The following is a 46,527-nucleotide window of genomic DNA, read 5'->3' as shown; positions in this document are numbered from 1 at the left end:
GTCACCACCGTGCCCGAGCCGTCCGCCACGCCCGTGCCGGACCTGCTCGGGCGCGACTTCACCGCGAGCGAGCCGAACACCAAGTACGTCGGCGAGATTACCTACCTGCCGGTGGGTGACGGCGAGTTCCTGTATCTGGCGACGGTGATCGACTGCTTCTCGCGCCGTCTGGTGGGCTGGTCGGTCGCCGACCACATGCGCACCTAGCTGGTCGCCGACGCGCTCCGGGCAGCCGCCGCGACCCGCGGCAGCCTGGCCGGAGCCGTATTCCACAGCGATCACGGAGCGCAGTACACCTCCCACCAATTCGCCAATATATGCGCCGAGTTGGGAGTACGGCAGTCCATGGGCGCGGTCGGTACGAGCGCAGACAACGCGCTCGCCGAGAGCTTCAACGCGGCCCTCAAACGCGAGACGCTCCGTGGCGCCCGCCGCTTCGACGGGGCCCGCGCCTGCCGCCTGACCGTCTTCCGCTGGACCACCCGCTACAACACCCGCCGACGGCATTCCGCGAACGGACAGCAGGCACCGATCGTCTACGAGCAACAGTCAGCTACCCTGACGCTCGCCGCATAACGACACGAACAGGTGTCCACTCCCCGGGGACAAGGCCCGTCGTCCCCGGACTGCGGTAACGGTGTTCATCCGGCAGTTTCCAGCGGGTCGAGGGTGACGCGGCGGCCGAGGGGCCTTGAACCCACATCCTGGACACGGGTTATGTGGCTGTTGGCAGCGTAGTTGTTGACGTTGTTTCGGACAACGACCCAACCACTGCGAGAGCCATCCAGGTGCGCTGCGAACGACACTGCGCGTTGCACTGACGCCGGGCAGAAGCGCCACGCTCCGGAGCGGTTCACCGATGCCCCGGCCCGAGGCGGACACCGGTACGGCAATCGGCACAAGCGCCGATCTTCATCCCGTACGCCGCCTGAGCGCAAGCATCGACCTCGACGCCATACAGGACGCTGGCCGACGGCGCGCTACTGCCTGCCGCAACCAGTCGCTCCGCCAGGAACCGGCGCCGCCACTCGCGGACGGTGTCGGCGGCCACCTGCAACTCGCGGGCGACCGCAACGATGGGCGGTACCCCGGACCTGCACAGGCGAGCACGATCCGCGCGCGCAGGGCAACCCCCTGCGTGGACGAACACCCGCCCCGTCCACCGCGCCAACATCGCCCGCTCGTCATCAGACAACAGCAGCGGTTCCAGCTTCGGGCCCCGACGAGGAACTGACGCACCAGCAGAAGAAGTCAGCGTCCACCGCGCTGCATACAACGCACACTGATTGACAAGCATGACAAATATTGTCAAGCTCGTCTACGTCCATCCGAGCGTGGAGGTGGCTGGTTTGTCCTCGTGGTCTCTTGGTGACGTTCCTGATCAGCGTGGCAGGTCAGTGATCATCACCGGCGGCAGTACAGGCTTGGGTTTCCAGGCTGCGTCGATGTTCGCCGACAAGGGCGCGGACGTCCTGATCGCCTGTCGCGACGCGACCAAGGCGGCCGCGGCGGTCGATCAGATCCGGGCCCGCCGCCCAGCCGGAACCGTACGTGCCGGCTCGCTCGACCTCGCCGACCTCAACTCCGTGCAGGACTTCGCGCGCGAAGTCCTGGCGGGTCAGGAGCGCCTGGATGTGCTGGTCAACAACGCCGGCGTGATGTGGACGCCGTTGGCCCGTACGAAGCAGGACTTCGAGTTGCAGTTCGGCACCAACCATCTCGGACATTTCGCACTCACCGGCCTCCTGCTTCCCCTGCTGCTGCGCACTTCCAACGCCCGGGTGGCTACCGTGACGAGCCTGGCGCAGACGCAAGGACGCATCGACTTCGACGACCTGAACTGGCACACCCGCCCGTACTCGACGGGAGCCGCGTACGGGCAGAGCAAACTGGCGAACATGATGTTCGTCCTCGAACTCGACCGCCGGCTGCGCACCGCCACCCTCGCCCTGACCGCAACGGCATCGCATCCCGGCTGGGCCAGCACCGAACTGACCCGCCACTCACCCGCCCTCCTCCAGCGGGTGAGCCCATGGCTCGGCATGCGCCCGGACAAAGGCGCTCTGACCACGATGCGCGCTGCCACCGACGCCGACGCGTCCAGCGGAAGCTACTGGGGGCCGCGCCACTTCTTCGAGACCAAAGGCCATCCAGGCCCGGCACGGATCATCCGGCGCGCGCGTGACACCGCGGTCGCTGCCCGCCTGTGGGACGAGAGCACCCGGCTGACCGGAGTCGAGTATCACTGGGCCGCGACGGCCGGTCAGGCCGGCTGACCATGCCGGACACTCCGCAGCCTGCCGGGCGGCGAGACGGCATCGTCCGCACGGCCGTCGGCGTCTTCCTGCGTTTCGGGCCCCACAAAACCTCGATGGACGATGTGGCCCGCGCCGCAGACATTTCCCGGCAGGGTCTCTACCTGCACTTCAAGACCAAGAATGCCCTCTTCCGGGCGGTCGTGGCCCAGATGCTCGACGACCTGCGCTCAACGACCTGGCAGGCACTCGGCCGAGGCGATCTCACCCTCGAGGAGCGCCTTGCCGGAGCATTCGAGGCATTTCATGCCGTCACCGTCGAGATCGTCGACCGGGGAACCTACGCCGAGATGCTGCGGGCAGCACAAGCCTTCGCCGCGGCCCCGATGAGCCAGCTCGAACAAGACCTCGTCACCGACGTCGCCACTCTGCTGACGCAGAACGGGCACGCCAAAGCATGGGAAGCGGCCGGAGTGCCCGCCGCCGACGTCGCCCAGCACCTCTTCGACGCCTCGGCCGGAGCCAAGTACGAGTCGGCGACGCTCGACGAATACCGCCGACGGCTGCGCGTCTCCGTACGCGTCGTCACACGCCAATAGGGCTCCCGCACCTTCGCCACTGACCCCGTCCATCCTGTCACGCGGACGGCACGCCACCAGAGCCAGACCCGCCCAGAGGCAAACCCCGCCACGCTGATGGGGATTCTTCTTGATGGTGTCCCGCGTGATGGTGTAGGCGATCACGGTCCCTGACCCTGGATGTTGGACACCAGAGACACTCGGATCTTGATGGTCCGGGTGGACAAGGAGTCCCGCACAGATGGTGATGAAGCACTACCCGCAGCAGTTCAAGGCGGACGCGGTCGCGCTGTACAGGTCTCGGCCTGGAGCGACGATCAAGTCGGTCGCCGGGGACCTGGGGGTGAACACCGAGACGTTGCGCAACTGGATCCGGGCCGCCGACGGGCGGCGTCCCGGCTCGCACTCGGCATCCGGGGCAGCCGCGCCGCTGCCAGCTGCGGACTCGGTGCAGGCCGAGCTGGCCGCCACGCGGAAGAGGATCCGCGAGTTGGAAGAGGAGCGGGACATCCTGTGCAAGGCCGCGCGGTATTTCGCAGGTGAGACGCGCTGGTGAGGAGCTGTAAGGGAATTACTGCTGGTTTTGGCCCAACTTCGCCGCGCGGCATGGTAGATGGGCTGCCGTGGCCGGAGAAGATCCTCGCAGTCCTGGATGCGAAGTTCACGGAGGTGCTCCCGCACCTGGACGAGCGGCAGCGCCGCCTCTACCTGGCCGCCGAGGCCGAAGCCTTGGGACACGGCGGGATCTCGGTCGTGGCCCGGCTGGCCGAGATCTCAGAGTCGACCATCGCGCGCGGGCGGGACGAGCGGCGGTGCGTGGCGCACCATCATGTTGAACCAGTTGGTCATCGCGTTCGGGATGCCGTGGTGCCGGTGGTGACCAGGATGACGGGGCCGGGTTCGATGAGACGGTGAACCTGGTCGGGCGGTGCGGCTGAAGGTCCTTCAGGGTGATCATGTCTGCTCCCGGTGCCGTGCGGTCTGTGGCATCGAGTGTCGGCAGGCGGGGCACTGCTATGAACGTTGTTCCTGGGTGTGCCAGTGCCAGCCTCCGCCGGAGCTGGCATGCTCACATGTTCGCGTCCACCGCTCCTGCCCGGGCCTGCTTCGGCTGGGCGGCCATGGCCCTCAGTGTCTCGAAGGCGGTCGCCGTCGGGCTGGCCGGTTCAGCCTGGTAGACCACCAGCTGCTGGTGCGGGGCTCCGTTGACCGTGAAGGCCGCGAACTTGATGTGCAGGTCCCCGACCTGGGGGTGTTTGAGGTGCTTGCCTTCCTGGGACTTGCCCTTGACGTCGTGCAGTTGCCAGATCGCGGCGAACTCCGCGCTCTGGGCGGACAGTTGCGCAACGACCTCGGCGATGCGGGCGGATTGGGGGTGGTGGCCGTAGGCGGCTCTGATCTCGGCGACGCAGGAGTGCGCGGCCCGCTCCCATTCCTGGTAGAAGTCGCGCCCTGCCGGGTCGGTGAACACCATCCGGGCGAGGTTGTCGAACTTCTCGAAACCGCTGTGCAGGGCCGTGGCCAGGGAGTTGCCCGCCATGATGTCGAGGGCCGGGCCGACGACGAAGGCCGGAGCGTGGTCCCATCCGTCCAACATCTGCACCAGTTGATGGCTGACGTCAGCCTCGCCCCAGTCGTGCGGGCGTTGCGAGGCTGCCAGGCAGAGGCGGTTGAGATGGTCGGTGGACTCCGCGTCCAGTTTCAGCGCTTGCGCCACGGCGTCGAGGACCTGTGGGGAGGGGCTGTTCTCGCGGCCCTGTTCCAGCCTGATGTAGTAGTCGGAGCTGACTCCGGCGAGCAGCGCGACTTCTTCTCTGCGCAGTCCTGGCACCCGGCGCCGCCCGTGTTCGGGCAGACCGACGTCGTGCGGCTTCAGGACTTCTCTGCGGGCTCGGAGAAAATCGCCCAAAGGCGTCCCATTACTCATGCGGCAAGACTAGATGGATTTTGACCGGGGGGTAGCTCCGGTCGTGCAATATTACAGCTGGTCGCATGTTCGTCGCAGAGGGTGACTATTTACTGATGGTTCCGGAAGGGGGAGGGCAACTGAAACGCCAGGCTGTGGTCCGCCACTGCCTTGCCCCGTGGAGTCCGTAATCCTGGGTGCGATGCACCCACCGTCGGTGGAACTTTCCCGGGTGTTTTCCGCCTACCTTCGATGACATGGACAACGACACGCACCTTGACCCGGTGGAAGGGCTGGGTGAGTTTCTCCGCGCCCGCAGGGAGCGCCTGAGTCCCCGGGCGGCGGGACTGCCCGCCGTCGGCCGGCGAAGGGTGCCCGGGCTGCGGCGCGACGAGGTCGCAACACTCGCCGGGGTCAGCCTGAGCTACTACAGCCGCCTTGAGCAAGGCCGTGAGCTCAGCCCCTCGCCCAGGGTGCTGGAGGCGATGGCCCGCGTGCTGCAACTCGGCGACAAGGACAAACAGGCACTCTTCCGACTCGCCCTGCCGGGGGCCCGCCGTACCAAGGCACCCGTCCGGGTCGAGCGTGTCCGGCCGCACCTGCGGCAGCTGATCGAGAGCTGGACCGGGACGCCGGCCTTCATCATCGGCCATGCCCAGGACCTGCTGGCCACCAACGCACTCGCCGACGCCCTCTACCGCGACTTCGCGCAGCACGACAACGTGCTGCGCATGCTCTTCCTGGACCCCGCGGCGAAGACCTTCTACCGCAGCCCGGAGCGGGCCAGGCGCCGGGCGGTCGCCGACCTTCGGCAGACCGCCGCAACCACTCCGGAGGACCTCCGCATCCTGAAGCTGGTCGGTGAGCTGTCGGTGCGCAGCGGCGAGTTCCGCACCCTGTGGGCACGCGAGTACACCCGGGTCCCGCCCTACGAGATCAAGCAGGTCCATCACTCGGTCGTGGGAGACCTGGAGCTGCGGCACGAGGCTCTCAACATCCGCAGCGCCCCGGGACAGCAGCTCGTCATCCTGCAGGCCGAGGCCGGCTCCCCCTCCGCCGACGGGCTGGCCCTGCTGGGCTCCGTCAGCGCGCCCGACGTGCCGCACCAGCAAAACCCCACGCGCGACACCTGAACGCCATCCTGGGTGCAGGACTCCCAGGAAAACCGCTGCCTTCATATCCACGCGGGAGAGGAACAGACTCGAATACGTCAACAGGAAATCCCCCTCAAGGGGGAAAGCAACGAAAGAGGTATTTCCCATGGCTACGTGGTTTGTCACCGGTGCCTCCCGCGGAATCGGCGCGGAAATCGCCCGTGCCGCTCTGGCAGGCGGTAACAATGTCGTGGTCGCCGTACGAAATCCGGAGCGTGCACCGGACGATCTGAAAAGTTCTGACAAGGTCTTCGCGGTCGCCCTGGACGTCACGGACAACGACAGCATCCCGCAGGCGGTCGACGCCGCCGTGGAGCGGTTCGGCGGCATCGACGTCCTGGTGAACAACGCCGGCCGCGGGCTGCTCGGCGCGCTGGAGGAGATCACCGACGCGGAGACCCGGTCGCTGTTCGACCTCAACGTCTTCGGCCTGATCAACGTCACCCGCGCCGTGCTGCCCGTGATGCGCAAGCAGGGCTCGGGCCGGCTGGTGCACATCGGGTCCCGCTCCGGTTTCGAGGGCGAGCCGGGTGTCAGCCTGTACTCCGCCTCGAAGTTCGCCGTCGCCGGCATCAGCGAGGCGCTCTCCGCCGAGATGGCTCCGTTCGGAATCCAGTCGATGGTCGTCGAGCCCGGCGTCTTCCGCACCGACTTCCTGGACGCCAGCTCCCTTTCGGTCGCCCAGAACCGCATCAGCGACTACGACGACACCCCCGCGCACGTCACCCTGGACTGGATCGACCAGGCCAACCACGCCCAGCTCGGCGACCCCGTGAAGGGCGCCGCCCTCATCGTCGAGGTGGCCTCCACCGAGAAGCTGCCCACGCATCTCTACCTGGGGCGCGACACGCTGGAGCGGCTTGACGTCAAGTACCAGCAGGTGCAGGACGACCTCGCCCCGTGGCGCGAGAAGTCCGCCGCCACCGCGCACGACGACGCCTCACGCTGACGCTCTGCCGGATGCCCGACCCGTTCGGGCACCCGGAGCCTTCCCCTTCCCCCTCCTGTGATCGAAGAGACCGAGGTTTTGTGATGTCTGCTGCCCTGCTCACCGGTACCCCCCTCACCGGCCGCGTCGCCGTCGTCTCCGGCGCCTCCAGCGGCATGGGTGCCGTCACCGCCGAGCGCCTGGCCGAACTCGGCGCCACCGTGGTCGTACTGGCCCGGCGCAAGGGGCGTCTGGACGGTGTGGTCAAGAACATCGAGGCCGCCGGCGGGACCGCGCTCGCCCTGGCCGTCGACGTGACCGACCGCGCTGCCGTCCAGTCCGCCGCCGCCGAGGTCGCCGAGCGCTTCGGCAAAGCCGACCTCGTGTTCAACAACGCCGGTGTCCAGCTCATCTCCGGCATCGAGGAGCTCAAGGTTGACGACTGGCAGCGCCAGATCGACCTCAACATCGGCGGCCTGATGAACATCATCGCCGCGTTCGTCCCCCACCTGACGGAGTCCGCCGCCGAGGGCAAGCCCGCCGACCTGATCAACACCTCGTCGATCGCGGCCACCCGCATCCTGACGAAGTTCTCCGTCTACTCCGGCACCAAGGCGTACATCAGCCACCTCACCCGGCTGCTGCGCGTCGAACTCGGCCCCAAGATGGTCCGCGTGGCCACCATCGAGCCCGGCATGGTCGACACCGAACTCCCCGACCACGTCACCGACCCCGACGCCTCCAAGCTGATGGCCGACCTCATCCACGACATCGACGTCCTGCAGAGCACCGACATCGCCGAGACCGTCGCCTTCATGGCCGCCGTCCCGCGCCACGTCAACCTCACCGAGATCACCATCCTGCCCACCGCCCAGGCCATCTGAGCGGACCGTCCCGGCGTGGTGGGAGAGAGCAGCCCAATGCTGTTCTCTCCCACCACGCTTTCATCCGTCGAGCGAACTCAAGAGGACCCGACATGAACATCACGGTGATCGGACGAGGGCGGGTCGGCGGTGACCTGGCCCGGCTCCGCGCTGCCGAGGCGCGCCTGCGCCTGGCAGCCGCCGTCGCCGGAGTAGGAGAACACGGCGAGGTCGGGGTGGGAGTTTTGACCGTAGTCGGCCACGGCGACGCCGCGGCGCCCCCGGCGGCGCGAACGCCGTGTCACCGGACGCCAACGGCTGCGTCCTTCTCGCCCGAGCCGGAACCGCCGACAGGCTTTCGCACGCCAACCGGAGTGCCGTATCTCGTCTTCTTGCCGAAGGTGACGCTCAGTCGAGCACCAGTGTGGGAGGGGTCGGAGACGCGGTCGGTACGCCCGTCGCAGCGCGGTGCCGAGAGCGAGGGCCGTACGGTCCTCGATGTCCCGGACCATACGCGGGGCCGGTCCAGAAGCCCGACCAGATAGGGGACCGAGTAGAACCACGCGATTTGGGTCCCGATCACGACGACGCTCACCGTGAGGGCGGCGAACGTCGCCTGGATCAGGGAGACGGACGTCAATGCCCGCACCACCGGGGGCAGTTGGATACCGGCCAGGATGAACAGCGCACTGTTGACCAGATAGCTGGCCACTTCCCAGGAAGCGACGGCCTGGATACGGGCACGGGGACCGATGACGCGAAGGCCAAACCGGGTGGTTACCAGGCCGCAGGTGACGACAGCGAGGACGCCGGCGCGCGGCATGCCCCGGCGACGGCGGCGACGGCCGCGGCGTCGGTCGGGGCCAGGACGGCGCCGAGGACGAAGGCGACGGGCCGGCCGTAGCCCAGCGCGTGGGCAACGACCGCAGCGGCGGCGGCCGTTGCCAGGACCAGCCCGGTGGGCTGTAGGGCGATGCTGCGGAAGTTGTCCCGGATCTCGCGCTCGCCGCCGGGCTCGCCCTGGGCGTCCTGCCCCGCCCTGCGCCGCCACGGTGGCGGCTACGAGCCCGCCGGTGATCACGGCACGCGGTCCGTGGCGGTACGAGAGGGAGCCGGCGAGGAGGAATCCGGCGGCGTAGGCGAAGCCGAACGCCGTCGCGGTTCAGGTGACCTGCTGCGGTGTGGTGCCGAGCATGGTGGCCATGGAGTGCAGCAGGGCGAGGACGGTGTACCTCTGGCCGACCATCAGGACGCCGGGTGCGGTCCCCAGGGCGATGGTCGGTGCGGCGGGGGCCCAGTAGGGCGCCTGGTCCGGGGTGCCGGGCGCAGCCGCAGTGTCCCGAGGGGAAGTAGTGGGAGTGGGGTGGGACATGGGAACTCCAAGCGGGTCCCCGGCCGGAAGGAAGGGACGAGAAACGGCCCGGGGACCACGAAACGGGGAGGGACAACGTTTAGACAGCCGGAGTGTTCAGCACGTACTCGCGCGAGGTGTGCACCTCGCCGCGCAGGGCGGTCAGGTTGACGTCGAGGACCTGTCCGTCCCACTTGCGGGGCTCGCCGTTGATGAGGACGGCGCTGATGTTGCGGGCGTCGGAGCCCAGCACGATTGTGCCGATCGGGTCGTTGAGGGGCATGTTGTTGAGGTCCTCGGCCCGGATGACCAGCAGGTCGGCCTTCTTGCCCGGAGTGAGTGAGCCGGTGACGCCGGCCAGGCCGTTGGTGCGGGCGCCCTGGAGGGTGGCGAAGTCGAGGACATCGTGAGTGGTGATACGGGAAGGCTGACGGTCGGTGCCGTAGGCGGCGTTGACCGCGCGCATCCGCTGGATGACGTGCAGGGCCCGCATCTGGGTGAACATGTCGCCGGCCAGGGCGACTTCGACGTCGGTACTCAGCCCGGGGCGGATACCGACGGACAGCGCCTCATCGACGGCGGGGACCGCGGTCTCCAGGCCGATCTGGGCGTCGGAGGTGGGCGCGAGGGCCACGGTGGTGCCGGATCCGCCCATGGCCTGCCACGCCTCGGTGGTCAGCCCGGTGGAGTGGATGAGGGTGACGTCGGGGCCGAGGACGCCGTCCTTGGCCCAGCGCAGGACCGCGTCGGAGGAGGCGGTCCCGAAGACGGCGTCCACGCTGACCCCGATGCCTAGCTCCTGGGCGACACGGGCGAGTTCGGGGCCGTAGGCGAGCGCGGGTCCGGCGATCTCGTCGGTGGCCAGGGTCGCCAGGCGCAGTGTGAGCAGTTGGTCGTCGCTGCTGAAGTACCGCTCCTTGAGACGGGGCAGGTCGCCGGGCCACTGCCGGTCCCAGTCACCGAAGTGCGGGCCCATGGAGGCATGTACGCCACGTATGCCGGTGTCGCGCAGCGCCTCGACGGCGGCATCGGAGTGCTCGCGGGTACGGGAGTTGTGGGAGAAGTCGAGCATGGTCGTGATACCGCTGTCGATCGCGGTCAGGGCGGCCAGTCTGGTGCCGATGTACATGTCCTGGGGCCGGTAGACCGTGGCGTAGCCGGCGAGGGTGGCCATCACATAGCCGCCGAGGTCGTCGACGTCCGGCATGATCCGGCGCAGTTGGGCCTCCCAGGCGTGCCGGTGAGTGTCGACGAAGCCGGGGGTCAGGATCGTGCCGGTGGCGTCGACGACCACGGCGTCCGCCGCGTCGAGGTGGGGGCCGACCGCGGTGATCGTGTCGCCCTCGACGAGGAGGTCGCCGCCGTCGACGACACCGAGGCCGGGGTCCATGGTGACGACGGTCGCGCCGGTGAACAGGATGCGTCGCCGGTCGGCTGGTCGGCGCCGGATCTCTTCGAGGACGGCGGCGCTGGTGGTGTCGTTGAGGTTCATGAGGGGCCTTCTTTCGGTACGACAGAGGGAGAGGGCGGGCGGAGAGGGGGGCGGGAAAGTCAGCCGAGCTTCATGACGTAGCCCGCGTGGTGGAGTTCGTCGCCCTGGAACGCGCCGTAGGCCCAGAAGCCCAGGTCGTCCAGGTAGTCGATGCGGTCGCCGTCGATCCAGTAGCGGCCCTGGTAGGCATGCGGGCGGCCGCCCCGGGTCTCGTCGTAGCGGCCGTCGGCGGTGAGTTCCTGGTGCAGGAAGTCGTTCCGGTCGATCCAGACACCGACACGCGGGCTGCCGGTCAGGTCTGCGGCGGCCGGGATGCCTGCCGCGGGTGCGGCGGCACGGCCGGGGACGGCGGTACCGGCCCACAGGACCGGCCGACCCGCCGCGACGAGCGCGCGAACTTGCTCCGGCCGGGACAAGAGTGTGGCCACCGCACTCTGCACGTCGTCCGCGAGTTCGTCGGGCACCACCAGGAAGTCGGCGGGGTTGCCCGGGGCCAGCGTCGCGACGTACTCCGAGCGGCGGCCGCGGCCGCCGGCCAGCGCGATGGCGTCCATGACGGCGGGGACGACGGTCGTGCCGGTGCCGTCGACGACGATGGCGTTGTCGTCCCCGGCCGCGGTGACGATGCCAGGGCCGACCCCCACGATCAACGAGCCGACGAACAAGATGTCGGCGCGGACCATGGCCCCGATCAACGGGTCCAGCGTCAGGATCCGGGCATTGGTGAACAGGACGGGACGCCCCTCGTCGTTCGAGAGGATCTCGTCGAGAGCCTCGGGGTTCCAGCTCACGGTGCCGGTGGCGGTGATGGTCATTGCGTGCTCCTCGATAGAGTCGCCTCATCGGTGTGTCCGCTGCGGAAGTGAGCGTCGACACGGGCCCGAGGCGAGTGTCCGGCGGCTACGGCAGCCGCCGGACCACCAGGTTCGTCGCGCGGCGGAACCGGAACCAGGCCGCTCTGTCCCCAGGTGTCGGGCACCCACGATCCGGCCGGCTCACGATGCTGGGTGCGCGGCACCCAGGAAGCCCTCACCTGGGGAGACGGCGGCCTGGTTGCCACCGGCCGGCGGGCCGATCGTAGAGGCGTGACCAGCAACGACACGCTCCCCGACCCGCACCCGTACGTTGGGATGTGGGTGACCGCCGACAGGTTCATCCGCCAGGAACTGCTGCCGAACGGCCGCTACGACGAGGCCCGTGGCAACCGGCCGAGCGCCTACACCGGCAGCTACACCGTCACCGGCAACCACCTCGACTACGTCGACGACACTGGCTTCACCGCCACCGGCGACGTCCGCCACGGCGTTCTCTACCACGAGCACCTGGTGCTCTACCGCGAGGGCGACGAACGCGCCTGGCGGGAGACCTGACCATTGCCAAGGTTTCGGTCCCCACATCACAGGGCCATGCTCAAGGACGGGGTCTGTCCAGCGATTACGGGACAGAGCCGAAGACTGTACAGACCCGGTCCCGACCGCCGCCCATCCTCCCGGCGTTGGCACCTTCCTGTCTGGAGGACCCGTCGCCCCCTCGCGCTGAGGAACTACCGGAGGGGACGGCGGGGACGCGTACCGCTCCGGCATCTGACAGAGCGCGACGAAACACGGGCTGCGTCAACGCTGTCGGCTCACCTGCCGGGCACGGCTTCCGTGAACCGGACCGAAGTTCCGCAGCAGATCTGGCACACGCCAGGCTGCGCGCCAGGCGTTGTCGACGGTGATGCCAGCTCCGGAGCCGTGCGCCGGAGGCTGGTCACGGCCGGTGACGCCGACTGGAGCCTGTAGCCTCCCACGCACACCAACTGGGCGGTTGAGTAACGGGTGACCCGTCCGCGCCCCGCCCCCATCGGAGCCAAGACCCTCATGGGCCTTGAGGCTGCCCTTTACGACGCCCCGCTCGATGAATGGGCGTACGAAGCGGCCGGTGAACCGGTTGAGGGCTACGCGGAGACGACGAAGGCTTGATCTTGGATCATGCCAGCTGACCTGCGGTTTCCTTGATCCCCTGGTCTTGCGGTCCGTACCCGGTCCGCAGTCCGCCGAGCACCGCGTCCATAACGGCCCGGGTGCGGTCTTCTTCGTCCGGCCGCAGGTGGGCGTAGACCCGCAGCGTGATGGCTGCGGACGCGTGGCCGAGGACGAGCTGGACCTGCTTGACGCTCGCTCCGCCGGCGATGAGCGCGGAAGCGAAGAAGTGGCGCAGGTCGTGGGGCACCGTGTGCGACGGCTCGACGGGCTTGCGTCCCTCGCGCTCGGCCGTCTCGTTCTCCTCCGCTTGGAGCGCCCTGGGGCGCAGTTCCACTCCGTCTTCCAGCGGCGATAGTTGAGGGGCCTGGTCGAGATCGGTGTCGACCAGATAACCCACCGTCGACTCCCCGGCCCCCTCACGCGCACGATCGGCGAGTTCGGCTCCTTCCCCGCCCGGGGGACCGCGGCCGCTGCCCCCGTCGTGGCGCGCCACTGGCCGACACCGGCCGCATTGACAAGTCCTTCAGCCCGGCCGGCCACGCGCCCGGCACCGCAGCGTGACCCGACTGCCGCCCGGACCGTCACCGCGGTACGCGGTGACGGTCCGGGCGAGCGATCCGCGCCACCAGCGCAGAGGCATGGCCGAGCGCCTGTCGCGCGCGTCCTCCGGGCATCGGCTGATGATGGGAGTACGACCGAAACGTGGAGCTGATCATGACGGGTTGGCGGGTCAGGGACTACGCCCAGGACGATCTCGAAGCGCTGATCCGAGTCGACATGGAGAGCGGCACGACCGAGGAGCCGCCGCTCTTCCCGCTCTCGGACGCCGTGACGGCTCTCCAGGGCCGCCACCCGGCTGTGGTGGCCACGGCCGACGACGTGCTGATCGGCGCCGCGGTGAGCAGGGTGGAGGGCGAACGGGCATGGATCCTGCTCATCTGCATGGCGCCCGGCTGGCGGCAGCGCGGGCTGGGCAGTGCCCTGATCACCGCCCTTGAGCAACGGCTCTTCGCCGCTGGCATCCGGGCAGTGCACGCCGTCCTGCCCGAGGGCGAGACCGGTGCCACCGCCCTGCGCAACTGCGACTTCGGCGCCCGCACCGGGCTGGTCTTCTTCGAAAAGCGCGGGCCGGTGACTCCGCAGTCGGCCGGCACGCTGTCCTCGCTCGGAGCAGAGCTGCCGCCGGGGGGACTGTGGCAGAAGGTCGCGGGCATGCAACGGGAGAAGCAGCTCATCGAGCGGCGCCTGGTCCTGCCGCTGGCCCATCCCGAACTGGCCGCCCAGCACGGAGTGGAACTGCCACGGGCGGTGATGCTGTTCGGCCCGCCCGGGACCGGCAAGAGCACGTTCGCGCACGCGATCGCCAGCCGCCTGGGATGGCCCTTCCTCGAACTGTTCCCCGCCCGTCTGGCCGCCGAGTACGGCCTGGCGACCGGTCTGAACCGGCGTTTCGACGAGATCGCCCGGCTCGACCACGTCCTCGTCTTCATCGACGAGGTCGAGGAGATCGCCGGCGAACGCGGCGGCGCGGACGCGACCGCTGTCGGCGTCGTCAACGAACTGCTCAAGGCGATCGTCCGGTTCCGAGGTCAGGACGGACGGCTGCTCGTCTGCGCCACGAACAACGTGACTACACTCGACTCCGCGTTCCTGCGACACGGCCGCTTCGACTACGTGCTGCCGATCGGCCCTCCCGACCACACCGCCAGGACCGCGCTGTGGGAGAGCTACCTGGCCCGAGCGGGCGCGCGGGCCGACAGCGCGGTTCTTGCGTCCGCCAGCGAGGGGTTCACCCCCGCCGACATCGCCCATGCGGCGCGAACCGTCTCCCAGGCCCAGTTCGAGCGCACCTTCGACACCGGAACCCGAACCGCCCCCACCACGGACGACTACCTGGACACGATCAGCGGCACCAAGCCCACGGTCAACACCGCCATGGCCCAGGAATTCGCCCAGCAGACGGAGAAGTTCGCCCGCATCTAGCGTCCTGGCCGACGGGGAGTCGATCTGCGACGGAGGTTTCAGGTCGGCGTAGGCGGCTTGTCGCTGCCCGTATCGATGAGGATCTGTTTGGCCTCGATGACGTTGTCGGCCCATACCGCCCTGGCCACCGCGGCGTGTGCCGCGTCAGGCGACGTGCCCGAGAGACCAGTATCAGGGAGCAACAGTCCCGTTCCCCCAGGGTGATGAGGACGGTGTCGTCACCGACCGGGAAGGGGTCGGTGCGCACGACTCGGTCGTCGACCATCACCCGGGTCGGCAGTTCGTCCCAGGCACTGCTGTCCAGACCGACTCGGGTGACAGGCCCGAAATACTCGGTCAACGCGGAGATCAGCGAGGGAAGCTCGGCACCGATGTCCCGGGACCGCGGGCACCATGCACCGTCCAGGATTCCCTCGCGTGCGTGTGCCGTCTCCACCCGCAGCAGTGCCGTGCCGGGTTCCACCGACCGGTGGACGTTGTCCGGCAGGAGCCTGGGGAGGTCAGGGGTGTCTGAATCGGCCATGGTGTCCGCCCGTCCGCAGAGAGCAGTGCGACCGCAGAGCGGGCGACCGCGATACGACCCTGCTACCTGGCAATACTCCGCACGACGCTCGCGCGAGCACCTCGCCGCAGGGCGCGGTTACGGAAACAGGCAACGGCTCCGGCGTATACCCGCCGGAGCCGCCCTTCCAGGTCATTGCACGTGAGCGTGCGCCGACCCGCTTCCCACGTTACGCCAAGGATTACTCGGGCATAAGAAATCCTTGCGAAGGTTCACTTCGGTCCGAGAGGCCGACGCGGCGGCTCAGCCACGCCCTTCCTCTTCCGTCTCCATCTGCCGGATCCCCTGGTGCGTCAGCGTGATCATCGCGGGCGTGTTGCCCCTCCCCCAGTCCACGACGACCCAGCCTTCGCCCGCCAGATACATACAGGCAGCGGCCATGTCCTGCTCAGGGATACCGAGGTCGATGCGGAGCTTCGCCCCATTGACGCCCAGGAGGCGATTGCCTTCGGCGGCTTGGTACAGAGCCTGCATGATCCTCTCGCGGTACGACTTCCGGTCTCGCAATATCGCCATGACGCGCCTTCCTCTACCGCCCGCGGTCGGGCCGAAGTCGATGTGATCCGCGGTCGCCGTCGCGGTGGAGCACGTCGGAACGGTCGCGTCCCCCGCCGACCGACGCTGCCTCCGGGTCCGGCGCCCGACCCCCGGCAGGACATCGCTGTAGTGGAAGGCAGCGATCCGTTCATCATGCTGACCGTTGAACCGGTGGATCAGAACGACTCCGACGACGATCAGAACATGGTTCTCTCACCTCCACCGACCGGCGGGCGAATGCCCTGTCGAGCTGATGGGCCAGGGAGGCCAACGGTCGACCTGCTCCGCCGTCGGTCTCCCACGCCTCTTCCCTGATCCGGGCATCGATGCTGTCGGCCACTTCCCCCGGGGCCGGGGCATCGATGCCGTCGACGGCCATAGCCGTGCGCCAGCATCCGCACCGGTTTCCGGCGGAATCACCAGCACATCCCTGCGGCCAGCAGTGGAGAAAAAGGTCAGTCTGTGCGGATCTTGCTCCTCGGTGGACCAGCCCACATGCACCGTGCGCCCGGTGACGGACACCCAACGCGGGATGACGGGCCAGTAGGCCGGGTTCACCGTGATACGCGTGATGCGACCCCAGAGGTCGCCCAGTGCGGCCGTCAAAAGTGGCAGCTCACGGGTGAGGTCACGGGAGCGAGGCCACCACATGCCGTCCAGCCCTCCGGGCGCCGACGTCAGAGACAGGCGAACCGGCAGCAGCGGCGCGCGCCTGCCCGATGTCGTACGGTCGATGGTCACGGACATGGCGCGAACCTGCCCCGGGCTCGTGAGCGGCCCGGCGTTGTCGATCGCCGGAAACGGCACCCGCACCGGAGCCGGTGCACGAAGAACTCCCGGTGTCTTCACACTACTCCGCCCAGCGACCCGAGAGACCACGGACGACCAGGCATTTTCCTGCTTCCGGACGGCCCGGACCGTAACCTTCCTCATGACTTGCCTCATGCTCGAAGAGCGACTCGCACAGTACGCAAGGCCGGCGTTGCACCCCGCCGATCCGACTGCACCCGGCCGCGAAGGGTGTACGCGTCAGGGATTTCCGGGGCTGGGCGGGAGCGCTACACGTGGAAGGGCACGGTGGTGATGACAATTTTGGGTAGGGGACGCAGGGCGCGGCGCAGGCGTGGGGCGGTGCGGCTGTGGAGGAGTTGGTGGCGCCGCTGCCGGGTGATGATCTCCGGAAGGATCACCGTGAGGGTGAGGTCGGGGTGCTGCCGGTGCAGAGCCTCGATGTAGTGGACGAGAGGTGCCACGGTCGCCCGGTAGGGGGAGACGACGATCTCGAGAGGGAGGTGGTCGCCCCACAGCGTCCAGTAGGTGCGTACTCGTTCGGCCTCCTGCTGGGTGAGGCTGATGTGGAGGGCGAGGACAGGCTGGCGGAGCGAGGCCGCGTAGGCGAGGGCCCGCATGCCGGCTAGGTCGAGGGTCGCGAGGGCGACGATGATGAGGTGGCGGATCTCCGCGGGCAGTTCCTCGTTCTCCCCGTTCGTCTCCGGCTGCGCCGCGTGCCGTCGCGGGGCGGGGGAGGCGCCCGGCGTGGCTGAGTCCGTGGCCGGTCCCACGGTGGTGTGCGCGGGTAGTTCGACGGCGTGCGGGCGCAGCCGCAGACTGGCGCGGACGGCGGCGTAGTGGTAGTGGATTCGCAAGGTGAGCAGTAGGAACAGTGCGACGGCGATGATCGCCACCCAGGCGCCCGAGGTGAACTTGCTGATGCCCGCGGTGATGAAGACCACGGCTGACAGAAGGCCGCCCAGCGCGTTGAAGAGCAGGCTTTTGCGCCAGTGCCGGTCACGCAGCCGCCACCAGTGGACGACCATGCCGGCCTGGGAGAGCGTGAAGGCGAGGAAGACGCCGACCGCGTACAGCGGGATGAGGGCCGCCGTCTGTCCGTCGAACGCCACGTAGACCAGGGTGGCGGCCGCCGAGAGCAGGACGACTCCGTTGCTGTAGGCCAGCCGGTCACCCAGGCGCATGAAAACCCGGGGAGCGTAGTCGTCACGCGCGAGGAGGGACAGCACGCGGGGGAAGTCGTTGTACGCCGTGTTCGCGGCGAGGAGGAGGACGGCAGCGGTGGCGGCCTGGACGAAGACATACATCCATCCGGAGCCGAAGCTGAGATGGGCCAGTTGGGAAAGCACCGTCTCCCTGCTGCGGGGCACTACCCCGGCGAGATGGATCACGACGATGATGCCGGTGAACATGGCGATGAGCAGGCCCACCATCCAGGTGAGAGTCGTACGGGCCTGACGCCACTCGACGGGCTTGAAAGCCGGTACCGCATTCGAGATCGCCTCGATACCGGTCATCGCCGTGGCGCCGGACGAAAAAGCCCGCATGATCAGATAGAGCCCCACGCTCTCGGTGACCGTGACGGCCGGGGCGGGACGTGGCCGGTAGTCCTGCCCCGCGGCGTGGATGAGTCCCGAGACGATGAGGGCGAACATCGCGACGATGAAAGCGTAGGTCGGAGCGGCGAACAGAGTGCCCGCCTGCCGGACGCCGCGCAGGTTTCCGGCGAGCAGAACGACGATTACCCCGACGCCGATGGGCACGGTGTCGGGGGCCAGCGACGGGAGCGCCGACGTGATGGCCGCCACGCCCGAGGCCACCGACACCGCGACGGTGAGGACGTAGTCGGTCATCAGTCCCGCTGCCGCCACCAGACCGGCCACTGGCCCCAGGTTGGCGCCGGCCACGATGTAGGAGCCGCCACCGTGCGGATAGGCGCGGATGGTCTGACGGTACGACAGGCCGACCGCCAGCATCAGGACCACGACCGCGCCGGAGACCGGGAACGAGTACGCAAGCCCGGCCGTTCCCGCGAGCACGAGAACCGCGAGCAGGGCCTCGGGACCGTAGGCGACCGAGGACAGCGCATCGGCCGACAGCACGGGCAGGGCCACGAGCTTGCGCATCCGCTCGGACACCAAGGCGGAACTCCTCAGCGGCATCCCCAGCACGAGTCGCCGCGCCCACGCCCCGGCACGCCCCAGCCGCCCACGAGGCTGTTCCTCCGTGTCGACCTGCTCGCCCGGCAAAGACACCCCCAAGGGCGGGAGAGGGACCAGGCGCCCGAACCGGGCCGGCCGGAGTTGTGCCGCAGGCGGGAACGCGCCCAGATCCGGGTCGACGGGCAGAGCCCGACGCCATTCCTCGGGAGACACCGACACCCGACCCCAGGCACGGCCCACCCCACGCAGGACACACAGTTGCTCCTCGTCCAGTTCCGCCAGTTGCGCGGCGGGCCCGGGCGGTCCCGCCGACTCCCCGCCTCGACTGCCCTTTGCATCTGTCACACCGCGCAGTGTGACCGATCAAGACACCCGAGCGGCGATGACATGCCAGTGTCGGACACCCACAAGATCGCACCGGGTGGCCCACCACCGGATTGAGATGAACGTGCTCGATGATCTACCGCAACAAGGCGCTCGACCAAGATCCACACCTTTTTCCTGGGGCTGCTCCGGGTCATTCGAAAGGGCGGGACGCCCAGGGGTGCCGGGTATGGCTACCAAGATCCAGCCGATGTCGTGGCTTTCGGGGATTGGCCGCCCGGCACCCCGCGACGACTCGACCGCTGATGGGGACGCGCGAAGAAGATCGCTTGTATGGACACGCCGGCGAGGTCGTCTGCCGGGACAAGAACCGCACACGCAGCAAGGAGGACCTGGTGCCGGAACTGTGGGCTGGGACGGATGCGGGCAAGACCGATCACCATTGCACGGTGATCGATACAGACGGGAAGACAGTGGCGGAGGCTGGGCGGTTCGATGGTGACGGTGGCCGTTTCAATCCATTCGGGCAGTTGGTCGCCTTGCAGGTTGGTGAGCATGTGAGCGAAGGCGCGCACGTGCTCGGCGAGTGTGGTCAGTGTGGGGCAGTTGGCCAGGACGGCCTTGAGCTGGAGCCGGTCGTGCTCGGTCAGAGCGTCGAGGTGGGTCAGAAGCCAGCGGGTGACGGCGCGGGCCGAAGGTGGCCGGGGTCCGACCGGCTGGGGCTGGCCACGAAGAGTCCTGCTCACGCGTTTTGACCCGGCACCACGCCCGGATCGTCAGCCACGACTGAAGTCCTTTATTTCAATCCGGCGATCCTGCCAGGGCCTTGAACGCCGGGCGGAGCAGGCTGGCGATGCGGTCGGCTGGGGCGTCACGAAGAGCGGCCAGACCGAGGAACTGGTGGCCGATGGTGACGCCCAGCAAGGTGGTGATGACCAGTGCGGCGCGCAGCTCGGGGTCCTCGGCTGCGGGCAGGGCGGCGCTGACGCTGTCGATCTGCCGATCGAGGGTGACGCGGACGTGATCGGCTGCTGCCGGGTCGGTGAGCATGGAGCGCAACATCACCAGTGTGCCCTCGGGAAGGGCGCCGAGCTTGAGGTCGAGCGTGGCCAGCAGCTGATCGACGAGCGCGTCGGTGTCAGTGGCAGCCGGCAGTGACGGCAACGCCTGTACTGCTTGGGTGAAAAGCTCGCGCTTCGAGCCGAAGTACTGCATGACGAGAGCCGGGTCGACGCCTGCCGCGGTCGCCACGGCGCGGATGGTGGTGCGATCGAATCCCTTCTCGGCGAACAGCTCCCGGGCGCTGTTGAGGATGCGCAGTTCGGTGGCTCGGCGGCGGTCGGCACGGGACCGGTGAGGGGAGGGCACCAATTCACTCTACAGCCGTTGACCGAACCCTGGGTCGACTCCTACGGTGGTTGGGTCAACACGTGTTGAGTGAATGGAGTGATCCCTGTGCCGGATCTGGAGACGCCTGCCGTCCGCACCCCTCGCGAGGTGCTGGCCCGGTACTACCAGGCCATGCTCGACAAGTCCGCAGACGATCTCGCCGATCTGTATGCCGTGGAGGCGGTGCACGAGTTCCCGTTCACCTCTCCTGGCTTTCCCCCGCGTTACGAGGGGCGCGAGGCCGTGCGTGCGGGATACCGGGCGGCCTGGGGCGCCAGCCCCGTCCAGGTGGAGGAGATCAGGAAGATCGCGGCTTACGAGACCGCCGATCCGGAAGTGATCATCGCTGAGCATGTCGTGGTGGGAACGCTGCCGACCAGACGTACGACCTTCACTGTCCCGGGTCTCCTGATACTCCACGTCCACAGCGGACTGGTCACGCGAGTCCACGACTACATGGACGGCTTGGGAGTCGCCAGTGCCAGAGGATGAACGCCAGGCCGACAGGGGCGGACCAGGCCACTTGGGAAGCGGCTCACGGAGCTGGGGCTGGTGGCAGGCCGGGGCCGGCAGCGCACCGACTCCACGCACGTGCTTGCCGCGGTGAGGGACCTCAATCGTCTGGAGTTCGTCGGCGAGACGCTGCGGGCCGCACTGGAGGCGGTCGCCGTCGCCGCACCCCAATGGCTCGCGTCCTGGATGCCCCCGGCCTGGCAGAAACTGTACGGGGCCCGAATGGACTCCTATCGGCTGCCAAGTGATGGGACAGGCCGTCACCGCCGCTGTCGCTCACCGCACCCGGGAGGTGCTCACACCCGCCGGCATCGCCAGCTCCTCGCGCCGAAGCCCCGGCACACGCCGCCGCTCCCCGTAGGCGCCTACCCCCACATCCTCCGGGCGCAGCTGAGAGCGCCACGCCCGCAGAAAGCCCCCGAGCCGCGTTTTCCCATCCATGGCTTCGAGTATGGACCGCCCCGCACCACCTAGCCCGACCGAGCCGTGGATAGGCAACGGCCGGTCTGGCTCATAGCCCTGATGACGCTCGTGGACAACGGTCACCCCGAACTCGCTGGGAGCGGTGGGTCTGCGCCGAGTGTGGCGGCATTCTGCCATGGCCGACATCCGCCTCACTCGGTCCGTTGATCCTGCCCGGACCCAACTGCGAGATTGGCCAGGCGGCTCAGGTGTTCTCGTGTCTGCGGACTTGGCCGCACGGTGATGTTTCACTCCTTGGTTAGGAGCACGATGGCGCGACGAAGACGAACAGGTGTGATTGCCGCGGCGTCGGCCGTGTTGATCGCCGCGGCGCTGATTTCGCCTGCGGCTGCAGCCGCCGACCCGATCAGCCCGACTGACTCCAAGAGCGCTGGCGCGAGCAAGGTCGTACCCGCTGATCCCGACGGGCCACAGGGGCCAGGTCGGTCGCCCGTTGCTGGGCGCGACGACCGGGCCGGGCGCGACAACCCGGATTCGATCTACAGGGCGGGGAAGACCGACGGGTTCCAGCCGCTGACTGACAATTCGCTGTCGGATACTGCGGCCGAGAAGCTGGGCAACGCCGACACCAGGCTGCTGCAACAGGCGCAGGCGTCGAAGAAGAAGTCGGTCACGGTGTTGATGCTGGCCCGGAAGGGCGCGACCGAGGACGTCGTCGCCGCGGTGGAGAAGGCCGGCGGGACCGTCGGGTCGGTGACCGGAAAGGTCGGCTACGTCCGGGCGACCGTCCCGACCGACAGCGTGACCACCTTGGCCGGCCTTCGGTCGGTCGCGGCGATCGACCTGAACCGGACGTACAAGATCCCGGGCCCGGATCTGGGCGCCGTGGGTGCGAAGACAGCGGCAACGAAGGCCGCGGGGCCGACCGCGCCCGGCGCGAACACGCCCGCCGACAACCCGTACTTACCGATCAACGAGACCGGCGCCGAAGCCTTCGTCAAGGACAACCCGGCCTGGGACGGGCGCGGCACGGTCGTCGGCGTGCTGGACACCGGCGTCGACGTCGAGCATCCCGCGCTACAGACGACCAGCGACGGCAAGCCCAAGATCGTCGATTGGATGTCCGAGACCGATCCGGTCACCGACCGCGACGGCAGCTGGGTGCGGATGTCCACCACCAAGACGGGTCCGACGTTCAGCTACCTGGGCAAGACCTGGACGATCCCGGAGGGCACGTTCCAATTCGGCGTGTTCTACGAGAACGCGACGGCCGGGAGCGACTTCGAGGGCGACCTCAACCGGGACGGCGACACCCTGGACTTCTACGGGGTTCTGTACGACCCGACCACACACAGGATCTGGGTCGACGGCAACAACAACCAGGACCTCACCGACGAGACACCGATGGCCCCGTTCGCGGTCGACCGCCAGGTCGGCCACTTCGGGAGCGACGATCCCGCAACACCGCAGAACGAGCGCATCCCGTTCGTCGTCGAGTACCGCGACAACGTCGATCTCTCCTCGCTCGGCGGCAGCAACGTCGGCAAGACCGCGAACTACGTGTCTATCGGGTTGCCGGTCGCCTCGCACGGCACCCATGTGGCGGGGATCACCGCCGGCACGTCGATGTTCGGCGGCCAGATGCACGGCGCCGCACCGGGCGCGCAGATCGTGTCCGCCCGCGCCTGCACTTGGGGCGGTGGCTGCACCCAGGCGGCACTGACCGAGGGCATGATCGACCTGGTCACCAATCGCCATGTCGACGTCGTCAACCTGTCCATCGGTGGGCTTCCCGCGTTGAACGACGGCTCCGACGTGATCGCCGCGCTCTACGACGAACTGATCGACCGCTACGGCGTGCAGATCATCATCGCCGCCGGCAACGACGGACTCGGCACCAACACCGTCAGCTCGCCGTCCGTGGCGGGCAAGGCCATCTCGGTCGCCGCGTCCGTCAGCTCCGACACCTGGTGGGCCGGCTACGGGTCGAAGGTCGCCACCAAGCAGGGCATCTTCGGCTTCTCCTCCCGCGGTCCCGCTGAGAACGGGGCGCTGGCGCCGCAGGTGTCCGCGCCCGGCGCCGCCATCTCCTCGATACCGATGTGGTTGTCCGGTGAAGCCGTCCCCGAGGCCGGGTATTCGCTGCCGACCGGGTATGGCATGGCCAACGGCACCTCTATGGCGGCCCCGCAGGTCGCCGGAGCGGCGGCACTGCTGCTGTCGGCCGCCAAGGCCCATTCACTGACGGTCAGTTCGGCAGCGCTGAAGACCGCCCTGACCGGCACCGCCGACCCGATCCCCGGCGTCCCGACCGTCGCGCAGGGCGCCGGCATCATCGACACCGTCGCGGCCTGGAAGCAGCTCAGCGCTGGGGCCAACACCAATTTGCTCACTGTGTCGGCTCCCGTTTGTAGTTCGCTGTCCGGCCTCCTCGCGACTCCGAACACCGGCGTCGGCATCTACAACCATTGTCTGCCAACGGCAGGCGGCCAGGTGACCGGTGCGCAGAAGACCTACAAGGTCCGCGTCACCCGGACCAGCGGTGCCGCCGGGAACGTCGTGCACCGGATCGGTTGGATCGGCAACGACGGCACGTTCAGCGCCCGCGCGGCGATGCCCCTGCGCCTCGGAAAGCCGGCTGATATCACGGTCACCGCGACCGCGACGACCTCCGGCATACATAGCGCGATCCTGACCATTGACGACCCGGCAACGGGCGGCATCGACCAGTTCGTCCCCGTCACCGTGCTGGCGACCAAGCCGCTGGCCAAACCCGACTACGCGGTCATCAGTTCCGGCACACTCGGCCGAACCGGAACCACCTCGCTGCTGGTGCCCGTTCCCGAGGGCGTCGAAGCACTGCAGCTGACCCTGGGCCGGCTCACCGACGGCAGCCAGGTCCGCGCACTGCCCATCGACCCCGACGGCATGCCCGCGGACTCCAACGCCAGTGACCACTGCTACACCGACTACACCGACCCGGCGAACTGCAACGCCACCGCACGACCGGTGTACCGACCCGAACCCGGTATCTGGGAGTTCGTGATCGAGTCCCGCAGGACGTCTCCGGTCGAACGGAACCCGTACACAGCGACAGTTTCGCTGCAGGGCATGTCGTTCGAGCCAGGGACCGTCACAGTCGACAAGGTGACGATGAACTCGGCGACCGATGTCGGATCGACGGGGACAAACACCTTTGGCCCTGCGACCGCCCACGTCGCAACTGGCGAGATCGGCGATGTCCGCAACTTGTTCTCCACGGTCTCGCAAGGCGAAATCACATCCAACATGCTCTATGTTCCTCGTCAGACGACCCGGCTCGACGTGACGCTGACGCCCAGAGACGCTGCCGATCTGGACTTCTATGTGTATTTCAACGGCACGCCGATAGGCCAGAGCACCACGACCGGGGACTCGCCCGAGCGCATCGTCATCGATGATCCACGGCCAGGCACGTACTTCATCGTGGTCGCGGGAGTCGCCGTACCCAAAGACAATGTCACGTTCGACTACCACCAAGAGATGTACTCGAAGGGCCTCGGGACCAACGCCGATGCGTTCTCAGCAGGTGATCTTGAGGAGGGCGGTGGCGTGCTGGGGTTGTGACCTGTAGTAATCGGCTGCGGCGGCGATGTTGGCCCAGCCGGCCTGGCGCATCAGCCCGATGGCGAGGTTGCGCAGGGTGGCCATGGCGCGGGGCGCACTGCCAGTGCGGATCTTGGAGGCATCCTCGGCGAAGGTCACGTCTCGCACGTGGTGTAGGGCCTCAACTGACCAGTGGTTCTGGACGAGTTCGGCAAGTTGTGCCGGGCTGGCTTGTTCGGGCGGGAGGCTGGTGACCGCGTAGACGGTCGTTGTCTCGACCTTGCCGGTCTTGCGGTTGGTGCGGCGGCGCTTGATCTCCATCGCCTGGACAGCGTGCGGGAAGAGCAGGCCGGGACGGACGGTGCAGACCTTCAGACGGCGGACCTCGCGGCGGCCGTGCCCGGCCCCGGTGGTGCGGGCCTGCAGCGGGATCTGGCGCCAGGGCAGGTGCCGCAGTTGCTTGCGGAGCTTCTTCTGGTTCCCCTTGACGACCAGAAGGTAGTGGCCGCCGGCGGTGATGACGTGTTCGGCGTGGGCGCGCTGGGTGTGCATCGCGTCGGCGGTGACAACGACTTTGCGCAGGTCGATCTGGTCCAGCAGTGGGGCGAAGGCGGGTATTTCATTGCTCTTCGTGGCGACCTGGCGCTGGGCGATCACGGTCTGGCAGGCGTGGAGCGCGGCGGCGAGCAGGTGGACGGCTGCGCCGTCGGTGCGGGATCCGCGCACGGTCTTGCCGTCTACGGCCAGGCCGACGAGCGTGTCGCCGGGTTCGTCGACCGGGTCGGTGGCATACCGGGCGAGCCAGGCGCCCACGGCGTCGTCGAGCGCGTCGCCGTTCAGGCGGGCGAGGAGCCGTCCCAGGGTGGAGGCGTTCGGCATGCTGGAGGTCAGCCCGAGTTGTTCGCGCAGGTCGTAGTGGGTATCGGCGGCGAAGCGGGCGATGGCTGCCAGGGACGTGGCTCCGCCGAGGACGGCGACCAGGCACAGCGCGAGCAGGGAGCCCAGGCGGTAGCGGCGGCCCCGGACCCGACGGGGATCGGGTATCCCTCCCAGCACCTCCCGCAAGTGAGGTGAACTGCCGCGGATCCGGGCAGGCGGAGTCGATGTCCTCGCAGTGGCGTTGCAGGACACCGATCAGGGAAGATGGCACGCGAACGCGACCCCTGTTCGTGATCAAAGGCTTCGACAACCTTGATCATCAGGGGTCGCGTCTCTCGTTGCCGAACCGGGCGAACCGCAAGCAGTGGCACAACACGAGCGATCAGCTCATCTCGCCAGCTGAGAACGCATCAGCCCTGATCCTCCATCCGGTTGAACCGCCCGCCTGCGGTGTTGAGCGACCACTCGCCCTCGTCCATGCCCCCGTCGACGGCCGGCCGGGACTGCCCGCGGTCGCCCGGAGTTCCCGGTCGACGGACCGATCGGCAGACTTACCCGAGCACGCGGCCAACCGGTTCGGCGCAGATCCGCGAGACCTCGCTCTTGGAGATCCCGCCGTCCGCGCCGGGGGCCTTGACCAGCTCGTCGACCGAGCGAGTGGACACTCCGTGGACGTACGCCTCCATGACGACGGCGAAAAGGGCCTGGTCAATACGGCGGCGACGCTCCAGCAGGCTGGGGAAGAAGCTGCCCGAGCGCAGCTTGGGTATGGCCAGATTGAGGTCGCCGGCCTGCGTGGTCAGTGTCTTGTCTCGGTGCCCGTTGCGCAGTGCGGTACGTGTGTCGGTGTGCTCGTTCCACTGAGCGCGGATCCTTGCGCTCGCCTCGGCTTCGATCAGTTCCTGGAGCATCCGCCCGGCCACCGAGCGGACGAGTTCGAGCCCGTCCGCCGAACGTGGTGACTCCAGCAGGCGCAGTAGGTCAGACTGGGACAGGGCCACCGTGCACCTCCCGGATGAACTGGGCGATCACCAAGGAGAGTTGCAGGTGGCCCGCCTGCTGGGCAGGGAGCGGAATCCCTGTCAGTACACGCCACTGGGCGTACGCCCCATCCTTGATCGGCTACACCACCGAGCGGGACGCCATCAGGCCGCCCGCTCGCCGAAGCCTCCCCCGGTGCGACTTGTGGATCCGGGCCCGCCGCTGCGGCACCCAGGCCAGGCAAGCCGCGTCCATCGCCTCGACGGAGGAGAAGGCCCGGCCGGACAGGACAGGATCGCGGACGATCAGGACCTGGCGTTCGACCCGGCCCCTGCCGGTGCGCCGGCAGGCGGCCAGCACGTCCATGTCGAAGTCGCAGTGACCGGCGAGACCGACCGCCTCCGGGCGCGGCGGGACCGCCTCGCCCTGGGCGACGTGACGGCGCACGACGGTCTTGGTCCGGTCCTAGACGATCGTCATCGGCACGCCGCCGAAGTGAGCAAACGCCCGCCGGTGACAGAAGCCGGTCACGGACGCCCTTCCTCGCCCCGCAGGTACACCCCCGCACGCGCCGCAGCCGCGGCGGCCTCGGCGGCCTGGTCTGCGGCAGCTTCGTCGAGCCGATCGCTGCTGGTCAGCAGACGGTAGTAGAGGGGGGCGGAGACAGCTCGGATCACCTCGCGGACATCGGTCTCCTCAGGCACCTCGCCCCGGTCGATGGCCTGCTGGACGCAGGGTGCCCACTCCGTGACGCGGATGTCGTAAAAGCGGTGCAGGGCCTCGGCTGTCTTCGCCTCGCAGGTGGCGGCGGCGATCACCGCCTTGAACAGCGCCCCCTGCCGCGGGTCGGCCAAGGTCCGCTGCACGAGCCGGGCGTTGGCCTTGAGATCACCGAGCAGCGAGCCGGTCTCGGTCCGTGGCAGTGACTGCTCGGCCATGTCCATCAGCAGGTCGGCCACCAAGATGGTCACCGTTCCCCAGCGGCGGTAGACGGTGGTCTTGCCCACCTCGGCACGGCGTGCGATGTCGGCGAGGTCCAGGTGGGCAAAACCGCGCTCCGCCAGGGCGTCCCCAGTCGCCTGCAGCACCGCCGCCCGTACCCGTGCCGTACGCCCTCCGGGACGGACGGTCCCCGGATCTGCACCCTCAAACCCCATAACGGGACTCCAGTTCCCTTAATCGCCTGCACCTGCTAGGTTGAGGACCCAGATTAACGGAACTCAAGACCCATTAGCCAGATCAGGCGACGAGAGAGGAACAGCCATGGAATACAGGCGGCTGGGTGCATCCGGCCTCAAGGTCCCCGCACTGAGCTTCGGCGCCGGCACCTTCGGCGGCCAAGGGCCGCTGTTCGGCGCCTGGGGCAACACCGACGCGCAAGAAGCACGCCGTCTCGTGGACATCTGCCTCGACGCCGGGATCACGATGTTCGACTCCGCCGACGTCTATTCCGGCGGTGCCTCCGAGGAGGTGCTGGGCGCAGCGATCAAAAGCCGCAGGGACCAGGTGATCGTGTCGACCAAGACCAGCCTGCCGATGGGCGACGGCCCAGGCGATGCGGGCTCCTCACGTTCGCGCCTGCTCACCGCATGCGAGGACGCCCTGCGTCGGCTCGGCACCGACTACATCGACCTGTTCCAGCTGCACGCCTTTGACGCCGGCACACCGATCGAGGAAGTCCTGTCCACACTCGACGATCTCGTACGAGCAGGAAAGGTCCGTTACCTCGGCATCTCCAACTTCTCCGGCTGGCAGGCGATGAAGTCCCTCGCGACCGCGGAGAAGTACGGTCACCCGCGGTATGTCGCACATCAGGTCTACTACTCACTCATCGGACGTGACTACGAATGGGAGCTGATGCCCCTCGGGCTCGATCAGGGCCTCGGAGCCCTCGTCTGGAGCCCGCTCGGCTGGGGACGGCTCACCGGCAAAGTCCGCCGCGGCCAGTCGCTACCGGCCGGCAGCCGACTGCACCGCACCGCGGACTACGGCCCGCCGGTCGAGGACGAACACCTCTACCGCGTGGTCGACGCCCTCGACGAGATCGCGCAGGAGACCGGCAAAAGCATTCCGCAGATCGCCATCAACTGGCTGCTGCAACGACCGACCGTCTCCTCCGTCATCATCGGCGCCCGCGACAAAGACCAGCTTCGTCAGAACCTCGGTGCCGTCGGTTGGACGCTCACGTCCGACCAGACGGCGAAACTCGATGCGGCGAGCGGCAAGACAGCGCCCTACCCGTACTTCCCTTACCAGCGCCAAGAAGGCTTCGCCCGCCTCAACCCGCCCCTTCTCACGCCTGCGCCTGCCGCATGACATCGGCGTCTTGCAGCAGGAACGTGCAGCCGCGCGCCCAGGACCCGGGCTGTCAGTGTGCTGTCACGCCCAACGCCTGCCCGCGGCCTGGAAAACTGCGGCGATAGCTTGCTGCGCAGCAGGCGGTGGTCCGCGCGGAGCAGGCCGAGCCCGCGCCGTGGACAGACCGACTGACCGACCTGGCCGCGCGCCCGCTGGACGGCAAGACGGCCGAGGCGGTGATCGTATGACCGAGCCAGCGGCGTCGGCTTCGGGGAACTGGACCTTGCCGGGCCCCTGGCCCCGGCAAGGTCCTCGCGCCGCGCGACGTCTGCCCGGACACCGGGCTCGTCCGGCTGTCGTACACGCGGGCCCGGGCCCTGCTCGACGCCCATGCCGTGGTCGGCGGGGCGTCGGGAGCGGGCTGGGACCTTCACGAGTACCGGCGCTTCGGGCTCACGCACCTCGGCGAGGCCGACGCCAGCCCACTGATGGCCCACTGATGCTCATGGCCAAAGTCCCGGCACGGGAAGCCGGAGAACGTCCGCCGCTGCTTCCACCCCTCGGCGGATGCCGTCGCCGAGGGCACCAGCCTCCTCGCCCCGGGAGACGCCCGGCACTGAAGACCACGACGGGTCGCTCCTTGCCTTCAACACCATGACCCAGCACCCGCCCCCGAACGCCCCCAACCACCCCGCTATCAGCACCTGTACCCACCGGAACCGGAACCCAGCACTAGAGTTGCGAAGCCCCTCCGTCGACCGGAAACTCCGCTCCTGTCGAGAACGTCGCGTCGAACGCCAAGTACGCAACGGCGGCGGCTATTTCCTCGGGCGCCCCCAACCGCTGCATCGGGATCATGCTCCGGTAGGAGTCCTTCATCGCCTCGACGACGTCGGCGGGTAGGGAGCGATCCAGGACGCCCGTATCGACCGGGCCGGGGCTCACGGCATTGACCCGCACCTTTCGCGGCAGCAGCTCGCGGGCCAGTGTGCGCGTCATCGACCGCAGGGCCGCTTTGCTCGCCGAGTAGACACTGAGCGCGTCAAGGCCCTTGACGTTCACCACCGACGTGGTCAGGACCACGCCGCTTCCCTCGCGCAACAGCGGCGCCAATGCCTGCACCGTGAAGTACGGGCCCTTGGCGTTGATGTCGAACAGCGCGTCGTACATTTCTTCCGTCGTCGAGCCGAACGGCGCGGACGCGGTGACACCGGCGTTGACGAACAGCGCGTCCACCGTGCCAAACCGCTCCTGGACCGTACCGGCCAACGCCGTGATGTCCTTCAGGGACGCGGCGTCGCTGCGTACGGCGATCGCCTTGTCCCCCAACTGCTCCAGCGCGGCGTCCAGGGTGGACCGGGTGCGCCCGGTGATCAGGACGTGCGCCCCGCCGTCCGCGAACAACCGGGCCGTTGTCAGGCCGAGACCGCTGCTTCCGCCCGTGATCACGATCTTCTTGCCCTCATAAGTGGTCATGCCCGCAAGTCAAATCCCTTCTCGTGCCCACCGTCCAAGACCTGATCCGTATGCCGTCATGTCCCAGGCGTATGCCGACGCACGACGTACCCTGGGCGTATGGACTTCGATCTGCGGCTCGTGCGCTATTTCACGATCGTGGCGGAGTACGGCAATTTCGGCCGGGCCGCCACCAGGCTGCACCTGGCGCAGCCCTCGCTGAGCCGGCAGATCCAGCGTCTTGAGGTGCAGCTCGGTGTCCGCCTCTTCGACCGCTCACCGCAGGGCAGCAGCCTCACCGACGCCGGCGCGGCGTTCCTTCCCCAGGCCCGGATGCTGCTCCAAGCAGCCGAGCAAGCCGCTCGTACGGCCAAAGCCGCCGTACAGCCCTCCGCCGTCACGATCGGCTGCGCCGAAGGACTGATCATCACCGCCTGCGTGCAGGAACTACGCCGCCGGTACCCCGACGGCCAGGTCCGCACCCGGCACCTCGACTGGCGGGACACGGACGCCCTCACCGAGGGACGGCTCGACGCCCTCGTCGCGTACCGACCCCTGCCTTTTCGCACGGACGGCTTCCGGGTGACCAAGCTCTATGAGGAGTCGCGCGTACTCGTCATGCCGGCGACTCATCACCTGGCGAAGGAGAAGGCCGTCAGCCTGCGGGCCCTGTCGGACGAGGAATGGGAGACCTGCGCCGGCACGCCGGTCGTCTGGAGCACGCCCAAGCCGGTCGGCGACCGCCCGGCACCATCCCCGCCCACGATCGACGACAGCTACGAGGACAAGCTGGAACTCATCGCCACCGGCCACTGCCTCGCGATCTTCCCGGTCGGCGATCGACGCGGTGCCGTGCGCGAGGACATCGCCCTGGTGCCCGTCGTCGAGGTCGATCCGTGCGAGGTCGTGCTCGTCACGCGAGCTGATGACCCCAACCCCATGCTCGGACCACTCGAAGACGTCGCGCGCACGCTGCTCGGCACCCCCGCCGGGCGAACGACGAACCACCGGTCAGCTGACCTCGCCTGACCGTGTCCGGCCTCATCGGCGCCCGTACCCGCACCTCGCGGGTACGGTCCAAAGACCGGTCAGCCGTACGTCGCCACGGTGGCACTGCCGCCGCCGACGTCGATGAGGATGCGGGCAGCGGTCCTGACCTCGATGCCGGGCATGGAGGTCAGGACCGCGGAGGGAGGGTGAGCCTCCAGAAGTTCCCCGCTCCTTGCGGCGAAGAGTCCGCGCCGCGCCGCCTCAACCAAGCTCGGCTGCCTCCGAGTTCGAGTCCCGATACATCCTATATGTCATATATGCCCGACTCATTAACCACGGCGTCAAAGATCGGTACGGGGTCCGACCGGAGCACAACCCCACAGAAAGGCTGGCAGACCGCAAACAATCACTTCGAAATCAAACCGGCGAATCGGGGTGGAATCGAACGGTTTGCAGTCTCGTCACACCAAGTGCGAACATTTTTTCCCTGCGGGCCACCCGACGCGACAGTCTCGCTTCTCGATTTCCCCTCATCGTGCCATCGGACGCAAAACGGGCTGCCCCTGCCGTCGGTGGGTTGCACACGAATCCCGTCTTGCCCATGCCGAACGCTTGCACACGAGTGCCCGTGGGGGTTAGATTTTCGCCAACTCATGCTCGACCGAACGGAGTTGCCGGACGCTCGAAAGTTACAACGATTTCACTTGAATTTCGATGTGTAATCGCCTCCGGAGCTCCTTGAGGGATCGCCCCGTCGAGTTGCACTGAGGTCAGTGTTTCGTTGCTGGCCGCAAATTGATGGGACCGTCCCTTCCCTCTCGTCTGCCCTGCCTGCCGCAGGGCAGACGCAGGGCGGATCGTCCTCTTCCCGGCTCGCAGGGAGGGGACGGACCTATGGGCAACCCGCAGACACGTACGGACGGGTTTTCTGGACGTCACGGATGCGACGCCGCATCGAATGTTCACAGTCCGAAACGGTGTATCACCGGCCGATTTCGGGCAATAGAAACAACAACTTTTACAAGTGCATGGAGTTGGATATGAGCGCCATATACGAGCAGCTGTTGACTGTGCTCACCACCAGGCTGGGTATCGCACGAGAGGAGACCAGCCCTGAGGCCACTTTCGAGGACTTGGAAATTGATTCACTGGCGCTGGTAGAACTGATAGACATCCTTGACGCGGAGTTCGGGACATCTCTGGAGGAGGGCACCGTCAACAAGAACTCCTCACTCGCCGAGGTGGCCTCCATCCTTGAGGCACACGGAGAAAATCACCGGTGAATCGCGCTGTCGCCGTAACGGGCATCGGGCTGATCACTCCGGCCGGCATCGGAGTGGAGGAGAACTGGGAACGGATCTGTGACGGTAGGGGGCTCGCAACGAAGGACCCTGAACTCGTCGGCGCAGCCGCTGACATCTCGTGCAGGGTGCCGACTTTTGACGCTGCAGAGGTGGTGGGGGCTCGCGAGGTCTGGCGGACGGACCGGTTCGTTCAGCTGGCTCTGGCGGCGGCGAAGGAGGCCGTCGCCGATTCCGGCCTGGATCCCGGCAGGTGGGATGGCAGCCGCGTCGGCATCGTGGTCGGATCTGCCGCAGGCGGCGTATCCACTCTTGAAACCCAGCATGAACGTTTCTTGAGTCAGGGTAGCAAGGGGGTCTCTGCTCTCTTCCACCCCATGGCGCTGGTCAATATGGTTTCAGGGCGCATGGCCATCGAGTACGCGGCAACAGGACCCAACCTGGTGACAGCGACGGCGTGCGCCTCGGGCGCCACGGCCATCGGCGTGGCCAGAGACCTCCTGCTCTCCGGTGCGTGCGATGTAGTTCTTGCCGGCGGCACCGAAGCGGCAGTGACTCCCACCTTTGTCACGGGCTTCGCACGTATGGGGGCGCTGTACAGCGGAACGTTGCCGCCGGAACAAGCATCCCGTCCCTTCGACGCGGACCGCAGCGGCTTCGTGATCGGAGAGGGCGCCGGAATCCTCGTGCTCGAACGTCTCACTGACGCACGCGCGCGCGGCGCCCGCGTATGGGCCCGACTGCTTGGCTACGGTGCCACCTGCGACGCGAGTCATGCCACCTCTCCTCATCCCACAGGCCAAGGAATCGAGGATGCGATGCGACTCGCCTGCCGGGACGCCGAGGTGCCGTCGCAGGACGTGCAGCATGTGAACGCCCACGGAACCTCCACTCGACTCAACGATGCGACCGAAGCGAGTGCCATCGCCCGCCTCGGCTCAAAACGAGTCGCTGTCACATCGACTAAAGGAGTCACGGGCCACACTCTCGGCGCCGCCGGTGCCATCGAAGCCGCCTACACGGTGCTGAGCCTCGCTCGCCAGACGATCCCGCCGACGGCAAACCTCGCCCAACTGGATTCCGAGGTTCGGCTTGACATCGTTTCTGGGAACCCACGCGCAGTAGCCCTGGACCACGCCCTGAGTAACTCTTCAGGGTTCGGTGGACACAATGCCAGTCTGTTGTTCGGTGTCTGACGGTCATTCTCTGCATATTGCGCACACACGCCGCCAATCGCGAAGGTGTTACCGCCATGGAAAGAACTGCTCAGCATGAACATCCGGTCTTGCTTGAGAAGACGGAGCACAACGAACTCATCGATCTTGTATTCGATGGCGACTTCGAGGAAATCCACGCCCCGATCCGCGAGGCCGTGACGGACGGGCTCTTTTCCCGGCGCGACGGCCTGACGATGGCCGAGCAGGGTCGACTCGCCTACGAGCGCACTCGCTTGATTCATGAGCGCGCGGGCGTGGCCGAGGACATCATCGCAGACCCGAGAAGGCTGTTCGCGGTCAACGAATGGCCAGCACTGATGGACACGACTACGCTGCCACTATTGACCGTACATTACAACCTGTGCCTGGCCACCATTATTCATCACGGCCAAGACCGCGATGATCTCAATGACTACATCAAAGAGCTCTCCACCATGACCACGGTGGGGATGTTCATGGTCACGGAACTCGGATGGGGCAACAACGCAGCCGCCTTGCAGACCGAGGCCGTGTACGACCATGCCACGGATGAGTTCATCATCAACACGCCAAGTCCACAGGCTCAGAAGTTCATGCCCTTCAGCGGTATTCAGGACGTACCGAAGCTGGCTGTGGTCATGGCTCGGCTGATCGTCCAGGGCGCCGACTGCGGAGTCTTTCCCTTCGTGGTCCGGATCGTCGATGAGAACGGTTTGCTTCCTGGAGTACGGGCCACCCCTCTACCGGAGAAGCCCGGTCTCGCCTTGGACAACGGAGTCACCTGGTTCGACCATGTCCGCGTGCCCCGGCGCAACTTGCTGGGGGGAACCATGGGTCACGTCACCCAGCAAGGCGAGTTCGTCAGCGAAATACGCAGTCGGCGGCGCCGCTTCTTCACCTCACTGGAACGGGTGCACGCCGGTCGGCTCTGTCTCTCCAGTGCGTTGGTCTCCGCGGGGCGCGCGAGCACGTACATAGCAGTGCGGTACAGCATGCGGCGCCACACCAGCGCCCCCGCGCAGCAGGACGTACCACTTCTGGCTTACCGCAGTCAGCAGACCGCGCTGTTCCGCGCATTGGCTGACGTCTACGCGATGACCTTCCTGATCAATCAGGTCAAGCGGGAGTACCTGCACTCCAGCGGCAGCAATGAGACGAAACAGCTCATCGCGATCGCCAAGGCGGTAACCAGTTGGACCATGACGGACGTTCTCACCACGTGCCGTGAACGCATGGGCGCCCAGGGCATGTTCTCTGCCAACCGCATTGCGGACTACATCTCCATGGCACAGGGCGTTGTCACGGCTGAGGGTGACAATCTACCTCTGCTCGCAAAGGTCGGCAGCGAACTGCTCGCTCACCCGGAGGTGCATCCAAGGCCCTCTCCGCACAGTCGTAGCCTCACCGACCCGCTGTACCATGTGGAACTGCTGCGCTACCGGCAAGGCGTGGTAGGTCAGGACACCAGTCGCTCCATGCGTCAGGAAATCCGCCGGGGAAGCTCTGTCTTCACCGCATGGAACCACCACATCAACACCGCCATCGACCTGGCTCGGAGCCGCGGGGCCATACACGCGGTGCAAGCCTTTTCGGAGGTAGTGGCCGACACTCCCTCTCCCCGAGCCAAGCGCGCGCTGCGTCTGCTCGCGTCGATCTACGCCCTGGGACTGACTAGCCGGCATGCCACGTGGTACGTAACCCATGGCGTACTGACTCCGTCCCAGGCCGACCGTATTCCTCGCCTGATCGAGACGCTATGCGTTCGGGTCCTGGCTGATGCGGAGTTTCTGATCGGCGGCTTCGCACTGACGGATGAATTCCTCCGTGCCCCCGCCCTCACCTCTGACCTGTCAGCGTTCTCTGCCCAGCCCCACGACCGCACTTTCACCGCGCCCGCATCCACTGCTGCAAAGGAGGGGAGCACACCATGACGACGCATCCTCAAGCTCCTGCCCAGCCCTTCAGCTTCAACCGGGTCCAGCGTATGGGGTCGACCTCGCTACGACGACTGGTGACCGTGAGCCCGGGGATGTGCGGTCCCACGAAAGCACTTGCCGCGTGCGTCGGCGACTGGACGTGGGAAGCGGTGAGTGACGCCTGCGGACTGGACGTCTTCAATGCCCGCGACGGGCAAGGACGGCCCGCCTATCTCTCCTTCTATTACTACCGAATTACTTCCGGCGCGAGCTTCCACCCCAAACAGCTCACCTTTGGTGACCGTTTGGAAGTTCAGTCCCAGGTTTTTGACGCAGGCCGTCGAGGTGTCCTTACCCTGCACCGGCTGCGGCGGACAGCCGACTTTGAGGACAACGACAGCACCGAGCCGTTCGGACTGGACGAAGCCTACACACGGCACCGAGACGACTGTATATACATAGAGAATCTCAACCTATGGGTTTCTCGCGGCGGATCCCACACCAATGTGGGCCTTGTGCACTCCCCGCCGGTCGGATTCGACCATACCGTCCTCCCCAAGCTTCCCGAGGCCCACTCACCACGCTCCCTGTGCAGTCAAGCCCGTAGCCAGAGCGCCTTTCCCGATCCGATCAGGGACACTTGGCCGAGTTCCGGACCTGAATACGTCGTCGAACGTGCCGTCGACATCACCCACGATGTCAACGGCGCGGGACTGCTTCACTTTGCCTCCTTCTTCGCCATCGCCGAACAGGCTCAGCTTGGTCAATGGCTCGCTCTCGGCCGGTCCGGCCGATCCTTCCTCAACCGCGTCATCCATGACGCCCGGATCTGCTACTTCGGCAACGCCGACCCGGAAACGACGCTCCGCTTGCGAATGCGGACAGTCCATCGCCCGGACGACCCGGCGGAGGAAAGAACAAGTTTCGTCATCGATGACATCTCCACCGATCGCACCATCGCTGTCGCAGCCTTCCGTCACAGCTCGTGACTCGAACGCGGGTCACCATGTCCCTTCCTGTGCTTCCTGCGCGGCCCAAGGTCTCTGCGTGAAGTGATCTTGGCCGGTTTCATGCGGAAGCCACGACGTACGCTGCGAGTCGGCGTCCGAATGTTGGATCAACTCGGCGGGTTGAATGGGGTGTTGGCCACGGTCACGTTGCCAGATCTCCATCTCCAGGGCGTCCAGGGCGAAGACGGTCTCCTTCACGGTGGCCGCCGACCAGCCGACGATCCAGCAGGGGAAGGGACATCACGCGTCGGCCCGGTCGCGGGCCGTGGCCGGCGCGTCGAGCACAGCCAGTGGCAACAGCCCGGCTGCGCCGCGAATCCCGGACCGAACCCCGGCACGATCAGCGTGTCGGCCGCGCGTAGGACGTCCAGTCCGTCGGTGACGGCCGACGTGAAGCCGCCGACGGCGGAGGCAGAGGCGGAACTGGCTGGTCCGCACACGGAGACCTGGTAGGAGGGTCTCCGTGCGTGGGCCGAGTATCTGCACAGAGATGGCCCAGGATGGCCAGGTCGAGCGGTGCCATCCCGTCCAGCGTCAGCACAGCCATTCGGTGGACGATCATGGCGGCATCCGACGATCATGGCGGCATCCTAACGAAAAGAGTCATTTCTGCCACTCGTGGAGTCCGGACGATGTCGCGAGGCTTGAAGGCATGACCGGATCAGTTCCGCAACCGGCGTCCGTGTGGGCATCCGATGCTCGGTCGCCGGCAGTGCCTGGCGCGGCCCATCGACGTGACGGCGAATCCCGTGCGCTCCTCCATCGAATGTCCGCCACGACACGGCCGGGTCGCCGTCCCCGCGCGGTGCCGCACCAACGGGCCGGCGTGCTGTCCGTCCTCCTTGTCGTCCGCCACGTCGGCATGGGAGTGCCCTCGGTCATCGCCGGGGTGCTGATCGTCCACGGCGGCGGGCTCATCGCCACCGCCCGCGACTACACCCTGTTCATCCTCGTACTCGCAGGCGCGGCTCTGGCCGGGCTGCTGTTGACGAACCCTTCGGCACAACCCGCCAGGCCGGCCTGTGCTTATGTGAGCCGACGTGCTTCGGGCAACGGTAGCCACGATGGCCGCGACGTTCAGCCGTTGTAGCAGGGCATCGACATGTCGAGGGCGTGACGTTCTTCGGCATGCGCTCCGCCCTCGGAGAGACTCAGCCCGCTCTCCTCCCACCAAGCCGTTTCCCACCCCAGCATCCACCCGCCGCGCCATCGCAACACCCGGCTGACTACTCGCAACACCACGCCAGGACTCGTACGTGCGCCCCGTACGTCTCTCCTGGCGCTCACTCCCGCCGCTCGGCGCACTCCAACGCGTCACGTTCAGCCCGAGTCGGATCGACGACAGGTCCCGGCCCGGCCCAGCCACCAGGAGCATCCCCATGACCGAACCCTCGGCCCTCCAGCACGAAGCCCCGGTCAGGACCATCGCCTTCGTCCAGTACCCGGGCCTCAGCCCGCTCGACATCGTCGGCGCGTTGCAGGTCTTCGGCGTGCTGTCCCTTCTCATCCCCGGTTACGACACGATCGTGGTCGGCGAGCGGATCGAACCGATGGTCACGGACACTCCGCTGTCCCTGGTTCCCAGCCACACCTTCGAGACCATGCCCGATCCGTACGCGCTCATCGTGCCCGGTGGCACGGTCCCCACCGTCGCCGCGATGGCCGACGAGAAGCTACTGGACAAGCTGCGTACCGCAGCCGCACGGTCCGAGATCGTAGGCTCGGTGTGCACCGGCTCGCTACTGCTCGCCGCCGCCGGTCTCCTGGAAGGGCGCCGGGCCAACACGCACTGGTTGTACCGCAGCCTGCTCGCCAGGTTCGGTGCGATCCCGGTGGCCGAGCGCTGGGTCCGGGACGGGAACGTCATCACCGCCGCCGGGGTGTCGGCCGGCATCGACATGGCACTCCACCTGGTCGGCGAGCTCGCCGGCCAGGGCATCGCACGCAAGGTCCAGCTGTTCGTCGAGTACGACCCCAAGCCCCCCTTCGGCCCGATCGACTGGGAGGCCGCCGACCCCGGCCAGTACGCCCCCCTTCTCCAGAAGCGTCTTCACCGCGCCCTCGCCGACCATCCCGCACTCCTGGAACGCCTGACCGACTGAGCGCAGGGGTTCGTCCGACGCGCGGCCCAGGCCCAGGCCCAGGCGGAGTTGGCCGGTGATGCCCGCCAACTCCTGGAGGACGCCGTGGCCATGGAGGCACAGTGCCGTTGGCGCCCGGTCTCGCTTTCTGGCTCATCCCGGGACCGGATGGCCGGCTGTGGATTGTGGGGCGTTTGCTCATGGCCTGCTCGTCAGTCCCCCAGGTTTTCCGGCGGCACGCTCGCTGTCACTGCCGCGGGCAGCCGTCCGTTCAGGATTTCCTGGCGTGGGAGTGACAGCCCGAAGTACTGCTGCAAGGCGGCCAGGGTCGCACGCAACGAGTCGAGCTCCTCGCTCACGTCATCATCGAGGAGTCCGGCTTCCTCGAACGCGGGGAGCAGGAACGCCATACCCTCGTCCGGGGTGTCGCCGATGTCGAAGCGACCGACCGTGTGGCCGTCGCGGTAGTACCAGCACTCCCTGGGCGGGTCGTCCGGCTTCGGGGTCAGGTGCAAGACTTCGACCCCGCCTGCGGAGACGTCGGGGTGAGCCCACCATGCCTTGGAGGGCCAGCCCTGCTCCACCGCATATGACCAGCCCACGCATTCACCGAAGCGGGCCACGCGGGCTGATTCACGGTCGTTGAACGTCAGCCGCTCGGCCTCGGCGAAGGTGATCGGGTCGAGCACTTCCCCGGGCCGGGCGCCGAGCCGGCCAACGAGGTCACGTGGGCTGATGCCGCGTGCGAAGGTGACGAACAGGCCCGGGGCCTCTACGAGCCAGGCGCCGGTAAGCCACGTGATGCCGTCGCTCAATGTCTCCTCCTGCGTGTTCCGGCACTCCCCCGAGTTCCCGGCTGCGCTCGACCAGGGGGCACCCTCATCCCCAGGCTCTCCGAGCAGGGGACCACCCAGGACCACCCAGGACCACCCCGCACGCCGCACTGGACGGAAGCCCACGTACATCCAGTACGAGGACTCCGTCCGGCACACTGAGGGAAAGCACCTGCGACGCGCGTCCTGGGCAGTGCGGAACACACACCGGACGCCGCTCCTTGACGGGTGAACGTTGCCTGCCGGGGCGCCGACGCTCCTCGCGACAGACACGCGCAGTGGGACGTAGCGGCACCGGTGAGGCGGCGGGAAAGGACCGTGCGCTGGACGAAGTCCCCGGTGAGCCGTCCGTCCGCGAGGCGACGCGCCGCCAGGAGGGGCCAGTGCGGGTTGTCGAGCGCTGCCCTGCCGAGCATCACGGCGGTGATTCCGTGGTCGGTGAGCACGGCTTCGGCCTGTTCCGGTTCGGTGATCATTCCGACGGCGCTCACCGGGATGCCGGATGCCTCGTGCCCCGCCACGGCAGCAGGCACCTGGTATCCGGGGCCCGTCGGAATGGTCGGCGAAGGCGTGTTGCCGCCCGTCGACACGTCGACGAGGTCGACACCCAGGCAGCCCAGCTTGGCCGCGACCCGTCCTACGTCCTCAGAGGTGAGCCCGCCCTCGGCCCAGTCGGTGGCCGAGACCCGGACGAACAGCGGCGTGTGCGGGACGGCGGCACGCACCGCGCCGACGGTCCGCAGCAGCAGCGCGGCCCGGTTTTCGAGGGTCCCGCCGTACTCGTCGCCGCGTCGGTTGCTCAGCGGCGGCAGGAACTGGTGCAGCAGGTAGCCGTGCGCGGCGTGGATCTCCACGACGTCGAATCCGGCGGCGACGGAGCGCTCGGCCGCGCGCCGGAAGTCCTCGACGACCTTGTCCAGATCGGCGGTCGTCATCTGCGCCGGTGTCGCGTAGGTGTCGCTGAAGGGCACCGGGGAGGGACCGAGGGTGGGCCAGCCGTCGGTGTGGACCGGCACCGAGCCGTGGTTGCCGGTGAGGGGGCTCCAGCTGCTGCCCTTGCGTCCCGCGTGCCCCAGCTGGATGCCGATCGCCGAGCCGCGTTCCTGCACGTCGGCGGTGATCCGGGCCCAGGCGTCGGCCTGTCGGTTGTTCCAGATTCCGGTGTCCTGCGGGGTGATGCGGCCTTCCGGCGAGATCGCGGTGGACTCGGTCAGGATGAGGCCGAACCCACCGTTCGCGAAGCCGCAGAGGCGGGTGAGATGCCAGTCGTCGGGGATTCCGTCCTTCCCGGTGGACATGTACTGGCACATGGGAGAGACCCGCGCACGATTCTTGATCGTGCCCCCTCGCAGGGTTATGGGATCGAAGATCCTAACCATTCTTTCCTGTTCCTTCGCAGGGCTGGGCGGAGATCACGTGCAGCAGGGCGTTCTTGGTGCGCGCGCGGGACGGCGTCGAGGAATCCGTGGATTCGAGTGCCCCGTGCAGGGTCAGTCCCTCGATGAGTGCGTCGACCGTGCACGCCAGGTCCGGAGGGAAGTGCCTTTCCAGTGCCGTGCGGCTTCGGTGCATCCAGGCCGTGGTGATGTCCCGGAATTCGGGCCGGCGGGCGGCGATGGTGTACAGCTCCTGCGTCAGCACCAGTTCGCCGTCGCGGTCCTGGGCGCCGGCGAGGATGACATCGGTGATCGCCTCGACCGCGGACGAGCGGTCGGTGGCCCGTAGCAGCGCCGTCTCCAGGCGCGCACCGGAGCGGCGGGCGAATCGGTCGAAAGCGCAGTGCAGCAGATCGTTCAGACTCGCGAAGTGGTACGTCGTCGAGCCCAGGGGCACACCCGCCTCGGCGGCGACCCTGCGGTGCGTGGTCCCCGCGACACCTTCCCTGGCCATCACGGCCAGACATGCCTCGATGATCTGTTCTTTCCGGTCCGACACGTGAAACACCTTCCTACCTGACATGTACGATCGCACACGAGTCCGGGAGCCCGAGTACGAGGAAGTTCCCGGCGATCGGCTGAGCATCGGGAACTTCCTCGCCGGGTGTGAGCCGTCGTTCCTCGTGGACCGTGTGGTGCGGGCGGTCGTGAGGGGTGGTCGCTCGTGACGTGGCGTCAGTCGTGAGGCGCGGATCAACTGCTCGGGCGGCGACCCCTCTTGCCCGCAGCGCCACCGGCCGCCGGTATGTCCCGCGCTTCCACGGCCACTACCACGGCCGGTTCGACAACATCCGGATCCAGTCGGACCACGACACCGCGCCGCCCGGCAGCCTCGGGCATCTGGCACGTTCCGGCCGCCCCACGTAAGCCGATGCGGAGGGGACCGCCGCGCGCCTTGACCAGGAACTGTCGCCCCTGGAGGACTGATCCTGCGTCACAGGCCCCGCCGCGGCCGGGCGGGGTTGCCGACGGCGACGACGTTCGCGGGAATGTCCCTGCTGACGACGGCACCGGCGCCGATCACGGAGTGGTCGCCGATGCTCACCCCCGGGCACACGATCACCCCGCCGCCGAGCCACACATTGTCACCGATGGTGATCGGCTCGGCAGCCTCCAGCTTGTCGCGGCGGGGCAGCGGCTCCAACGGGTGGGTGGGGGTGAGCAGTTGGACGTGGGGGCCGATCTGGCAGTCCTCGCCGATCGTGATGGCCGCTGCGTCCAGCGCGGTCAGGCCGGAGTTGGCGAAGGTACGCGCGCCGATGGTGATGTTGCTGCCGTAGTCGACGTACAGCGGTGGTCGTAGCTGCACGTCGGCACCGAGCGCACCGAGCAGTTCGGCCAGGACGGGCCGGGCGGTGGCGGCATCCTCGACGTACGCCGCCTGGTAGCGGGCCGCCAGACGCACCGCCTGCTGGTGACGACGGACCAAGTCGGGATCGTCGGCGATGTAGAGGTCGCCCGCTGTCATCCGCTCGAAAGCCGAGCGAGGATCGTCCGTGAAGCCGTCGCGCATTATGTATACGATCGTACACATGCACGCCACCGATCTCCCCGAGGTCCCATGCCGAGCTCCGGCCCCGGCGGTCTCCGGTGGCAACCCTTCAACGTGACGCGTCAGCTCCTCGGCCACCGAGGAGGGCATGTCGACGGTGCGAGACTTCGCCCCCTCCGGCAGGGCGAAGTACAACCTCTGTCAGCTCGGCACCCACCCGAAGAAGGGCTGCACCCATCGCGCGATCACGGCTTCACTGCGGCACGCGTGCAGGTATCGGTGGGCTTGTGCCGACCCGATCGGAACTACGGCCAGGCGACCGGGGCGTTCCGAGCGGACGCAGGTCAGAAGCCGGAGGCGGGGCGCGTGGTGTAATGCTCCTCCAGCCGGGTCAGCTCGTCGGTGCTGAGTCTGAGCTCGGTGGCGGCGACAGCGTCGGTGAGGTGATGAGGCTTGGTGGTCCCGACGATCGGCGCGGTGACGGCCGGCTGGTGCATCACCCAGGCCAGCGCCACCTGGGCGCGACTGACACCGCGTTCCGTGGCGATGGCGGCGACCGCGTCGATGATCTCCCGGTCGGCCTTGGCGGTCTGGCCGTAGAGGATCTCCTCGGCGCTGTCCGTGCTGTTGCGCGTGGTCCGCTCGTCCAGGTCGCGGGTCAGCCGGCCCCGCGCCAGCGGGCTCCAGGGCATCACGCCGATGCCCTGGTCCAGGCAGTACGGCAGCATCTCCCGCTCCTCCTCGCGCTGGAGCAGGTTGTACTGGTCCTGCATGGAAACGAACCGGGTCCAGCCGTGCAGGTCCGCGGTGTGCTGGAGCTTGGCGAACTGCCAGGTCCACATCGAGGACGCGCCGAGGTAGCGGGCCTTGCCGGCCTTCACCACGTCGTGCAGCGTCTCCATGATCTCCTCGGCCGACACGTTCGGGTCGAGCCGGTGGATCTGGTACAGGTCGATGTAGTCGGTGCCCAGCCGGCGCAGACTCTCGTCCACCTGGGTGAGGATCGCCGCCCGGGACAGGCCGCCGCCCTTCGGGCCGGGGCCCATAGTGGCGTTCACCTTGGTGGCGATGACCACCTCGTCCCGCTTGGCGAACTCGCGCAGCAGCCGGCCGGTGATCTCCTCGCTGGCGCCGCGGCCGTACATGTTGGCGGTGTCGAACGTGGTGATGCCGGACTCGACGGCCTGTTTGAAGTACGGACGGGACTCGTCGATGCCGAAGGACCACTGATGGGTGCCGCGGGCCGGGTCGCCGAAGCTCATGCAGCCCAGCACGACCTCGGAGATCGACAGCCCGCTCTTGCCCAACCGGAGGTATCGCATGGCGGGAATTCCTTACCAAGTGACGGAATGCGAGTGGACGCCGGACACGAAGCCGCCGCGCCCGAACAGGGAAGGCGGGTAGCGCTTCGGACAGGGCTACCCTCCATGACTGAACATTCGTTTAGTCATGGAGGGTAGCGTACGCCGCCTGCCGGTGCGCGGCTTGCGCACCGGCAGCATGTGACCGAGGTCATTGGGTGACGAGCCAGACCACCTCGTCGACGAAGTCGGCGAGGTCTTCGACCCCTGCGGGGTCCCCGGAGGCATGCCAGAGCGCGACTCGACCGTGGGCGGCCGTAAAGACCAGGACCGCGGCTCGCCGCGCCGGCATCCGCAGCCGCACACCGGCCCGCTCGCAGCGCTCGAACGCCGCGGCCACCTTGGTCACGAGGTCGATCATCGGCCCGGTCCGGGGCGCCGCCAGCGGCTGATGGTTGATCAGCAGGCGGTAGTGACCGGGGTTGTCCACCACAAACCGGCAGTAGGTCCGCACCTGGGCCCGCACCCGCTCCAGCACGGCGTCCTGCTCGCACGACTCATCGGCCTTGGCCATGGCCTGCGAGATCTGCTCGTAGTCGTACCCGATCAGACCTTTGACCAGTGCGGACTTGTCGGCGAAGTGCTGGTAGATGGCTGCCGGCGAGATGCCCGCGGCGCGTGCGACGCCGCGGATCGTCAGCCCTTCCTCGCCGCCCAACTCGGACAGCAGGCGCGCGGCCCCTTCCAGGATCTCCAGGCGCAGCCTGTCACCTTGCCCTCGTGGGTTGCGCGCGCGCTGCGATGTCTCGGCCACAAGAAACTGTAACCGGTTACGACCGGGCCTTGCGGACGACCAACGCCGCCTGCGCCGGTTCCGCACGCCCGGCCCTGCCCGGCAGCTGTTGCCAGAACCTGCGGACCGGGGCCCATGAAGCGGCCGATCGGTGCTGCCCCTCGAAAACCTCGACGAGCCTTCGATGAACGACAACCGCGCCGATAGCGGCGTAGGCTACCCTCAATAACTTAACGAACGTTCACTCACAGAGGGTGGTCATCTCATGCCCGAAGCGATACCCGCCTTCCCCATGAGCCGGGCCGCCCAGTTCCCCTTCGCCCCGTCCCCGCGGCTGCGAGGTCGGCCCTACCAGCCGAGTCAGAATCCGGCACGGCAGCACGCCGTGGCTGGTCACCGGCTACGACGTGCGGCGCACGGTGCCGGCCGAGATCCACGACACCGACGACCCGAAACTGATCGTCAACGCCGTCGAGGAACTGCTGCGGTACCTCAGCTCGACCGGCGGACGGTGGCGTGTGCCCACCGAGGACATCGAGGTCGCCCCGAGGAGCGCGATGCCCTTGACCGCTCTGGACCACGCTGAATTGCTGCGACGGCTGCGCGCGTTGCGCGCGTTGCGCCGGGATCCCGCTACCGCACCGTGCTCTGCGCAGCCGAACCGCCCTCAATGACAAGGAGCCGACCGATGGCCACCGGCAACGACACCGGATCCGTTCTCGCATGCCCGGAGTCCGGGCCCGTCACTGGCATCCGTGGAGCGGACCAACTGCTGCGGTTCCCCGGGATCCGCTACGGAACGGCCGAACGGTTCGCGCAACCGGTCCGGGCCGACCGGCACGCCGACACCGTCGATGCGACCCGGCCGGGCCCGATCTGCCCACAGCTGCCGTCCCGCCTGGAACCGGTCTACGGCCCGCAGTGGAACGAGCCGCCGCAATCCGAGGACTGCCTCTACCTGGCAATCACGACATCCGATCTCATCGGGAACCGGCCAGTGATGGTCTGGGTGCACGGCGGCGGGTACCTGACCGGCGGCGGCACGCTCCCCATGTACGACGGTGGGCGGCTCGCCGCCGACGGCGATGTCGTCGTCGTGTCGATCAACTACCGGCTGGGTGCGCTGGGTTACCTGGTCCACAAAGGGGTCAGCAACGGCAATCTCGGCCTGTACGACCAGATCCTCGCGCTGGAATGGGTGCACGACAACATCGCCGCGTTCGGTGGCGATCCGGCGAACATCACCGTCTTCGGCCAGTCCGCCGGCGCGAGCTCAGCCATCGCGCTCCTGTCGATCCCACGCAGCCGACGACTGATCCGCCGGGTGATCGCACAGAGCGCACCGACTCTCGTGACGCTCCCCACCCGCGACGAGGCACTCGCGGCCGGGCTCTACTTCGCCGAGGCAGCCCGTGGCGACCTGACGAGACTCCCGGTGCAGCGGATCCTCGACGCCCAAGCCCGGACCGCGCAGTGGAATGCGGACATGTCGCCGAGGCCGGGGACGGTGCCGCTCCGGCCCGCGCTGATGGATCCGCTCGGCAACCCCGAGACGCAGCAACGGACTTTCCGGTCCGAACCCATGCCGGACCTCCTCATCGGCTATACCGCCGATGAGGGCAGGGCGTTCGCCCTCAGCGCCCCGTCCCCGGTACCCGAGGAAGCCGTCGCGGCGATGTCCCGCAGGGTGTTCATCGAGCCGACCCACGAGATCGGGCAACAGGTGCTCGACGCCGGTGGAGCGGCCTTCCTGTACGAGTTCCGCTGGGCGCCGACGGAAGGGGGTCTCGGCGCCGTGCACGGC

40 protein-coding genes and 9 pseudogenes are annotated in these 46,527 nt (G+C 67.8%); 25 read left to right on the top strand and 24 right to left on the bottom strand.

Features of this window, described 5'->3' with window-relative positions; genetic code table 11:
* From ACFC09_RS39950 to ACFC09_RS39930, 5 genes and pseudogenes are all read left to right on the top strand, one after another.
* Positions 1 to 576: pseudogene (locus ACFC09_RS39950) on the top strand (IS3 family transposase); the annotation flags it as partial.
* A gap of 719 nt (positions 577 to 1,295) precedes the next feature.
* Positions 1,296 to 2,276, top strand: a complete 981-nt coding sequence (locus ACFC09_RS39945) for an oxidoreductase (RefSeq protein ID WP_376536952.1) — start codon at positions 1,296 to 1,298, stop codon at positions 2,274 to 2,276.
* A gap of 2 nt (positions 2,277 to 2,278) precedes the next feature.
* Positions 2,279 to 2,854, top strand: a complete 576-nt coding sequence (locus ACFC09_RS39940) for a TetR/AcrR family transcriptional regulator (RefSeq protein WP_376536950.1) — start codon at positions 2,279 to 2,281, stop codon at positions 2,852 to 2,854.
* A 220-nt stretch (positions 2,855 to 3,074) separates the two neighbouring features.
* Positions 3,075 to 3,389 carry a transposase gene (locus tag ACFC09_RS39935; RefSeq protein ID WP_376536948.1) on the top strand — a complete coding sequence of 105 codons (315 nt, stop codon included), beginning with the start codon at positions 3,075 to 3,077 and terminating at the stop codon, positions 3,387 to 3,389.
* Positions 3,390 to 3,439: 50 nt separating this feature from the next.
* A pseudogene (locus ACFC09_RS39930) lies at positions 3,440 to 3,631 on the top strand (ISAzo13 family transposase); the annotation flags it as partial.
* Between the two features lie 271 nt (positions 3,632 to 3,902).
* On the opposite strand, the gene ACFC09_RS39925 reads toward ACFC09_RS39930, so the two are convergent.
* Positions 3,903 to 4,760, bottom strand: a complete 858-nt coding sequence (locus tag ACFC09_RS39925) for a helix-turn-helix transcriptional regulator (RefSeq protein WP_376536946.1) — start codon at positions 4,758 to 4,760, stop codon at positions 3,903 to 3,905.
* Positions 4,761 to 4,996: 236 nt separating this feature from the next.
* Between ACFC09_RS39925 and ACFC09_RS39920 the strand changes: the two genes are divergently transcribed.
* The 3 genes from ACFC09_RS39920 to ACFC09_RS39910 all read left to right on the top strand — a co-directional run bounded on the left by ACFC09_RS39920 (position 4,997) and on the right by ACFC09_RS39910 (position 7,705).
* Positions 4,997 to 5,872, top strand: coding sequence for a helix-turn-helix transcriptional regulator (locus ACFC09_RS39920; RefSeq protein WP_376536943.1), 876 nt, complete (start codon positions 4,997 to 4,999; stop codon positions 5,870 to 5,872).
* A gap of 127 nt (positions 5,873 to 5,999) precedes the next feature.
* Complete coding sequence (locus tag ACFC09_RS39915; RefSeq protein WP_376536941.1) at positions 6,000 to 6,842, top strand: SDR family NAD(P)-dependent oxidoreductase; 843 nt, start codon at positions 6,000 to 6,002, stop codon at positions 6,840 to 6,842.
* An 80-nt stretch (positions 6,843 to 6,922) separates the two neighbouring features.
* Positions 6,923 to 7,705, top strand: coding sequence for an SDR family oxidoreductase (locus ACFC09_RS39910; RefSeq protein WP_376536939.1), 783 nt, complete (start codon positions 6,923 to 6,925; stop codon positions 7,703 to 7,705).
* Between the two features lie 280 nt (positions 7,706 to 7,985).
* Here the strand turns inward: ACFC09_RS39910 and ACFC09_RS39905 are convergent, their stop codons facing one another.
* The 4 genes from ACFC09_RS39905 to ACFC09_RS39890 all read right to left on the bottom strand — a co-directional run bounded on the left by ACFC09_RS39905 (position 7,986) and on the right by ACFC09_RS39890 (position 11,342).
* Positions 7,986 to 8,507, bottom strand: a complete 522-nt coding sequence (locus ACFC09_RS39905) for a hypothetical protein (RefSeq protein ID WP_376536937.1) — start codon at positions 8,505 to 8,507, stop codon at positions 7,986 to 7,988.
* A gap of 339 nt (positions 8,508 to 8,846) precedes the next feature.
* Positions 8,847 to 9,056 (bottom strand): hypothetical protein, encoded by a 210-nt coding sequence (locus tag ACFC09_RS39900; RefSeq protein ID WP_376536935.1) that lies wholly within the window; start codon positions 9,054 to 9,056, stop codon positions 8,847 to 8,849.
* 79 nt (positions 9,057 to 9,135) lie between these two features.
* The gene (locus tag ACFC09_RS39895) at positions 9,136 to 10,527 is read right to left on the bottom strand and encodes an amidohydrolase family protein (RefSeq protein ID WP_376536933.1); all 1,392 of its coding nucleotides are present in this window, start codon (positions 10,525 to 10,527) and stop codon (positions 9,136 to 9,138) included.
* Between the two features lie 59 nt (positions 10,528 to 10,586).
* Positions 10,587 to 11,342, bottom strand: coding sequence for an Atu4866 domain-containing protein (locus ACFC09_RS39890; protein ID WP_376536931.1), 756 nt, complete (start codon positions 11,340 to 11,342; stop codon positions 10,587 to 10,589).
* Between the two features lie 270 nt (positions 11,343 to 11,612).
* Between ACFC09_RS39890 and ACFC09_RS39885 the strand changes: the two genes are divergently transcribed.
* The gene (locus ACFC09_RS39885; protein ID WP_376536929.1) at positions 11,613 to 11,897 is read left to right on the top strand and encodes an Atu4866 domain-containing protein; all 285 of its coding nucleotides are present in this window, start codon (positions 11,613 to 11,615) and stop codon (positions 11,895 to 11,897) included.
* A gap of 601 nt (positions 11,898 to 12,498) precedes the next feature.
* On the opposite strand, the pseudogene ACFC09_RS39880 reads toward ACFC09_RS39885, so the two are convergent.
* Positions 12,499 to 12,860: pseudogene (locus tag ACFC09_RS39880) on the bottom strand (tyrosine-type recombinase/integrase); the annotation flags it as partial.
* 348 nt (positions 12,861 to 13,208) lie between these two features.
* Between ACFC09_RS39880 and ACFC09_RS39875 the strand changes: the two are divergent.
* The gene (locus ACFC09_RS39875) at positions 13,209 to 14,477 is read left to right on the top strand and encodes an ATP-binding protein (RefSeq protein WP_376536927.1); all 1,269 of its coding nucleotides are present in this window, start codon (positions 13,209 to 13,211) and stop codon (positions 14,475 to 14,477) included.
* A gap of 38 nt (positions 14,478 to 14,515) precedes the next feature.
* Here ACFC09_RS39875 and ACFC09_RS39870 read toward each other — a convergent pair.
* The 4 genes and pseudogenes from ACFC09_RS39870 to ACFC09_RS39855 all read right to left on the bottom strand — a co-directional run bounded on the left by ACFC09_RS39870 (position 14,516) and on the right by ACFC09_RS39855 (position 18,809).
* A pseudogene (locus ACFC09_RS39870) lies at positions 14,516 to 15,000 on the bottom strand (DUF5994 family protein).
* A 282-nt stretch (positions 15,001 to 15,282) separates the two neighbouring features.
* Positions 15,283 to 15,555 (bottom strand): hypothetical protein, encoded by a 273-nt coding sequence (locus ACFC09_RS39865; protein WP_376536925.1) that lies wholly within the window; start codon positions 15,553 to 15,555, stop codon positions 15,283 to 15,285.
* A 234-nt stretch (positions 15,556 to 15,789) separates the two neighbouring features.
* A complete protein-coding gene (locus ACFC09_RS39860; RefSeq protein WP_376536956.1) occupies positions 15,790 to 16,227 on the bottom strand; it encodes a DUF5994 family protein in 438 nt (145 codons plus the stop codon).
* Positions 16,228 to 16,634: 407 nt separating this feature from the next.
* The gene (locus ACFC09_RS39855; protein WP_376536954.1) at positions 16,635 to 18,809 is read right to left on the bottom strand and encodes an APC family permease; all 2,175 of its coding nucleotides are present in this window, start codon (positions 18,807 to 18,809) and stop codon (positions 16,635 to 16,637) included.
* A gap of 347 nt (positions 18,810 to 19,156) precedes the next feature.
* On the opposite strand from ACFC09_RS39855, the gene ACFC09_RS39850 reads away from it, so the two are divergent.
* On the top strand, positions 19,157 to 19,606 hold the full coding sequence (locus ACFC09_RS39850) for a hypothetical protein (RefSeq protein ID WP_376536923.1): 450 nt from the start codon (positions 19,157 to 19,159) through the stop codon (positions 19,604 to 19,606).
* 46 nt (positions 19,607 to 19,652) lie between these two features.
* Here ACFC09_RS39850 and ACFC09_RS39845 read toward each other — a convergent pair whose 3' ends face one another.
* Positions 19,653 to 20,219, bottom strand: a complete 567-nt coding sequence (locus ACFC09_RS39845) for a TetR/AcrR family transcriptional regulator (RefSeq protein ID WP_376536921.1) — start codon at positions 20,217 to 20,219, stop codon at positions 19,653 to 19,655.
* 87 nt (positions 20,220 to 20,306) lie between these two features.
* Between ACFC09_RS39845 and ACFC09_RS39840 the strand changes: the two genes are divergently transcribed.
* Positions 20,307 to 20,732 carry a nuclear transport factor 2 family protein gene (locus ACFC09_RS39840; protein ID WP_376536919.1) on the top strand — a complete coding sequence of 142 codons (426 nt, stop codon included), beginning with the start codon at positions 20,307 to 20,309 and terminating at the stop codon, positions 20,730 to 20,732.
* Between the two features lie 54 nt (positions 20,733 to 20,786).
* Positions 20,787 to 21,014: pseudogene (locus tag ACFC09_RS39835) on the top strand (IS1182 family transposase); the annotation flags it as partial.
* Positions 21,015 to 21,041: 27 nt separating this feature from the next.
* Here the strand turns inward: ACFC09_RS39835 and ACFC09_RS39830 are convergent.
* Positions 21,042 to 21,194 (bottom strand): annotated as a pseudogene (locus tag ACFC09_RS39830) (transcriptional regulator); the annotation flags it as partial.
* 291 nt (positions 21,195 to 21,485) lie between these two features.
* Between ACFC09_RS39830 and ACFC09_RS39825 the strand changes: the two are divergent.
* Complete coding sequence (locus ACFC09_RS39825) at positions 21,486 to 24,782, top strand: S8 family serine peptidase (RefSeq protein ID WP_376536917.1); 3,297 nt, start codon at positions 21,486 to 21,488, stop codon at positions 24,780 to 24,782.
* Here the strand turns inward: ACFC09_RS39825 and ACFC09_RS39820 are convergent.
* The 4 genes and pseudogenes from ACFC09_RS39820 to ACFC09_RS39805 all read right to left on the bottom strand — a co-directional run bounded on the left by ACFC09_RS39820 (position 24,738) and on the right by ACFC09_RS39805 (position 27,778).
* A complete protein-coding gene (locus ACFC09_RS39820; RefSeq protein ID WP_376536915.1) occupies positions 24,738 to 25,817 on the bottom strand; it encodes an ISAs1 family transposase in 1,080 nt (359 codons plus the stop codon). The genes ACFC09_RS39825 and ACFC09_RS39820 overlap by 45 nt on opposite strands.
* 398 nt (positions 25,818 to 26,215) lie before the next feature.
* Positions 26,216 to 26,641: pseudogene (locus ACFC09_RS39815) on the bottom strand (transposase); the annotation flags it as partial.
* A gap of 175 nt (positions 26,642 to 26,816) precedes the next feature.
* Positions 26,817 to 27,140, bottom strand: a pseudogene (locus tag ACFC09_RS39810) (IS21 family transposase); the annotation flags it as partial.
* Positions 27,141 to 27,148: 8 nt separating this feature from the next.
* Positions 27,149 to 27,778 (bottom strand): TetR/AcrR family transcriptional regulator C-terminal ligand-binding domain-containing protein, encoded by a 630-nt coding sequence (locus ACFC09_RS39805; RefSeq protein WP_376536913.1) that lies wholly within the window; start codon positions 27,776 to 27,778, stop codon positions 27,149 to 27,151.
* A 106-nt stretch (positions 27,779 to 27,884) separates the two neighbouring features.
* On the opposite strand from ACFC09_RS39805, the gene ACFC09_RS39800 reads away from it, so the two are divergent.
* Together ACFC09_RS39800 and ACFC09_RS39795 are read left to right on the top strand one after the other, a co-directional pair.
* A complete protein-coding gene (locus tag ACFC09_RS39800) occupies positions 27,885 to 28,937 on the top strand; it encodes an aldo/keto reductase (protein ID WP_376536911.1) in 1,053 nt (350 codons plus the stop codon).
* 269 nt (positions 28,938 to 29,206) lie between these two features.
* A pseudogene (locus ACFC09_RS39795) lies at positions 29,207 to 29,539 on the top strand (site-specific integrase); the annotation flags it as partial.
* 112 nt (positions 29,540 to 29,651) lie between these two features.
* Here the strand turns inward: ACFC09_RS39795 and ACFC09_RS39790 are convergent.
* The gene (locus ACFC09_RS39790) at positions 29,652 to 30,395 is read right to left on the bottom strand and encodes an SDR family oxidoreductase (RefSeq protein WP_376536909.1); all 744 of its coding nucleotides are present in this window, start codon (positions 30,393 to 30,395) and stop codon (positions 29,652 to 29,654) included.
* Positions 30,396 to 30,494: 99 nt separating this feature from the next.
* Between ACFC09_RS39790 and ACFC09_RS39785 the strand changes: the two genes are divergently transcribed.
* Positions 30,495 to 31,403: a LysR family transcriptional regulator gene (locus tag ACFC09_RS39785; protein ID WP_376536907.1), complete on the top strand. Its 909-nt coding sequence runs from the start codon at positions 30,495 to 30,497 to the stop codon at positions 31,401 to 31,403.
* A gap of 59 nt (positions 31,404 to 31,462) precedes the next feature.
* On the opposite strand, the gene ACFC09_RS39780 is transcribed toward ACFC09_RS39785, so the two are convergent.
* On the bottom strand, positions 31,463 to 31,633 hold the full coding sequence (locus ACFC09_RS39780) for a hypothetical protein (RefSeq protein ID WP_376536958.1): 171 nt from the start codon (positions 31,631 to 31,633) through the stop codon (positions 31,463 to 31,465).
* Positions 31,634 to 32,404: 771 nt separating this feature from the next.
* Between ACFC09_RS39780 and ACFC09_RS39775 the strand changes: the two genes are divergently transcribed.
* The 6 genes from ACFC09_RS39775 to ACFC09_RS39750 all read left to right on the top strand — a co-directional run bounded on the left by ACFC09_RS39775 (position 32,405) and on the right by ACFC09_RS39750 (position 38,889).
* Positions 32,405 to 32,647: an acyl carrier protein gene (locus ACFC09_RS39775; protein ID WP_376536905.1), complete on the top strand. Its 243-nt coding sequence runs from the start codon at positions 32,405 to 32,407 to the stop codon at positions 32,645 to 32,647.
* The gene (locus ACFC09_RS39770) at positions 32,644 to 33,861 is read left to right on the top strand and encodes a beta-ketoacyl-[acyl-carrier-protein] synthase family protein (protein WP_376536903.1); all 1,218 of its coding nucleotides are present in this window, start codon (positions 32,644 to 32,646) and stop codon (positions 33,859 to 33,861) included. Before ACFC09_RS39775 ends, ACFC09_RS39770 begins: the two co-directional genes overlap by 4 nt.
* Positions 33,862 to 33,950: 89 nt before the next feature.
* Entirely contained in the window at positions 33,951 to 35,792 is a 1,842-nt protein-coding gene (locus ACFC09_RS39765; protein WP_376536901.1) for an acyl-CoA dehydrogenase, read from the top strand.
* Positions 35,789 to 36,766 (top strand): LnmK family bifunctional acyltransferase/decarboxylase, encoded by a 978-nt coding sequence (locus tag ACFC09_RS39760; RefSeq protein ID WP_376536899.1) that lies wholly within the window; start codon positions 35,789 to 35,791, stop codon positions 36,764 to 36,766. Before ACFC09_RS39765 ends, ACFC09_RS39760 begins: the two co-directional genes overlap by 4 nt.
* A gap of 847 nt (positions 36,767 to 37,613) precedes the next feature.
* Positions 37,614 to 37,877, top strand: a complete 264-nt coding sequence (locus tag ACFC09_RS39755) for a hypothetical protein (RefSeq protein WP_376536897.1) — start codon at positions 37,614 to 37,616, stop codon at positions 37,875 to 37,877.
* 289 nt (positions 37,878 to 38,166) lie between these two features.
* The gene (locus tag ACFC09_RS39750; RefSeq protein ID WP_376536895.1) at positions 38,167 to 38,889 is read left to right on the top strand and encodes a DJ-1/PfpI family protein; all 723 of its coding nucleotides are present in this window, start codon (positions 38,167 to 38,169) and stop codon (positions 38,887 to 38,889) included.
* Between the two features lie 191 nt (positions 38,890 to 39,080).
* Here ACFC09_RS39750 and ACFC09_RS39745 read toward each other — a convergent pair whose 3' ends face one another.
* The 6 genes from ACFC09_RS39745 to ACFC09_RS39720 form a co-directional block, all read right to left on the bottom strand.
* Positions 39,081 to 39,683 (bottom strand): hypothetical protein, encoded by a 603-nt coding sequence (locus ACFC09_RS39745; protein WP_376536893.1) that lies wholly within the window; start codon positions 39,681 to 39,683, stop codon positions 39,081 to 39,083.
* Positions 39,680 to 41,080 carry an NADH:flavin oxidoreductase/NADH oxidase gene (locus ACFC09_RS39740; RefSeq protein WP_376536891.1) on the bottom strand — a complete coding sequence of 467 codons (1,401 nt, stop codon included), beginning with the start codon at positions 41,078 to 41,080 and terminating at the stop codon, positions 39,680 to 39,682. The genes ACFC09_RS39745 and ACFC09_RS39740 overlap by 4 nt, the downstream gene beginning before the upstream one ends.
* A complete protein-coding gene (locus tag ACFC09_RS39735; protein ID WP_376536889.1) occupies positions 41,073 to 41,636 on the bottom strand; it encodes a TetR/AcrR family transcriptional regulator in 564 nt (187 codons plus the stop codon). The genes ACFC09_RS39740 and ACFC09_RS39735 overlap by 8 nt, the downstream gene beginning before the upstream one ends.
* A 435-nt stretch (positions 41,637 to 42,071) precedes the next feature.
* The gene (locus ACFC09_RS39730) at positions 42,072 to 42,650 is read right to left on the bottom strand and encodes a sugar O-acetyltransferase (RefSeq protein ID WP_376536888.1); all 579 of its coding nucleotides are present in this window, start codon (positions 42,648 to 42,650) and stop codon (positions 42,072 to 42,074) included.
* A gap of 323 nt (positions 42,651 to 42,973) precedes the next feature.
* On the bottom strand, positions 42,974 to 43,951 hold the full coding sequence (locus ACFC09_RS39725; protein ID WP_376536886.1) for an aldo/keto reductase: 978 nt from the start codon (positions 43,949 to 43,951) through the stop codon (positions 42,974 to 42,976).
* Positions 43,952 to 44,141: 190 nt separating this feature from the next.
* On the bottom strand, positions 44,142 to 44,744 hold the full coding sequence (locus ACFC09_RS39720; RefSeq protein ID WP_376536884.1) for a TetR/AcrR family transcriptional regulator: 603 nt from the start codon (positions 44,742 to 44,744) through the stop codon (positions 44,142 to 44,144).
* A gap of 386 nt (positions 44,745 to 45,130) precedes the next feature.
* Here ACFC09_RS39720 and ACFC09_RS39715 point away from each other — a divergent pair, with 386 nt between their 5' ends.
* A complete protein-coding gene (locus ACFC09_RS39715) occupies positions 45,131 to 45,397 on the top strand; it encodes a hypothetical protein (RefSeq protein ID WP_376536882.1) in 267 nt (88 codons plus the stop codon).
* Between the two features lie 14 nt (positions 45,398 to 45,411).
* Positions 45,412 to 46,527: carboxylesterase family protein (locus ACFC09_RS39710; RefSeq protein WP_376536880.1), on the top strand; the 1,116-nt coding region annotated here is incomplete at its 3' end.

This window comes from Streptomyces sp. NPDC056161 (assembly GCF_042268025.1).
Classification (GTDB): domain Bacteria; phylum Actinomycetota; class Actinomycetes; order Streptomycetales; family Streptomycetaceae; genus Streptomyces.
Note: the sequence above shows the minus strand (reverse complement) of the source record. Positions and strands in the feature narration are given on the sequence as shown.

What these genes read in the sequence shown, in the direction of transcription:
- ACFC09_RS39945 (WP_376536952.1), top strand. Translation starts at nt 1,296, where the DNA reads ATGACAAATATTGTCAAGCTCGTCTACGTCCATCCGAGCGTGGAGGTG.
- ACFC09_RS39940 (WP_376536950.1), top strand. Translation starts at nt 2,279, where the DNA reads ATGCCGGACACTCCGCAGCCTGCCGGGCGGCGAGACGGCATCGTCCGC.
- ACFC09_RS39935 (WP_376536948.1), top strand. Translation starts at nt 3,075, where the DNA reads ATGGTGATGAAGCACTACCCGCAGCAGTTCAAGGCGGACGCGGTCGCG.
- ACFC09_RS39925 (WP_376536946.1), bottom strand. Translation starts at nt 4,760, where the DNA reads ATGAGTAATGGGACGCCTTTGGGCGATTTTCTCCGAGCCCGCAGAGAA.
- ACFC09_RS39920 (WP_376536943.1), top strand. Translation starts at nt 4,997, where the DNA reads ATGGACAACGACACGCACCTTGACCCGGTGGAAGGGCTGGGTGAGTTT.
- ACFC09_RS39915 (WP_376536941.1), top strand. Translation starts at nt 6,000, where the DNA reads ATGGCTACGTGGTTTGTCACCGGTGCCTCCCGCGGAATCGGCGCGGAA.
- ACFC09_RS39905 (WP_376536937.1), bottom strand. Translation starts at nt 8,507, where the DNA reads ATGCCGCGCGCCGGCGTCCTCGCTGTCGTCACCTGCGGCCTGGTAACC.
- ACFC09_RS39900 (WP_376536935.1), bottom strand. Translation starts at nt 9,056, where the DNA reads ATGTCCCACCCCACTCCCACTACTTCCCCTCGGGACACTGCGGCTGCG.
- ACFC09_RS39895 (WP_376536933.1), bottom strand. Translation starts at nt 10,527, where the DNA reads ATGAACCTCAACGACACCACCAGCGCCGCCGTCCTCGAAGAGATCCGG.
- ACFC09_RS39890 (WP_376536931.1), bottom strand. Translation starts at nt 11,342, where the DNA reads ATGACCATCACCGCCACCGGCACCGTGAGCTGGAACCCCGAGGCTCTC.
- ACFC09_RS39875 (WP_376536927.1), top strand. Translation starts at nt 13,209, where the DNA reads ATGACGGGTTGGCGGGTCAGGGACTACGCCCAGGACGATCTCGAAGCG.
- ACFC09_RS39865 (WP_376536925.1), bottom strand. Translation starts at nt 15,555, where the DNA reads ATGGCGATATTGCGAGACCGGAAGTCGTACCGCGAGAGGATCATGCAG.
- ACFC09_RS39860 (WP_376536956.1), bottom strand. Translation starts at nt 16,227, where the DNA reads ATGTGGTGGCCTCGCTCCCGTGACCTCACCCGTGAGCTGCCACTTTTG.
- ACFC09_RS39850 (WP_376536923.1), top strand. Translation starts at nt 19,157, where the DNA reads ATGGGGACGCGCGAAGAAGATCGCTTGTATGGACACGCCGGCGAGGTC.
- ACFC09_RS39825 (WP_376536917.1), top strand. Translation starts at nt 21,486, where the DNA reads ATGGCGCGACGAAGACGAACAGGTGTGATTGCCGCGGCGTCGGCCGTG.
- ACFC09_RS39805 (WP_376536913.1), bottom strand. Translation starts at nt 27,778, where the DNA reads ATGGGGTTTGAGGGTGCAGATCCGGGGACCGTCCGTCCCGGAGGGCGT.
- ACFC09_RS39800 (WP_376536911.1), top strand. Translation starts at nt 27,885, where the DNA reads ATGGAATACAGGCGGCTGGGTGCATCCGGCCTCAAGGTCCCCGCACTG.
- ACFC09_RS39790 (WP_376536909.1), bottom strand. Translation starts at nt 30,395, where the DNA reads ATGACCACTTATGAGGGCAAGAAGATCGTGATCACGGGCGGAAGCAGC.
- ACFC09_RS39785 (WP_376536907.1), top strand. Translation starts at nt 30,495, where the DNA reads ATGGACTTCGATCTGCGGCTCGTGCGCTATTTCACGATCGTGGCGGAG.
- ACFC09_RS39775 (WP_376536905.1), top strand. Translation starts at nt 32,405, where the DNA reads ATGAGCGCCATATACGAGCAGCTGTTGACTGTGCTCACCACCAGGCTG.
- ACFC09_RS39760 (WP_376536899.1), top strand. Translation starts at nt 35,789, where the DNA reads ATGACGACGCATCCTCAAGCTCCTGCCCAGCCCTTCAGCTTCAACCGG.
- ACFC09_RS39750 (WP_376536895.1), top strand. Translation starts at nt 38,167, where the DNA reads ATGACCGAACCCTCGGCCCTCCAGCACGAAGCCCCGGTCAGGACCATC.
- ACFC09_RS39740 (WP_376536891.1), bottom strand. Translation starts at nt 41,080, where the DNA reads ATGGTTAGGATCTTCGATCCCATAACCCTGCGAGGGGGCACGATCAAG.
- ACFC09_RS39730 (WP_376536888.1), bottom strand. Translation starts at nt 42,650, where the DNA reads ATGCGCGACGGCTTCACGGACGATCCTCGCTCGGCTTTCGAGCGGATG.
- ACFC09_RS39725 (WP_376536886.1), bottom strand. Translation starts at nt 43,951, where the DNA reads ATGCGATACCTCCGGTTGGGCAAGAGCGGGCTGTCGATCTCCGAGGTC.